Raw genomic sequence first — 55783 nt, 5'->3', positions numbered from 1 at the left:
CTGCGAAGCAGGACAGGGCGTTGTGGCGCCGGGAGGTCACCTGGACAGCGATCCGGTATTTGCCGGCCGAGGTCGGCGTGGACCCGTTGCGCAGGAACACGGTCAGGCCCTTGGCCGGCTCGATTTGGGTGAACCAATGCGACGCGGTCTGGCTCGCCTTCGACTCGGTGAACCCTTGCGACGCGGTCTGGCTCGCCTTGTGCACCAAGGTGCCGGCAGAGGCGCCGTCGCCGCCGGCGCCCATCGTGACAGCGGCGGCCAGCGCGACCGCGCCCGAGCCGAGCAGTAGGTGCAGAGATCGACGTGGCATGACAAATCCCCTCTACTCATTGAGTGTATACTCATAGTGAATAGCATGCCGAGGCTCCGCGTCAAACGCGTTCGGGGTTGAGGAACCGGTGGACAGCCGTAGCGGTGAGATCTTGTCGGCAAAGGAGCGTAACCGGCGAGATCATTCTCACCGCTACTGGCCGTTCCTGGACTCCTCGACGCCAGTCAGGCCGCGCCCTGGTCGTCGAGATCGAGGTCGAGGTCGAGGTGGTTGGTCATGTCCAGCTCCAGCCGCCCGTACAGGTTCAGGTGGGTCCAACTCGCGGATCTGCTTGCGATGGTTGATGGCCTGCCTGGAGGCGCTCTCACTCCCGCCGCATGATGACTGGGCCTTTCTTCCGATCCGCATAGAAGGCCAGAAGAAACACGTTCTGTAACCATGTGGCTACTGATCGGTATCACTGAGGCGCGATCGCTACGCAACGAGCTCGAGACGTTACATACAGCTACTTTTCACTTGGTCGCACCGACCCGAGCGGAGGGCCATCACCAGTGCGCCGCATGCTCCCCGGGTTGACCGCGACGCAGCCGACGCCCCGATCCAGCTGCGCGCGAGCGCCGACGCCTCAGTCACTACAAACGCCGCGGCTACCCACTCACCTAACTGCCGTTGCAGTACTGGCCGCTGACGCTTTAGGCCTCTTTGAGTTAATCGCGCCGTGGTCCGAGGAATCATGCCCCGATGACGGGACAAATGAGACGCTCACCCGGCGGAAAGACGGTCACATTCGTGGCGGCGCTCACCGTGGTCGCCACGTCGGTGGGGGCGCCGTCGACGGTCAACGCCCAGGCGGCCACGACGGCGCGGGCCTCGTCCACCCTCGCGACCCCGCCGCTGCCCTGCCGGCCGCCGGCCCGGTCCAGGCCGACGGTCGTCCTGGTCCATGGAGCCTGGGCCGACACCTCGAGTTGGAACGGCGAGGTGGACGCTCTACGGCGAGCGGGCTATGACGCGCGGGCGATAGCGAATCCGCTGCGAAACCTGACGAGCGACGCCGCGACCGTCGCCGACTTTCTGAAGACCGTCCCCGGCCCGATCGTGCTCGTCGGACACTCCTACGGAGGCTCGGTGATCACGAACGCCGCCGCGGGCGTTCCGAACGTCAAAGCCCTCGTGTACGTCGACGCCGCGGCGCCGGACATCGGGGAGACCACCGGCGGGCTCAGCGGCTCCGACTCCGACCTCAACAAGGACGCGGCCACCCTCTACGACAAGGCGCCCTACCCGGGAGCACCCCAGGGAGCGACCGACCTGTATCTCAAGCAGAACGTCTTCGTCCATTCGTTCGCCCCGGACCTGCCGCAGGACACCGCCGTACGCCTGTGGGCCTCCCAGCGAGCCGCCTCGACCAGCGCGTTCATGACGCCGTCGAAGGCCGCGGCGTGGAAGACGATCCCGTCCTGGTACTTCATCAGCACCGGCGACCGGATCATCACCCCGGCCTCAGAGCGGTCCATGGCCCACCGGGCGCACTCGAAGATCACCGAGTTCCACGGCGGCTCTCACCTGACACTCATATCGCACCCGGATGCCGTGACGTCCGTGATCGGATCCGCGATCTGCTCCATGCGATAGACAGCTCGCGGCGGCTGGGGCCTGAGCGGACGGTTCAGCGAGCCGGGTGAGCGGCGCGATAACCGTTTGCGCCGGCGGATCAGTCGGCTAAGGTGCGGCTCGTGACTCGGCACCAAGAGGGAGAGCTGGGCGAGGGGGAGACAGCCTGCGCGCGGTGAGCCCGCGCGTCCGCTCTTCTCGATGACAGCGCGGCCGGTGTATCACCGGCCGTTTTGTGCTGCCTGGACGCGGTATCTGTCCCGCCTCCTTGCTGGAGTCATCCTTGTCGTTTCTTCCTGTCTCGCGTTACCGCCTGTCCACGCGGCAGCGCCATTACCTTCTGGCCGCCGGCCTCTTTCTGGTCCTGGGGTTCCATGTCGGGGTCTGGGCCGTTCAGCTGGCCGAACTGGCGTCCGCCCTGCGTCTGAAGCCTGGCGCTCTGGGCATGGCGGTGACCGCCGCCGCGACCGCCGGGGTCATCACCCTGTTCGGTGGCGGACGTCTGGTCGACCGGGTCGGGCGCCGCCCGATCATCCTCACCGGGTTCACCGGAACCGCAGCGGCCTTCGTGCTGCTCGGGTGGGTCGTTTCAGCCGACACCCTGGTCGCGGTGTTCGTCATGTACGGCCTGATGGTGAGCTTCATCGATCTCGGCGCCAACACGGTCGGCGCCGACTTCGAGCGGACCTACGACCGCCAAGTCATGACCGGGCTGCATGCCGGGTTCAGCCTCGGGGCGCTGCTGGGCGCCGCCCTCAGCGCATCGCTGCTTTCGATCGGCATCGGGTTTCGCGTCGTCTACCTCCTCCTCGCGGGTGTCCTCGCCGCAGCGGGCCTGACGGTGAGCGGGGCGTCCCTGCCGCCATGGCGGGAAGCCGGGCGCGGCGAGAATCCGGGCCACCGGAAGCAAGGCGTATGGCGTATCCCGGCGGTCGGGCTCGCCATCGCCGTGGTATCGGTGACCTTCTTCGGAGACGGCGCGCTGGAGAGCTTCCTGGCGATCTACCTGCGGCAGGATCGCTCCTCCAGCATCGCGCTCACCGGAGTGGGCATCGGCGGCTACCACCTGGCATCGTTCCTCGGCCGGCTCCTCGCCGCCCGCCTGCTGCGGCGATGGGGAGAACGCCGGGTACTGCTCGGTGCAGGGCTCCTCGCCTCCGCGGGAATCGCCTGCGCCGTCGGCGCGCCGGGGGCCGCTTCGGCGATCGCAGGCCTGCTGCTCACGGGCCTGGCCGTCGCCCCGATCGTCCCGACCGCGCTGTCGCTCGCCGGACGCAGTGCCCCTGGCCGTTCCGGGCAGGCGGTGGCGACGACCACCGCGGCCGGCTACAGCGCCTTCATTCTCAGCCCCGCCCTCATCGGCGGCATCGCCGACGCCACCACCTTGCGGACGGCCCTGGCACTGCTGGTCGGCACCAACCTCGCCGTGACCCTCCTCTCGGCACGATGGCCTTCCACCGCGTCGAAGGGGAGCGGTATCAGTCACGGGCGCGGCGGTTGAGCATGGGCGAGTAGCGCCAGGTCGCCCAGGGACCGCCGGAAGGCAGTGCTCATGACGGTTCCTTCGCCGGCCGCCGCGGAGGAGCCGTCGACATTCCGAGAGCTCATCGGGCGACGGGGTTCCGGGTCACCTTCAGGCGGGAGAAGTCGTAGTCGATCCGGTCGACCGCCCGCTCGGCCTGCTCGTCGACGAGGACGGGATCGGCGGACCGGCTCTCCATCGTTCGGAATGTGAGAAACCATCGCCGTGGAACGGCAGCTTGCGGATCGGACGTCAGAAGGCGCGCGGTCGGCCCGGCATCGACGCGGCGCGTGTCAACGCACGTCCAGGGGGTGGGCGTGTGCGGCGAACGCGTCGGCCGCGGCGAGGTCGAACTCCCCGTGGTCGCTGCCGAGACCTTGGGCCACCAGCGCCGCAGCCGCGCAGCCGAGCACGGCGGCCTCCCGAAGAGGACGGCCGAGGCCGATGCCGCGGAGGAAGCCGGCGGAGAACGCGTCGCCGCAGCCGGTGGTGTCGACGACCTCGACGGCGAACGCCGGCACTTCGAAGGTCTCGCCGGCGGTCATCACCAGAGCGCCGCGTGCTCCCCGGGTGACCGCGACGCAACCGACGCCCCGATCCAGCAGCGCGCGAACGCCGTCCTCGAGCGTGGCGGCACCGGTGAGGCCGAGGACCTGTTCGTCATTGGGCAGCAGGTGGTCCAGGCCCGGAAGCGCGAGTGCGATCGCGTCGAGGAACCCGGGATCGCCGGGGGCCAGCAGGTCGGCGGAGGTGACCACGCCCGCCGACCGCGCGGCGGCGAGGATCTTCGCCGCGTTCTCGCCGCCCATGAGCTCGGGCGCGCCCAGGTGGAGGTGGGTGGCGTCGGCGATGTCGGCGTACGGGGCGTCGTCGCTCCCGTACGTGAGGTTCGCGCCCAGGACGTGGAAGGCGGGCCTGCTGCCGTCCGGGCGGATCGGCAGCACCGACGCCGAGGTCTGCACGGTGTCGCGGCGTACGACCAGCGAGACGTCGATTCCGTGCTCGGCGAGCATGGCCAGCATCAGGTCGCCGATCGGGTCGGCGCCGACCGCCCCGGCGGTGCGGACCACCGCACCGAGCTTGGCCAGGGTGACCGCGGTTCCCGCGGCCGTTCCCGCCGGGCTGAAGCGGATCTGGTCGACGAGTGCCGCGCCCTGCCCTTCCGGTATCGCCTCGACCGGGCGGACCTGCACGTCGAACACGTGCGCACCGAGGGTGATGACCGTCTGCGTCATCGGGCGTTCTCCTTGTCGATCCGTCGAGTCTCGCCGTAGCCCCGGCGCAGCGCCCCCGTGATGACGGCGGCCTGCTGGTCGGCACTCAGTGCCCGGGGCGTGCCGACCGTGGCGGCGCGCAGGTAGACGCCGCACGCCCACTCCAGCAGGAGCGCGTTCTCCACCGCCTTGTCCAGCGTCGGGCCGTGCGCGATCGCACCGTGGTTGGCCATGAGAGCCGCCGACCTGCCCTCCAGCGCCGTCAGCACCAGCTCCGCCAGTTCCGGCGTGCCGAAGACGGCGAACGGCGCCACCCGCACCGATCCGCCGATCTGAAGCTGCTGATAGTGCACGCAGGGAAGCTCGTCCAGGACCAGGGACAGCGCGGTGGCCTGCGGCGAGTGCGTGTGCACCACCGCACCCGCGCCGTACCGCGCGTAGATGCCCAGGTGGAGCGCGAGTTCGGAGGTCGGCTCCAGATCGCCGGCGACGACGCCGCCGCCCGGATCCACCACGGTCACCTGCTCCGGTGTGGCGTGCCCGAGCGTGACGCCGGTCGCGGAGACGGCGATGTGATCACCCGAACGCGCGCTCACGTTGCCCGCCGTGCCGATGAGCAGTCCTTCGCCGGCGAGACGGCGGCATGCCGCGGCCACCGAGCGTCGCTGTTGTTCCAGGACCTGGTCCGCACCCGCCACAAGATCGAAGATTACGGTGAACATGAACCAAAGTCACGTTCGGCTTTCGCGGTGACGGCCGGGGCCGGGCGGAGGTCAGAACGCGCAGGGCAGCTGATTGATCCCGTTCACGAAGCTCGACCGCTGCCGTACGGGCGGGGCCGTGGCGTGGATGGCGGGCAGCCGGGTGAACAGCTCCCGCAGCAGCACCGTGATCTCGCGACGGGCCAGGTGCGCGCCGAGGCAGAAATGGGGGCCCGGCCCGCCGAATCCGACATGAGGGTTGGGCGTCCGGGTGATGTCGAAGACGTCCGGGCGGTCGAAGACGGCCTCGTCGCGGTTGGCCGAGTTGTAGTAGAGGACGACGCGGTCCCCGGCGCGGTAGGTGTGGCCGAGCAGCTCCACGTCGCGGGTGACCGTGCGGCGCATCCAGGTCACCGGCGTGGCGTACCGTACGACCTCCTCGACCGCCCCCGGCAGCCGGGCATCCAGGTCGTCGAGGAGCAGCGCCCGCTGGTCGGGGTGGTCGGTGAACAGCGCGAGGGCGTGGGACAGCGCGGTGCGGGTGGTCTCGTTGCCGGCGACGACGAGGAGTCCGAAGAACTTGCCCAGTTCGCGTTCGGTCAGCGACTCCCCATCGACCTCGGCGCTCACCAGGGCGGTGACCAGGTCGTCCGACGGGTGCGCCCGGCGTTCGCGGGCGAGTTCGCCCATCAGCGCGTGCAGGAAGGAGAACTTCTCCGTGAGCAGCGAGACCCGGTCCCGCCCGTCGGGCCCCGCGTAGTCGGGATCGCCCGTCGCGAGGATGAGGCTGGTCGCGTCGATCACGTCGTCGTACGCCGACTCCGGGATCCCCATCATCGCGCAGATGATCGTGAGCGGCAGCGGCATCGCCACCTCGGTGACGAAGTCGCAGGGGCCGCGCTCGACGAGGCGGTCGACGATCTCGGCCGCGAGCCGCGCGACGTCGTCCTCGAACTTCTTGATCATCCGAGGCGTGAAGGCACGCGAGACGATCCGGCGCAGCCGGGCGTGCCGCGGGTCGTCCAGGCTGATCATGGAGCCGACGAAGTCGCTCAGGGCGGGCGGCGGATCGTCCAGGCTCGTCGCGGTCGGCTCGGAGCTGAACACCTCCGGGTTGCGGCTGACCTCCAGGATCTGCTCGTGACGGGTCAGGGCGAAGAACCCGTTCACCGGCTGCCTCGCGTCGGGGGAGTAGCCGACGAACACGGGCCGCCCGGTGGCCCGCAGCGCCGCGAACACCCGCTCGCGTTCGGCCGGGGGCCGCGCCCAGAATTCCAGTCGCGCGAGATCCGCACCGTACGCCATGGCCACCGCTCCCCGCATCGACGATCAGAGATCCACTGACGCCCACGGTAAGACAGCGTCGCCCTTTCTGTCATCGGCCCGGTAAACGCCGCTTCGGACTGTTTTCCCGGTTGTATACACAAGGGCGGTACCGGTTACCGCGACGTCACATCGGCGATCACGCCTCGCAACGAGAGCTGCGCAGAGTGGTCGCCATGGAACTGAAGATCAGGAACGGCCGCTCGATCGACCGCGCCGGCGCTCCTCACGGTCACGGCAGGCGGACATGGCGGCGCGAGGCCGTCGAGTTCGCGGCACTGTTCGTGGCGGCGGGTGTCGCCCACCTGTTCTCCACGGCGCTGGGCCATCACGAGTCCGGCGCGCTGATGCTGGTCGCGCTCGGTGGCGTCCTGTGCGTGATCGTGTCGGCGCACATCTGGCTGACGCACCGGCACGATCACCACCGGCACGCCTCGTCCGCGCGGACCGCCCCCGCGCCGGAGACCGGTCTGCCGCCGGCGCGGCTCTGGCGGGTACGGGCCCGGGTGCGGGAGACGCCGGGGCAACTGGCGGCACTGGCCGCGGCCACCGCCGCGATCGGTGGCAACATCATGTCGCTGAGCACCCAGCCCGACACCGACGGCACCATCGACGAACTCCACGTCCAGCTGCCGGAGCCCGTCACCGCCGAGACACTCGTCGGCGCGCTCACCGCGGCGGGCGGCCGGGCGGTGCGGGCCTGCCCCGCCACCATGCGCGAACTGGTCGACCCGGTCACCCGCGCCCTGCTGCTGGCATCCTGGGCCGGTGAGGATCCGGACCGGCTGCCCGTCGCCCTGGCGGCGCTGCTGGAGGCACGCCTCATACCGGACGCCGGCGACCCAGACGGCCGGGAGACGCTGTCCCTGACCTCTCCGACCGGCGGCCGGGTCCGGCTGCACCGGCCGGGCCTGCCCTTCACCGCCACCGAGACGGCACGCGCGCTGGCGATGCTCGGCCACACCGGCCGTGCGGTGGGCGCCCGTACGGCGTGACGATGACCGCGCTCACGTCCGTACGGCGCGACGACGACCGCGCTCACGTCCGTACGGCGCGACGACGACCGTGTGGACGCCCGTACGACCTGGCGACGGCCATGCTCACGTCCGTACGGTTCCGGTGAGCCGGCGCACCGCCTCCAGGCAGTCGGCCGGGGCCGCGGAACCGCCCTCGTCGTACGCGGCGGTGAACTCCGTCTCTCGCAGCGCGGCGCGGATCCTCGCCGTGGCGCGGTCCACGTCCTCGCGCTCGGCGGGGCCGGCGGCCAGACCGGAGGACCGGCGCAACGCGGCCGCCGTTCCCAGGAGGCGGGCGGCCCGGGCATGGTGGCCGGCGAGGCTGAGCGCGCCGGCGACGCCTTCCAGGGCGCCCGCCGTGTCGCGGGGGGCGTCCATCCGCAGCGCGGCGGCGAGGGCGTCCCGATGGACGGCCAGGGCCGTGGCTGCGTCGCCGCGGGTGCTCGGCCACGTAGCCGAGGCCCATCTGCAGGAGCGGCAGGTGCAGCGGGCGCGACACCACGAGGGCGCGCGCCCCGGGCTCGGCGTCCTCCAGAACGCGCCGCAGCTGGGACGCCTTGGCCGACAGCGGCCCGGCGGGATTGCCGGGCAGCCGGTCGCCCCACAGGTCGTCGATCAGCCGGTCGGCGGGGACCGGGCGCCCCGCGTGCACGAGCAGATCGGCCGGCAGCGCCCGCACCTTCACCCCGGGAACCGGCACGGACCGGTCGTCGTCGGTCCAGAGGGCCAGCGGGCCGAGCATGCCAAAGCGCATGAGCCGCACGATAACGGCAGCCCCCCGCCGTGCCGTCCGCCGGGCGGACCCCGGCCGTTCGTTGACCTTGGGAGTATCGCCGTTTCCCGGTGGCTCGGAAGGGCGATGGTCCCAAAGTCAACGGCTCGGGGGCGAGGATCAGAGCAGGCGCGCGGTCTCGGTCGCCGCGGCGGACACGCGGGGCGATGCCGGGACTCCTTCTACGCACCGTTCCGGCTTCCACCGTCCGTCGTGCTCCGGCTCAGTTTCTGCCGTGCGTCGGCACAGCTCACGCCGACCGCCGTGCGTCGGCCTAGCTCACGCCGACCGCCGTGCGTCGGCCTAGCTCACGCCGACCGTCGTGCGTCGGCCTAGCTCACGCCGACCGTCGTGCGTCGGCACAGCTCACGCCGACCGCCGTGCGTCGGCCTAGCTCACGCCCTCCGTCTGCTGGCGCAGCTCTCATCGTCTGTCGGCCCGGCTCACGCCGACCGCCGACCGCCGACCGCCGACCGCGGTCCGCCGTCCACGGTCCGCCGGTCCGCTGGCCCGGCTTCCGACGGCTGCGGGCGGGGTCGTCCGCTGACTGTGCGGGAAGTCGCTCGTCGGCGTCGGCCGTTCGTTGACTTTGGGGTTGTCGCCGTTTCTCGGCGGCTCGGAAGGGCGATAGTCCCAAAGTCAACGAATCGGCGGGACGGTCAGAGGAGGCGCACGATCTCGGTGGCCGCGGCGAGGACGCGCGGGGCGACGTCGGACTCCTCCTGCGCGCCGATCGTGACCACGCCCACGCTCGCGTCGGCGGGCCGCCCCTTCGGGACGATCGGCACCGCGAGGCCCCAGGCGCCGGGCTGTAGCTCGCCGGAGGTCACCGAGTAGCCGGCCCGCCGGGCGTCGCGCACCGGCGGCGGCTCGTCGGGCCGGGGCGGGCGGCCGGAGAGGATGGCGATCCCGGGCGCGCCGCGGTCGACGGCGTGCCGGTTGCCCGGACGGTACGCCACATGGATGTGCGAACCTCGCGGCTCGGCCACGGCGAGCGCGACGACCTCCTCATCGGTGTCGAGCACGCTGATGAACGCCGTCGCGCGGCAGTCGTCGGCGAGCACCTGGAGCGCGCCGTCGGCCGCGGAGCGGAGCCGGTGCCGCACGGCGGCGCCGAGTTCGAGGATGCCGAGCCCGAGCGTGAAACGCGTGCCGTTCCGGGCGACGAGGCGATGATTGCGCAGCGCGGTCAGATGCCGGGACACGGCGTTGCGGTGCACGTCGGCGGTGCGCGCGAGTTCGCTGATCGTCAGCCCGTCGGGGTGCTCCCGGAGGATCTCCAGGAGCCGCAGGCCGGTGTCGATGGTCTTCGACCCGGTGGCGGGGGATCCGCCGCCCGGAGACCCGGTGGCCGAGGAGGCGGGCGACCCGGTGGCGGGCGATCCGGTGGCCTGGGAGGCGGGCGACCCTGTGGCCGGTGACCCTGTGGCAGGAGATCCCGTGGCGGGCGGCCCGGCGGTGGGCGATCCCGTGGCGGGGGACCCGCGGTGAGAGCCGGCGCGTGGGTGGCCGAACGGGGCCGGGCGATGGTGTCGGTCGGTCATCGGACGTCGCTCCGGGGGACGGGCGTGTAGCGGACGGGCAGGTGCTTGATCCCGGCGATGAAGTTGGACACCAGCCGGGCGGGCGGGCCGGCGGGCTCCAGGTCCGGCAGCCGCCAGAGGAACTCGCGGTAGAAGATCCGTAGTTGCAGACGGGCGAAGTGCGCGCCGAGGCACACGTGCGGCCCGTCGCCGAAGGCCACGTGGTCGTTCGGCCGCCGCGCGATGTCGAACCGCTCCGGGTCGGGGAACCTGCGCTCGTCGCGGTTGGCGGAGGCGTGGAAGACCACGACCTTGTCGCCGGTGGCGATCGGCCGTCCCGCGAGCACGGTGTCCCGTGCGGCGGTGCGCCGGAAGCTGAGCACGGGCGGATGCCAGCGCAGCATCTCGTCGATCGCGGAGTCGAGCAGCTCGGGATGGTCGAGCAGCCGCCGGTGCTGGTCCGGGTGGTCCAGGAGCGCCATCACCCCGCCCGGCAGGCCGGAGCGCACGGTGTCGTTGCCGGCGATCACCAGGAGGAAGAAGAACATCGACAGTTCGGGATCGGTGAGACGCCGGCCGTCCACCTCGGCCGTCGCCAGCGCGGTCATCAGGTCGTCCGCCGGGTCCCGGCGTCTGGCGGCGGCGAGCGTGTGGGCGTACTCGAACATGTCGGCGAGCATCGCCGGGGACCGGGGGTTGACCGGCGCGCCGTCCGGGCCGCGAGGGACGTCGCCGCCGTGGTCGGGATCCTGGTAGCCGATGACCCGGTTCGTCCATCCCAGGATCCGGCCGCGGTCCTGTTCCGGGATGCCGAGCAGGTCCGCGAGGTTCTGGATCGGGTACTCGTCGGTGACGTCGGCCGGCAGGTCGCACTCGCCGCGTTCGGCGATGCCGTCGACGAGCAGGCGGGCGTGCCGCTCGACGTCGGCCGCGAACCGCTCGACGCGGCGGGGCGTGAACACCTTCGCGGCGATCCGCCGCAGCCGGCCGTGCTCCGGCGGGTCGAGGTTCAGCATCATCCGCCGGATGAACGGCAGGTCGGCGGGGTCCGGGTCGCGGATCTGCGTCGCCCCGATCCAGGAGCTGTACTCGTCGGGACCGCGCAGCACCCGGACGACGTCGGCGTGGCGGGTGACGGCCCAGAATCCCGGCCCGGCCGGCCAGCCGCCGACCTCGTACTCCTCCTGCCAGTGCACCGGGTCCTCGTCGCGCAACCGGCGGTACGCGTCGTGCGGAACGCCCCGCGCGTAGAGGTTCGGGTCGAACACGTCGACGCCCGCGGCGCCGGCACCTCGATCTTCGGACGTCAACGGAGTGTCCCCCATCGGCTCGTCAGGCGGCCAGGAAACGCTCGATCGCGGAGACGAGCGCGAGCGGTGTCTCGTCCATGGCGTAGTGACCGGCGTCGTGGAAGACGGTCAGCTCGGCGTTCGGATACCACCGCAGCCAGGTGTTCCGCATGACCTCCGCGGACAGCGCGGGATCGTGCTCGCCGGCGATGACGAGGACGGGCGTGGGGTCGCCGGCGACCTCCTCGTGGAAGTCGGTACGGACCCAGGCGTCGAGATAGGCGCGGAACGCCGGGACCGTGGAGTTCCGCAGCGAGTACGCCACCATCTCCTCCAGCCAGGAGGCCGGGAGGCGGGAGCCCGTCGTGAAGTCGAGGATCGCCCGCCGCTTTCCCGGGTCGTCGGCGGCGCCGGAGAACAGCGCCCAGCCCTGCTCGTCGAACGGCACGCCGGACGCCGGGACGGGGGAGACGCCGACGAGCCTGCGGACCCGGCCCGGAGCGTCCAGCATCACCCGTTGGATCACCGTCCCGCCCATCGAGTGCCCGACCAGGGAGAACTCCTCCCAGCCGAGCCGGTCCGCCAGCGCGATCACGTCCCCGGCGATCTCCTTCAGGGTGTACTCGCCGGTGAGGTCGCGCGCCGCGCCGTACCCCCGGTAGTCCGGGAACGCGTACGTGAACGCCTCTCCGTCCAGATACGGCCGGATCTTCCGGAAGGCGTCCCGGTCACCGAACCAGCCGTGCAGGGCGATCACGCGGTGCGGCCCCGAGCCGCACAGGTCATGGGGCAGGGCGACGGACACGATTTTGGACCCCCGACTCCTCGATGCCCGAATAGTGGGCGCGATGATCAAAAAACGGGCGTATGTGAGGTGAGCATCCGGCGTGCCCCGCGTCCCTGTCAACGCCGACACACGTCCGGCCCGGCTACACGAGCGCGGCCTCCGCGAGGTACTTGCCGACCACGGCGATCTCGTCGGCGTCCAGCGGGATCTGGGGGAGCGCGGTGGTCGGATGGTCGATGACGCGCCGAAGGTGCAGCGCGGCCTTGAACGCGCCCAGTGCCGAGGACCCGCGGCCCATGTGCGGTCCGCCCGCGTTCACCAGGCCGAACAGCCGGAACAGCCGCTCCTGCTCGGCGCGGGCGGCCGCCCAGTCGCCCGCCGACGCCGCGCGGAACAGCCGTACGTAGCCGTGCGGGTCGACGTTGCCCAGTCCGGGGACGACGCCGTCCGCGCCCATCGCGAGCGCCGAGTCGACGGTCAGCTCCGACCCGGTCAGGACCGAGAACGACGACAGGGCCCGGTCGCGGCGGCCGAGGACGACCTCGCGCAGCCCGGCGTCGTCGCCGCTGGAGTCCTTGAGCCCGGCGAGCACGCCCTCCGCGGCCAGCTCCAGCACCAGGCCGGCCCCGAGCTTGCTGTGCACCGCCACCGGCAGGTCGTAGGCGTAAAGGGGGACGCCCGCCCGGTCGGCGATCGTACGGAAGTGCACCGCGATCTCGGCCGGATGGGTGCGGGTGTAGAAGGGGGCGGTGGCGACGATGCCCGCGGCGCCCGCCTCGACCGCGACGCGGACGTGGTCGAGCACCCGCGGCGTGGTCATGTCGATGGCACCGGCCAGCACGGGGACCTGCCCGCCGACGTGCCCCAGCACGGTGTCCAGCACGACCTTGCGGTGCCCGTCGGGCAGGAACGCCACCTCCGACGACGATCCCAGGACGAACAGGCCGTCGACCCCGCCGTCCAGCAGGTGATCCACCAACCGCGTCAACGAGGCGGTGTCGACCTCGTAGTCGGGGGTCAGCGGGGTGCACACCGGGGGGATGACGCCGGACAGCGCGGTGGCGGTGGCCATCGATTTCCCTTCAGTTATCGAATCAGTGCGTGGGTGAGACAGGCCGGAGTGGCCTAAGACCGGATGAGGCATCAGTCACGCTCCCCGGCCTGGCCGATCAGTTCGCGGTCGGTCGCTCCGGCCGGAACCGGGTGGTGGCAGCGGAACAGGTGCTCCCCGCCGTCGCCCTCCACGGCCGGCATCTCCGCGGCGCACACGTCGTCCGCCCGCCAGCAGCGCGTACGGAACGGGCAGCCGCTCGGCGGCCGGGTCGCCGACGGCACCGGCCCGATGAGGGGGATCGGGTCGATCGGCGAGAGCAGGCCGGGCGTCGCGGAGAACAGCGCGCGGGTGTACGGGTGGCGGGCGCGGGCGGGGACGGCCTCGGCCGGGGTCTGCTCGACGATCCGGCCGAGGTACATCGTCACGACCCGGTCGCTCATCCGGCGTACGGTCTGGATGTCGTGCGAGACGAAGACCATGGCCAGGTCGAACCGCTGCTTCAGGTCGAGCAGCAGGTTGAGGATCTGCGCCCGCACCGAGACGTCCAGCGCGCTGGTCGGCTCGTCGGCGATCAGCAGCCTCGGCCGTAGCGCCAGGGCGCGGGCGATCGCGACCCGCTGCCGCTGCCCGCCGGAGATCTGGCCGGGCAGCAGGTCGGACACGCTGCGCGGCAGGCCGACGAGGTCGAGTAGCTCGCGGACCCGGTCGTCGCGCTCGCGGGCGGTGCCGGCGCTGTGCACGTCGAGCGGGTCGCGCAGGATCTGCCGCACGGACAGCCGGCGGTTCAGCGCGGTCGACGGGTCCTGGAAGACCATGCCGGTCGTCGACCCGATCGTCGTGCGGCGCTCGGAGGCCGACATCGACCAGACGTCCCGGCCGCCGAAGGACACCGTGCCGGAGGTCGGCCGTTGCAGCCCGACGAGGACCTTGGCGAGGGTGGACTTGCCGCAGCCCGACTCGCCCACGATGCCCACCGTCTCACCGGGGGCGACGGTCAGGTCCGCGCCGGTGAGCGCGTGGACGCGGTCGCGGGCGAACAGGCCGCCGGAGCGGGCCCGGTGTACCACATGGACGTCGGAGAGCTCGGCCAGGGTGTCATCGGCGGTCAACGTGCCTCCTCGGGGCCGGCCGGCGTGGCGCCCGTGCCGGCGGCGGACATGGAGCCGGCGAGGTCGATCGCCGGGTGGTGGCAGGCCGCCGAGTGGCGGCGTCCCTGGCCTTCGAGACGGGGGGTCTCCGTCCGGCAGACCTCCGTCGCCATGGGGCACCGGTCGGCGAACCGGCAGCCGCTCGGGAAGTCGGCGGGGGAGGGCACCACACCGCGGATCTGGGTGAGGCGTTCCGCCCCGGACTCCAGCGACAGCACCGAGCCCAGCAGCCCGCGGGCGTAGTGGTGGGCGGGCGCGCCGACCAGCGCGGACGTCACGCCGGTCTCGACGATCTGGCCGCCGTACATGACCACGACGCGGTCGGTGACGTCGGCGACCAGCGCGAGGTCGTGCGACACGAGGATGAGGGCGAAGCCGAGTTCCTCGCGCAGCCGCAGCAGCAGCTGGATGACCTGGGCCTGCACGGTGACGTCCAGCGCCGTCGTCGGCTCGTCCGCGATGATCAGTTTCGGGTCGCGGGACAGGGCCATCGCGATGAGCACCCGCTGCCGCTGCCCGCCGGACAGCTCGTGCGGGTACGACCGCAGGGTCCGCGCGGGGTCGAGGCCAACCAGCTCCAGCAGCTCGGCCGGGCTGCGCCGGCCGCCGCGGCGTACGACCTGCTTGAGCTGCGCCTTGATGGTCATCGCCGGGTTCAGCGACGACAGCGCGTCCTGGTAGATCATGGCCATGTCGTGGCCGAGCAGCCGTCGCCGGGCCGACCGGCCGAGGGCCGGCAGGTCCTTGTGGTCGAAGCGGACCTGTCCGCGCACCCGCGCGCCGCGCGGCTGCAGGCCCATGATGGTCAGCGCGGTCAGCGACTTGCCGCAGCCGGACTCGCCGACGAGGCCGAGCACCTCACCGGGCCGTACGTCGAAGGAGATCCCGTCGACGATGTCCACGCCGCCGTGCTGGTCGTCGAAGCCGATGGCGAGGTTCTCCACCTGGAGCACCGGCTCGCCCTCCGGCAGCGGCCGGGCGCGCTCGGCCAGGCGCGCCGCGGCCTCGGCGAGGCCGGGCAGCGGGGTGACCTCACCGGAGCCGGGCACGGCGTGCTCGAGCGCGTCGACGTCGCCCTTCTTCCCGGCCGCCTCGCGGCCCGGGGGCGGTGGGGCGAAGCCATGGGGGTGGCGAACACGCGCGGTCGGCGTCGCCCACGCGTCGGAGACGCCCTCGGCGAGGACGTTCAGCGCGAGCACCGTGCCGAGGATCACCAGGCCGGGGAAGACGGTGGCCCACCAGCCGCCCAGCAGCACCATGTTCTTGCCGTCGGCGATGACGCTGCCCCAGGACGGGTCCGGCGGCCGTACGCCCGCGCCGATGAACGACAGCGACGCCTCGAAGACGATGACGTCGGCGATCATCACGGTGCAGAACACCAGGATCGGCGCGGCGCAGTTGATCGCCACGTGCCGGAGCAGGATGTGCGGGGTGCGCGCCCCGATGACGCGCTCGGCCGCGACGTAGTCCTCGCCGTACTGCGCCAGGACGTTCCCGCGGACGACCCGGGCGACGGGCGGCGTGTAGAGGAACGCCAGCGCCAGCACGAGCACGGGGATGCTGCCGCCGAACACCGCCACCAGCACGGCGGCGAGCGCCATGCCCGGGAACGCCATGATCACGTCGAGGGTGCGCATGATCGTCTCGTCGATCGCCCGGTGCGACGTCGCGGCGACGGACCCGAGCAGCGCGCCGGTGACCAGCGCGATCGCCGTGGCGCCCAGGCCGATGACCAGGGACCAGCGCGCGCCGTACAGGAGGCGGGAGAAGATGTCGCGGTTGGCGCTGTCCAGGCCCATCCAGTTCGACCCGCTCGGGCCGCCGCCCACCGCCTGCTGGGCGTACGGGGAGTGGGGGGCGAGCACCGGCGCGAAGACGGCGGCGAGGGCGATCACCACGACCACGCCGAGGGCGATCCACGAGGTCACGCCCAGCCGCCGGAAGCCGATGCCTCCCTGGGACAGTCGTTTCGCCAGGCCGTTGCGCATCAGGCGGCGCTCCTGAGTCGGGGGTTGACGAGGAGGTAGAGGACGTCGACCACGAGGTTCACCACCACGAAACCGGTCGCGATCGTGAGGACCACGCCCTGGACCACGGCCGGGTCGCCGTTGCGCACCGCGGTGATCATGAGCTGGCCCATGCCGGGCAGCGAGTAGATCGTCTCGATGACCACCGCGCCGCCGAGCAGGTAGCCGACCCGCAGGCCCAGCACGGTGAGCGGGTTGACCAGCGCGTTGCGCAGCACGTTGCGGCCCACGACGACGATCGGCGGCAGGCCGCTGCCGATGGCGGTCCGCACGTAGTCCTTGTCGAGCTCCTCGACCATCGACGTGCGGATGATCCGGGTGAGGTAGGCGGCCTGCGGTAGCGACAGGGACAGCGCGGGCAGCGTCATCGACCGCAGCCAGCCGGTGAACGAGTCGGCCGGATTGACGTAGCCGCTGGTCGGGAACCAGCCGCGGTTCACGGCCAGCCACTGGATCATCAGCAGCGCGATCCAGAACGCCGGGGCCGCGACGCCGATCAGCGACACGAGCCGGATGAGCTGGTCGGGCCATCGGTCCCGGAAGATCGCCCCGGTGATCCCGAAGATCAGGGACAGCACGACGGCGATCAGTATGCCGAGCACCGTGAGCTGCACCGTCAGCGGCAGCGCCGTCGCCACCGAGTCGCGCACGGGTGCCTTGGTCAGCACGCTCGTGCCCATGTCGCCCCGGACCAGGTCGCCGACGAACCGCACGTACCGTACGGGCAGCGGGTCCAGCAGGCCGTTGTCCACCTTGAACTGGTGGACCTGCTCAGCCGTCGGGTTCGATCCCTCGAAGTAGGCGTACTCCGGCTTGTTGTCGGAGAACCGCATGATGAGGAAGACGAACAGGACGACGCCCAGCAACAGCGGGATCAGGATGAGGACGCGGCGCACCAGCATTCTGGCGATCACTGCCACCGGGTGCCTCCTGGAAAGAGTCGGGTCGAGGGGCGGAGCGGCGGGGGGGGGGGGGGGGGGGGCGCCCCCCCCCCCCCCGCGCCCGCGGGTCAGACGCGCTTGACCTGCAGGAGATTGATGCCGGGGTAGGCCTGCGGCCGCACGCCGGTGAGCTTCTTGGCGTTCCAGGCGGTCATCAGCTCGGTGTGCACGACCGGGTAGAGCACGGCCTGTTCGGCGATGAGGTCGATGTACTCGTGCACGAGAGCCAGCTTCTTCTGCTGGTCCGGCTCCTCGGTGGCCTTGTCCATCTTCGCGAACAGCGCCTTCGCGTCCGCGCTGCCGTCCCACTTGGTGTACTTCATCCAGCTGCCGCCGGGCGTGTAGTTGTAGCGGAGGATGAGGTCGGCGTCGAGGCCGAACTGGTTGGGGTTCGAGGCCGCCGCGACCACCTGGTAGTCCTGCGACTGGTCCATCTTGGTGAACAGCGCGCTGGTGTCCTGCGGCGCGAGCGTCGTCTTGACGCCGATGGCGTTCCAGGAGTTGGCGATCGTCGGCAGGCAGTCGGCGATCCAGCTGACGTTGACCGCCATCAGGTTGATCGTGAGGTTCTTGACGCCGGCCGCCGCGAGCAGCGACTTCGCCTTCTCCGGGTCGTAGGAGTAGACGGTCTTGGCGCGGGCGTACGAGGGGTTCTGCTCGTTGAGGAAGCTGCTGGTCGGGGTGCCGTGGCCCTTGAGCGCGACCTCGATCATCTTCTGGGTGTCGATCGCGTAGAACAGCGCCTGCCGGACCCGCACGTCGTCGAACGGCTTCTGCGCGGTGTTGAACATCAGGAACATGTGGTTCATGCCCTTGCCGCCCTCGACGGTCAGCCCGCCCTTGCGCAGCTGGTCGATGTTGGCGTACGGCACGTTGTCGGCGATCTGCGCCTCGGCGGAGCCACCGGAGATCTTGGCGACGCGGGCGGCGGCGTCCACGATCGACAGCCAGTTCATCTTCTTGATCGCGGCCCTGCGCGTGCCGTTGTAGTCCGCGAACGCCTCGAACATCGTGTTCGACTTCGGGTTGTGCGCCGTCATCTTGTACGGGCCCGAGCCGACGGCCTTGCCGTTTTTGGCCGCGTCCCAGCCACCGGGCTGCCCGAAGACGTGCTTGGGCATGATCTTCGCGATCGTGAGCCGGGGGAGCGCGTCGGGGAAGGGGAACTTGAAGACCAGTTCGACGCTGGTGTCGTCGACCTTGCGCACCTCCTTCAGCCAGGTGGCGAAGAAGTTGTAGGTGAGCACCTTGGTCTTCGGATCGAGGATGCGGTCGAAGGTGAACAGCACGTCGTCGACGGTGACCGGCTGCCCGTCGTGCCACTTGGCCCCCTGGCGCAGCGTGAACTTCCACGTGGTCGCGGAGGTGTCGGCGGGCAGGGCCGTGGCGAGCGCGGGGTAGGGCGCGCGGGTGATGGGGTCGGTGTCGACCAGACCCTCGTAGACGTGCTGGATGCCGGCCATCGCGAACGCCGACGCCGTCATCGTCGGGTCCCAGGTCTGGTCGTTGCCGTAGCCGATGACGGCGGTGACCAGATCCTTGGACGCGCCCGACCCCGTCGAGCTCGTCGACGCCGGCCCGCTGCAGGCGGAGATGGCGGCGGAGATGGCCGCCGCGGCGCTCACCGTCCCGCTGTAGCGCAGAAAGTCACGGCGGCTGAATGGCCGGGAAACCGAGGCCACGGTGCCTCCTCGTCGTGGGTAGCAGATTGGACGTCCTACATCCCATGTCCAGTAGGGTGGAGGCTAGGGTGAAGGCCGCGCCCGGTCAAGCCCGAATGACCAGGAGATGTCCGCCATGTTTCACGATGATCCGCAGGCCGCCGAAGGCCCGCCCGCCCGGCGCCCCGGCGTGCCCGCACGGCGCATCCCCGCCCCGCGCGGCGGCCGGCCGCCGCGAGCGCTCGAGGTGCAGGAGGCGGTCAAGGACATCATCGTCGGGCGCGGTCTCGCGCCGGGAGACCCGTTGCCGACCGAGTCGGAGCTGATCGAGGAGCTGGGCATCAGCCGCAACTCGGTGAGAGAGGCGCTCAAGGCGCTGCAGGCCGTCGGCATCGTCGACATCCGCCACGGCTTCGGCATGTTCGTGGGACGGCTGTCGCTGGGCGGCCTCGTCGACGAGCTCGCCTTCCACACCCGCATCGGACCGCGGGACGAGCGGAACCACCTGGGGAACCTCATCGAGATCCGCGAGGTCCTGGAGAACGGCCTGGCGCAGCGGCTGATCGACGAGAGCGGCGGGACCGACCTGTCCGCCGTCCTGGCCCCGGTCCGGGAGGTCATCGAGCGCATGGAGGCCGAGGCGCTGGTCGGGGCGGTCTCGTCCGAGACCGACCGGCTCTTCCACGACCTGCTCTACCAGCCCCTCGGCAACCCGCTCGTCGGGCAGCTCCTCGGCGCGTTCTGGGAGGTCTACCACCAGCTCCGCGACGACCTGGGCACGCCGGACGAGACGCCGGCCGACGTCGCCCGCACCCACCGCGACATCTACACGGCGGTCATCGCGGGCGACCGCGCCGCCGTCGAGGCGGCGATGCGCGCGCACTTCGCCGGCGTGCGCGCGCGGCTCGCCCGGCTGGATCAGGACTGAGGACCAGGGGGCTGTCTCACAAGCCCGCCGTGCGGCTGTTCGGGGGCCCGCCGTCCGGCTTCGCGGCGCTTACGAAACGGCCCCCAAGCCGCGCAGTGACACGCGGCGGAAGGTGATCGTCTCGTACGGTCCGGCGTTCCCGGTCTCGTACAGCACGCCGACGGTCCCGGAGTCGACCTGGACGAGGTCGGAGTAGCCGGCGGGCAGCGTCGAGAGGGTCAGCGCCGGCCGCCAGGTCACGCCGCCGTCCCGGCTGACGCGCAGGGTCATGATGGCGCGGCTGGTGGGACTCGCCGGACCGGAGTAGAGCAGCGGCGCCCTGCGGCCGCGCGGCTGCAGGACGTCGCCCTCGACGACCGGGCCGGTCAGGGTGTCCTGCGGGCGGAACGGCCGCGTGAGGGTACGGCCGCCGTCCCGGCTGTAGGCGTCCGCGCGGGTGGCGGGGCTGGTGCCGTTCTGGTCGCGGGTGTTGACGTAGACGCGGCCGTCGGGCAGCTGCGCGGCCGTCGACTCGTTGACGTTCACGTACCCGTCCGGATCGTCGTCGACGTAGCCGATGTGCCAGGTCCGGCCGTCGTCGTCGCTGTAGAGGGAGTGCCCGCCGTAGTACTTCGCCTCCGAGCCGAGGTCCGTCGAACCGGCCGGCGGGGCGATCGAGTGGTTCGCCGGGACGAACAACCGCCCGGCGTGCCGGCCGCGCGTCAGCCGGATGGCGTGGCCGGGGCCGGTGGCGTACCAGCGCCAGCCGGCGAGCTTGGCGGCGGCGGTGATCTCGCGCGGCGCGGACCAGGTGGTCCCCTCGTCGTCGCTGTACTGCACGAAGACGCGGCGGCTCTGCTCGGGCGTCACCTGTCCGCGCAGGATCGCCGTCTCGGTGGAGGTCCCGGCGTTGTACGTGGTCAGCAGCACGACGCGACCGCGTGCCGTCACGACGGGGGCGGGATTTCCGGAGGTGTTCGGGCCGCTGTCCTGGACCACCCGGAGCGGCCCCCACGTGCACCCGCCGTCGGCGGACCGCTTGACGACGGTGTCGATGTTCCCGGCGTCCCCGAGCCCGGAGAACCGGCCCTCGGCGAAGGCCAGCAGATCGCCCGACCTGGTCCTGACGACCGCGGGGATCCGGAACGCGCTGTAGCCCTCGGTGCCCGCCTTGTACGGCACGGACGTCTCGCACCCGGTGGCAGCCCCGGACGGGGTGATCCCGGCGGCGAGCCCGGCGAGGAGGACGGTGGTGACGCACGCGGCGCGGAGCGGGCCGCGATCGGCTGCCGGCATTGGCTCAGTCCCTTCGTGGACATGGGATGTCCTATGACCGGGGGACGCTAACGGTGTGCTCCGACCCAGTCAATAGCAGGTCTGGTGGAGATAGAACGTAGGACATAGGATGTCCGCCGCCTCCGTCTCTCTCATGGAAAGGCACGCCATGAGGTACGCCTCTGAGAAACCGCCCAGTCGCCGACCGGCCGCGTGGCGACGCGTCGCCCTGATCGCGGCCGGGCTCCTCCTGGGATCACCCGCCGCCCTGGCCGCGGCACATACCGCCGGCGCGACGACGCCCGTCTCCGCACGGACCGGCGGCGTGACCGCACCGCCCCCCTCCGCCAAGCCGACCTCGGCGGCGCCTTTCGTCGACGAGCAGGTCCTCTTCCAGCAGAAGCAGTTCGGGTACGCCTGTTTCCGGATCCCCGCGGTCGTCCGCGCGGCCGACGGCATGGTGCTGGCCTTCGCCGAGGGACGCGTCAAGGACTGCGGCGACGACGAGGACATCGACCTTGTGCTGCGGCGTTCGGCCGACGGCGGGCGCACCTGGGGACCGTTGCAGGTCGTCTCGGAGGGCAACGGCTCGACGCACGGCAACCCGGTGCCCATCGTCGACCGGCGCACCGGCCGGATCGTCCTGGTCAGCACGCACAACGGACCGGCGCCCTGCCCGAACGGCTGCGACCGCGACCCGTACGTGCAGTCGAGTGATGACGACGGCGCGACCTGGACGGCACCACGGGAGATGACCGAGGGCAAGCGCCCCGAGTGGAACTTCTGGTACGCGACCGGGCCGATGCACGGCATCCAGCTGACCCGGGGGCGGCACGCCGGCCGGCTCGTCCTCGGCGCCAGCTACGAGATCTACGACGGCGGGACGGGCCCCCACGTCTACGGCACGCACCTGCTCTACAGCGACGACAGCGGCGTGACCTGGCACATCGGGGCGACGAGCGCCTTCGACGACGGCTCGATCATCGCCCAGGAGGTGACCGTCGTCGAGCTCACCGACGGGCGGATCTACGCACTGGCCCGCGAGCGGGGCACCGACCCCGGCCACCGGGCGTACGCCATCAGCAAGGACGGTGGTGAGACCTTCGAGCGGCCGTTCCGTACGGTGAAGAACCTCGCGCTGCCGGACGTGCAGGCCTCGACGCTGCGCCTGCACGCCCGCGACCAGGGCGACCGCACGAACCGCATCCTGCTGTCCTCGCCGGCGCACCCCGTGGCCCGCGAGGCGATGGCGGTGTTCTCGTCCTTCGACGAGGCCCGCACCTGGCAGCCGTGGCAGCGGGGCAAGGTCTTCTGGTGGGGGCCCTCGGCGTACTCCGACATGGTGAAGCTGGGCAACGACGAGATCGGCCTGTACTACGAGGCGGGAACCGCGACGCCGTACGAGACGATCCGCTGGGCGCGCTTCAACGAGGCGTACCTCGCCACGCCCAACGGCACGCCGCCGGGCATACCCGGGCCGCCCGCGCCGGGGCCGAAGACGCCCGACGCGTCGCCTCACCACAATGACGCATACGTGCGGGGCGATGCCCAGAGCACGACCGGACGGTTCGGCCAGGGGCTGGCCCTGGACGGGGTGGACGACCGCGTCGAGGTGCCGTACAGCAGGGCGATCGACGTCGGCGGCGGCGACTTCACGATGACGACGTCGTTCCGCTATTCCGACACCGCCGGGGCACACGCGCTGCTGTGGGCGTACCGGTGGGGCAGCGGGACGACGCCGCAACTGTGGCTGCGGGCCGAGCCGGCATCCCACCGGATCCTGGCGATGATCGCGGTCGATCGGTTCAACATCTCCGTCCAGTCGGCGAGCGCCTACAACGACGACCGATGGCACCACGTGGCGCTGCAGCGCGCCGACGGGCGGTTCTCGCTGTGGATCGACGGGACGCAGGTCGCCTCCGCCGCGGTGCCGCCCGGCTCGGTCACCGAGGGCAAGGAGTTCGGGGTGGACGGCATCCATGTCGGAGAGCGCCTGGACGGCGCCAACCGGTTCCACGGCACGCTCGACGACCTGCGCGTGTACAAGCGGGCCCTGTCTCCTGCGGAGATCCAGACGCTCGCGACCTCCGATCAGCGGATCGGCGGTCGGCTCGCGTTGTGGCTGCCGTTCGAGACGGTCTCCTGACCCTCTGACGCGGCGTTCCTCCGACCAACGGCCCCCGACCGACCTCCCGGGGCGTCCGCCGACGGGCGGGCGCCCCGCCGGGCGCGGGGCCCCGACCCATCACGCGGATAAGGTCGTGTTCACGCGGAGCGTCCCGATCGAGGAGGAACGCGTGGCCCTGCCGAACGCCCCGGAGCCGCCCCCTCAGTCGTCCGCCGGCCTCGACCTGTCCGGTCGCCGGGCCCTGGTGACCGGCGCGGCCGGCGGCATCGGGCTGGCCTGCGCCCGGAGGCTGGCGGCCGCCGGAGCCGAGGTCGTCATCGTCGATCTGCGCGAGGAGGAGGCCGCGGCCGCCGCCGAGGAGATCGGCGGCCGGGCGGTCCCCGCCGACCTGTCCGACGGCGCGGCGGTCGAGGCCATCGACTGCGACGTGGACATCCTGATCAACAACGCCGGGCTGCAGCACGTCGCCCCGGTCACCGAGTTCCCCCCGGACGTCTTCGCGCGCATGCAGCGCATCATGGTGGAGGCGCCGTTCCGGCTGGCCCGCCGGGCGCTTCCCGGCATGTACGACCGGGGCTGGGGCCGGATCATCGGCATCTCCTCCGTCCACGGCCGGATCGCCTCGCCGTACAAGGTGGCCTACGTCACCGCCAAGCACGCGCTGGAGGGGATGACCAAGGTCATCGCGCTGGAGGCCGCCCCCCACGGGGTCACCGCCAACTGCGTCAGCCCGTCCTACGTGCGGACTCCACTGGTGGAGCACCAGATCGCCGACCAGGCGGCCGCCCACGGGATGGAGCCCGACCAGGTCGTCGACGAGGTCATGCTGGCGAGGGCCGCGATCCGGCGGCTCGTCGAGCCGGAGGAGGTCGCCGAGCTGGTCGCCTTCCTCTGCTCGCCTGGAGCAGCGATGATCACGGGTGCGTCCCTGACCATGGACGGCGGCTGGACCGCGCACTGACGCCGAACGAGGCGTCGGATCGGGGACGGGGGCGTACGTCCCGAAGGATCGGGCCGACGGCCGGGTCCCCGATGCTCCGGGCGGACGCGGAACTCACATGGGCGGGGCCGGGCCCGCGGTGGGCGAGCCGAGGAAGGCCGGATAGCGCTCGCCGGCCACCAGCTTGCCGCCGTACAGCTCGGAGATCGTGACGAAGGCGTAGCCCTGCTTGGCGAGCGTCGCCAGGATGTCGGGCACGGCCGCCACGCTCGTCGGCCGGATGTCATGCATGATCACGATGTGGCCCGGCTTCGCGCCGGCCAGAACGCGCTTCTTGACGAGCGCGGTGTTGCGGTCCTTCCAGTCGACCGTGTCGACGGTCCACAGGATCTGCGCGAGATTCATGTTCTTGGTGATCTCGTTCAGCTGCTTGTCGGTGCCCCCGTAGGTCGGGCGGAACACCGTCGGCGGCGTGCCCGTCACCTGGAGAATGGCCTCCTGGGTGCGGATCAGCTCGTCCTCGACCTTCCCCCGCGGGGCCCCCACCAGCTTGATGTGGTCGAACGTGTGGTTCCCGATCTCATGGCCCTCGGCGGCCTCCCGTTTCAGGATGTCGACGTTGTTCGCCACCTGCATACCGAGGACGAAGAAGGTGGCGTGCGCCTCGTGCGCCTTCAGGATGTCCAGGAGCTTGGCGGTTCCGGCGACCGGACCGTCGTCGAAGGTCAGCGCGATGCACTTGCGCACATGACAGTCGACCTTGGGAGCGGCCGGCCGCCGCGGCTGCGCGGCCCGTCCGTGCGCGGCGGACCGGTGCTCACGCGGCTCCGAGCCGACCAGGCGGAACACCCCCGCGCCCACCGCACCGCCCACCAGCACGGCCGCCCCGAGAGCGGCGGGCACGACCCAACGCCGTTGCAGAAAGCCCTTTTTGTCATTTTCATGGTTTTTGTCATTTCCGTCGTTCGTCACTTTTGCCCCCGACTAAGCGGCTTTTTGTCATGCGCAGGGTTCGGGGGGCGGCTGAGAACGGTCCGGAAGGTGGAGCCGAACAGCGGGGACCGCGGCGGCCACCCCCGTCGCGGTACCTATACCCGCGAAGGCGAGCCGCACGAACTCGCGATGACCAACGGTGTCAGGAATCGGCGTCCGGAATGGGGTGTCTGATGGCGCGGCGGGGCGTAAATCCACTTTTCGAGGTCCGGGACCCGCTGTCATACTGCCTGCGGAGGTAAGTGATCATAGTGACTGTTGAACCTTACCGGCGGGTGTTGTCCATCCCCGGTGTCCGGACGTTGCTGCTCGTCGGGCTGGTGGCCCGGATCCCGGTGGTCGCGACCGGGCTGACCCTGACCCTGCACGTGGTCGGCGGCCTGCGGCTCGGATTCCTGCAGGCGGGCCTGGTCGGCGCCGCCGCGACCGCCGGAGTGGCCGTCGGGTCCCCCGTCGCCGGGCGCATCGTGGACCGGCGGGGCCTACGGCCGGTGCTGGCGGTCACCACCGTCGCCCAGCTGGCGTTCTGGATCGCCGCCCCCTTCCTGTCCTACTGGCCGCTGGTCGCGGGCGCCTTCGCCGACGGGGTGCTGGCGCTGCCGGTCTTCAGCGTCGTCCGCCAGTGCGTCGCGGCCGCCGTTCCGGCCGAGCACCGCCGCAGCGCCTACGCGCTGGACTCGATGCTCGTCGAGGTGGCCTACATGACCGGACCGGCCCTCGCCGTCGCCGTCACCACCGCGCTCGGGAGCTCCTGGACCATGGCGTTCGTGGGTTTCGGGCTGGTCGGCTCCGGCGTGGCCCTGCTGGCGCTCGACCCGCCCACCCGCGTCGACGACGAAACGGGGACCGCCGAAACCGCGGTGCGCCGCCGGCAGTGGCTGACCCCCGGGCTCCTCGCGCTCCTCGGAGTCACGTTCGCGGCCACCTTCGTGCTGGCCGCGACGGAGCTCGGCCTGGTCGCGACGCTCAAGGCCGACGCCGCGACCCGGTGGACCGGCCTGGTGCTCGCCGTGTGGGGCATCGCGTCCCTGGTCGGCGGGTTCGTGTACGGCGCGCTGCCCCGTGGCTTCTCCCCGCTCGTCATCGTCGGCGCCATGGCCGCCCTCACCGTGCCGATCGGCCTGGCCGGCCACTGGCAGTGGCTCTGCATCGCCCTGCTCCCGGCCGGGGTGCTGTGCGCGCCCGGCATCTCGACCACGATCGACACCCTCAGCCGGCGGGTGCCCGCCACGGCGCGAGGAGAGGCGACGGGACTGCACGGCACCGCCATGACGCTGGGACTGGCCGTCGCCGGGCCCGTCACCGGCACCATCATCGACGGCTGGGGCGCCCGCTGGGCGTTCGCGATCCCCGGCGCCGCCGGACTCCTCGTGGTCCTGCTCGCCGTCCCGGCCTGGCGGGGTGCCGCGCGGTCGGCGGCCGGCGCCGAACCCCTGGCCGACGCCGCATAGCGAAAGGCCGGTCGGCGAGCCGGCATCGCCGGGGTCCGGTGCCCCATTGACCGATGGCCCAGGGTTTCACGAACAACGCTGTTCGTGTACTGCTGGTCCCATGCGAAGACCGAACCACCGGGCGGCGCTCCAGGGGCGCCGCGTGCTGATCACCGGAGCGGCGCGCGGTATCGGGGCGGCCCTGGCCCGCCGCCTGCACGCCCGGGGCGCTCGGGTGGCCCTGGCGGGTCTGGAGCCGGAGGGGCTCGCGGCCGTCGCCCGGGACTGCGGAGACGCGCCGTGGCGGCCGTGCGACGTGACCGACCGCGAACGCGTTGAGCGGGTCGTGGCAGAGCTCGCCGGTGAGCTCGGCGGCCTGGACGTGGTGGTGGCCAACGCCGGGGTCGCCGGCCAGTGGCCGGTCCTCGGCGGCGACCCCCGGGTCCTCGAGACCACCATTCGGGTCAACGTCTTCGGCACTTATCACACGTTGCGGGCGGCCGGGCCGTACATCTGCCACCCGGACGGCTACGCCCTGGCGGTCGCCTCGCTGGCCGCCGCCGTCCACGCCCCGCTCCTGGGGGCCTACAGCGCCTCGAAGGCCGCGGTGGAGGCCCTCGGCAACACCCTGCGCATCGAACTGCGGCACACGGGAGCGCGGGTCGGCGTCGCCTACTTCGCCGAACTGGACACCGACATGACGCACCGCGGGTTCGGCACACGGGCCACCGCGGCGCTGCAGGGCCGCAGGGGAGGGTTCACCGGGGTTACCCCGCTCAGAACCGGGATCGACGCGCTGGAGCGCGGCATCGCCACGCGCGCCCGCCGCGTGTACGCCCCGTCCTGGGTGGGGCCGGTCCTGCACGGGCGTATGGTGGCCCAGCGCGTGTTCGACCTGGCGGTACGGCCGCGCGTGGAGCGGGCGCTGCGGATCGCGGGCGAGGAGGACGCGCCGCTGACGACGCCGCAGCCCGTGGACCGGGACGGGTGATCCCGGCCACCGGTCCGTGATGAGGTTTACCGACGCCCATGAACTGGGGAAAGTCCAGGTCACCGGTCCGCGCCGCCGGCATCTGGCGGCCCGGTCCGACGTACCCGACGCTGCCCGAACGGCCGGCCGTCCTGAGCGCGCGGGACCTTCGGGAGACGCACCGCGATCCGTTCGAGGCGGGACGATGGACACGACGACGCAGGGCGTGAGCGATCTGCTGCACGAGGCGGGGGAGATCCACCACAGTGTCTTCCGCATCTCGGACGGTGCGGACGCCGACTGGGCCTCCTGGTACGCCGACTGGCTCCTCCGGCTCTCGGAGCTGCCGGAGCTCCTCGGAGAAGAGCCGGTCCGCAGCGAGCTGGTCTATCTGCTGGTGAGCCTGGACAGGCGGTACACCGCGGACAACCCGGCCGAGGATTGGGAGGAGTACTACGCGCGGGGGATCGTCGAGCACTTCGGAGCGCGCTGAGGCCGCGTACGGCCGGAGGTTCCGCGAACGACCCCGTCCGTGTATTGCTGGTCCCATGCGACGACCGAAGCAGGTGGAAGGGGACGCGGGACCCGACTCCGGCCCGACGTCCGTCGGTGACGCCCTCGCGTGGAATCCGCGCATCCCGCCCGGCTCGCGTCGCGACCTCGGCGCGCCCGCCTGGATCTTCGCTCTGCTGGCGGGACGGCGCGCGGGGACGGGGGCGCCCGTCCTGTTCCGGGTCCTCGGCCGGCACCGCGGCCTCTTCCGCGGCTGGCTGCATTTCGCCGGCCGGCTGATGCCTGGCGGACTGCTGCCGCGCCGCGAGACCGAGCTGGTCATTCTCCGGGTGGCGCATCTGCGCGGCTGCCGCTACGAGTTCGACCACCACGTGCGGCTGGGTGCCCGGGCCGGCGTCACCCGCGCCGACCTGGACCGGATCATCGAGCACGGGTCCGAGGCCGACGGCTGGTCGCCGCGGGAGCGCGCCATCCTGGCGGCGGTGGACGCCCTGCAGGCCGCGCGGGACCTCGACGACGCGGCCTGGGCACGCCTGCGCGAGCACCTCGACGAGCGGGAGAGCATCGAGCTGATCATGCTCGTCGGCCACTACGACATGCTGGCGACGGCGATCATCGCGCTGCGGATCCCGCCCGACCCTCCCCGACGGCGCCGACCGGCCCCGGGGGGCCCACGGACGTGAGCCGCCGCGGCAGCCCGGGTGCCTCCGCCCCCGCCAACCCTGTCCGAGGCGGAGATCCGTTCCGATCTCGGCGAGGAGATCCGCGTCCGGACCCAGGCGCCGGTGTCGGTGACGGGCGCCCGGGTCAGCCGTCCCGAGCCGAACGTCGTGGTCTTCGACACCCGGCCCGGCGAGACGTACCGTATCCGGCCGTCCTGAGCTGCGGCCCACACGACGCGTGATGGGCGTCGCCGTCGTTCAGCCACTGGCGGTGGTCAAGGACTATCGAGGTGGATCCGGCCTACACCTCCCAAAAATGCCCCGTCGCCTGGTGCGGGCATACCGAGAAGGCCAACCGGCCCGATCGAGACACCTTCCATTGCCGGCGGTGCGGCCTCGCTGGGCCTGCCGATGTCGTCGCCGGGATCAACGTGCGCAACCGCGCACGCTCGGCGTGGGTATTCGTCAACATGCCCCAGCCCACCCCCACATAGGGGGCGGGAAGATGTGACCCCGGACACGACAGCCAGCCGCGCCGGGGAGCATGAACGAAGCCCTCAGGACCTGGGTCGACAAGCTCGGTCTCTAGGGCCAAGTAGTTGACACGGAGACGCCGATCAGATAACCGGCCGTGGCCGCCAGCAGCCCGAGTCCGAGACCGGCCACGACGTTGAGGCCGGCCTCGCGGAACGAGCCGTCCTCCAGGAGGCGGGTGGTCTCGAAGCCGAACGTGCTGAAGGTGGTCAGGGCGCCGCAGAATCCGGTGCCGGCCAGGGTGACGACCGGCTTCGGCAGGCCATGGGCGGCTCCGGCCAGCAGCCCGAGGATGAGACAGCCGATCAGGTTGACGGTGAGGGTTCCCCAGGGGAACACGCTTTCGTGACGTCGCTGGACATAACGGTCGATCAGGTAACGGCTGGGCGCTCCGACGGCGCCGCCGAGCAGGACCAGGAGGACGGTCACGACTCCTCCTGGTAGGTGCCTCGGCCGACGTACCGGTAGACCTCGACCTCGTCGAGGATGACGAGTCCCTCGTCGATGAGGTCGTCGAGTTCCAGGAGGAAATCGACGATCTTCTCTTCGGAGTCGACGATCACGATGGCCAGCGGGAGGTCCTCGCTGAGGGACAGGATCCGGCTGGTGTGGATGTGGGAGGAGGCGCCGTAGCCTTCGATGCCGCGGAACACGCTGGCTCCGGCCAGCCCGCGCGCGTGGGCGCGATGAACGATCTCGCTGTAGAGCGGCTTGTGGTGGTACTGGTCGGTCTCACCGATGAAGATCGTGACGCGGCAGGCCCTGCCGTGCAGTCTCATGCTCGCTCCCCTTCCCGGTTCCGCCGTACGGGCAGGCCGGCGACGAGGCGGGCGACGATCATCCCGCACCAGACCGCGGCCAGGCCACCGGCCAGGCTGACCAGCGCGTACGCGCCGGCGAGGGGCCACGCGCCGTGCCCGGCGAGGTTCCTGGCCTCGACGGCGAAAGTGGAGAAGGTGGTGTAGCCGCCGAGGAATCCGACGCCGAGGAAGGGACGGACATACCGGTTCGGAGGCCAGACGTCGAGCACGAACACCATCAGCAGGCCGAGCGCCAGGCACCCGGACACGTTGATCAGGAAGGTGGCCCAGGGGAAGCGGCCGGGCATGACGGGGACGGCTTCGGAGATCAGGTAGCGCGCGACGCTGCCCAGCGCGCCGCCGACCGAGATCACCGCCAGGACGCTCCACTGGCGTTGGCGGCGCGGCGCCGCCCTGAGCGCGAAGACGTCGCCCCGGGCGTCGGCGCCCTCGTCGCGGAGGCCGGGGCCGGGGTCGGGGTCGATCGGCGGATCGGCGCGGCCGTCGACCGATCCGTCGGAGAATCGTGAGGTCACGGTGTCCTTCCGGGTGAGGGTCTCAACAGTGTGCAGAACCGGACGCGAGAGGCGCCCGGCGAACGGCGGACACGCGTCACGACGATGGCCCTTCACGGCACGGCACCTCCCTGACATCGCGCCAGGGACCGTCAGCGGCGGCGCCGCGGTTGCGGGTGAGCCCCATCACCTCAGTGCGTCCCATTCTGCCCCATCGGCCCGGCCCCGGGCGGAACGGCCCATCCCCGCGGCCTCCCTTCCGCCAGGAACGGGAGAACCGCCGTTCGGCCGGGGCCGGGGAGGGCGACACGCCCGCACTCGACGACGGAGCGGCCCCGTGTCCGTACCGTCGGTGAACCAATGGCAGACCCGCTCCGTCCAACATTTGCTCGGACATTTACGCGGAAAGGCGAACGGGTATGCGCGTCGGTGACCGTTATGAATTGCTCGGCCGGCTCGGTCAGGGCGGGATGGGCACGGTCTGGCGCGCCCACGACGAACTCCTCCGTCGCGACGTGGCGATCAAAGAGGTGCTGCTGCCACCCGAACTGGGCGAGGCCGAGCGGGCCGAGCGGCACGCGCGGACAATCCGGGAGGCCAGGTCGGCGGCGCGGCTGAGCACCCCGGGCGCCGTCACGGTCCACGACGTGATCGAACACGAAGGCCGCCCCTGGATCGTCATGGAGCTGGTGGCCGCCCCCTCGCTGCAGAGCCTGATCGACGCGGAGGGCCCGCTGCCGCCCCAGCGGGTCGCCGCGCTCGGCCGTCAGATGCTCGCCGCGCTGCGCGCGGCCCACGCCGCCGGCATCCTGCACCGGGACATCAAACCGAGCAACGTCCTCGTCGCCGACGGGGACCGCGCCGTGATCACGGACTTCGGCATCGCGGCGCTGGAGGGCGACGCGACGCTGACCGGCACCGGTGTTCTCATGGGCTCGCCCGCCTACATCGCCCCCGAGCGCGCTCGAGACGCGCACGCCGGGCCCGCCGCCGATCTGTGGTCGCTGGGCGCCACCCTTTACGCGGCTGTGGAGGGCCGATCGCCGTTCGCGCGGTCCGGGCCGGTCTCGACGCTCGCGGCGATCCTGGCGGAGGAGGCGCCGCCGCCGCGCAACGCCGGTCCGCTGGCGCCCGTGCTCGCCGGACTGCTGCGCCGTGATCCGGCGGATCGGATGCTCGCCGCCGAGGCGGACCGCCTGCTGTCGGCCGTCGCCGAGGGGACACACCCCGACGTCGCGGCCTTGACGCTCCCTGTCCCCGCACCGCCACCGGCCGCGCCGGCGGCGGCGACGGTGGCGGTGGCGACGGTGGCGACGGCTCCGTCCCGCAGGCCCGCCATGGTAGCGGTCGCCGGCGCGCTCGCCGGGGCTCTGGTCGTCGCCGCGTTCGGGGCCGTGTGGTGGCTGGGCCGTCGTTCCGGCACCAATGTGCCGGCCGCGACGTCCAGCGTCGCGACGAGCCTCCCCGGCTCACCGGGCACGGCGGAGCCCGGCGGGTCGAGCCCCGAGGCATCTCCGGCGGCCGGCCGGTCGACCGCCGTCGCGGACGCCTTCCCCCGGGACTGGACGACGAGGTCGGAGTCCGGATTCTCGGTCTCGGTCCCCGCGTCGTGGTCCAGGCGCGCCGACGGGGAGAACGTCTTCTACGAGGACTCCTCCACGCGGTTCGTGCTGCAGATCGGCACGACCTACTGGGATGGCGACCCGCAGGTCCAGGCGCAGACGGTGAGCGCCGCCCTGCCACGGAGCTTCTCCGGCTACCGGGAGGCCACGGTCACGCCGGTGACGTACCTCGGCGTCCCCGCGGCGGATCTGCGCTTCGCCTACGACCGGTCGACCGGGACCTCGCGCGTCAACGACAGGTTCTTTCGCGTCGGCGGGCGTGCCTTCGCGATCTACTTCCGGATGCCCGCGGACCAGTGGCCGGACGCGCAGCGGTACCTCGACCCGATATTCGGCGGCTTCCACGTGAGCTGACGCCGGAGCCGCGGCTCCGAGCACATTGATCGGATGTCTCTCCGCGGCGCCGTGCAGGTCGTCGCCGACGACCGATGGCGGCCGAGGAGCGGGTCGCGTCGTATCGGGTCCGGGCGTTCGCCTACGGACGCGCGTCGAATCTCGCCGCGCGGAAGACGGGCGGGGAGCCCGCGGACCGGCCGCGGTGAGGCGCCGCCGCGTCGCGTCGCCAGGGGCGGCCCGGGATCTCACACCGGCTTGATCGATCGCGAACGTGGTGCCGGGTCGTCGAGGTACGCTGCCGCCTGGATGCGGAAGAATTCGGCGTACAGCCCATCGGCGGCCATCAGCTCGTCGTGGGTCCCCGCTTCGACGACCCTTCCCTGGCGCAGCACATGGATCCGGTCGGCCGAGCGGACGCTCGAGAACCGGTGTGAGATCAGCAGGACGGCGCGGTCGGCGAACAGCTCCCGGATCCGGGCGAACAGGTCGGCCTCCGCGCGCGCGTCCATGGCCGCCGTCGGCTCGTCCAGCACGACGAGCGGTGCCTGCCGGAAGAAGGCCCGGGCCAGCGCGACCCGCTGCCACTGCCCGAGGGACAGGTCCGTGCCGCCGGTGAACTCCGCTCCCAGCCGCGTGTCGTACCCGCCGGGCAGGTTCGCGACGATCGGGGTCACGCCGGCGCGCCGAGCCGCCTCGAGGACCTTGCCGCGGTCGCCGAGGCACGCGGGATCGCCGAGCGCGATGTTCTCCGCGACGGAGAGCTTGTAGTGCAGGTAGTCCTGGAACAGCACCGTCGACAGCGCCCGTAGCTCGGCGGCGGCGACGGGCCTGCCGTCCACCAGCAGCTCACCGGCGGCCGGGGCGTAGAGCCCGGTCAGCAGCTTGGTCAGCGTCGTCTTGCCGGAGCCGTTCTCCCCGACGAGGGCGACCACCTCGCCGGGGCGCAGGTCGATCGACACCCCGTCCACCGCGGGACGGGCGCCGCCGGGGTAGGTGAAGGAGAGCCGCCGGGCCCGCAGGGAGTCGAACGACCGGCGTGTGATCGCGGGCGGCGGGGGAGGCCCGGCCGCACCTTCGGTGAACGTCCGGAGCGCATCGAGGTAGCGCAGGGAATCGCCGGACGCCCGCAGGACGGATGTGAGCGTGATGGCCTGCTGCACGCCGATCAGCAGGCCGCCGAGCGCAGTCAGCGCGACCGCCGTGCCGATGACCCCGGAGGCCGTCGCGACGATCAGGCCGCCGACCGCCGCGGCCGCCATGGCGTGCCCCGCCAGTCTCGCCCGGATCTCCTTGCCGAGGAACCGGCGCCGGAACGCGACCTCCGCGCTCAGCGCGCGGTCATAACAGGCCGCCAACCGGTCGAAGAACGTACGCCCCAGGCCGAACGCGCGGAGCTCTTTCGCCTCGTCTCTCCCGGTGAGCAACTGGGTGAGGTATCCGGCGGTGCGCTGATTCTCGGTGAGACTTCGCTGGAGGTCGAAATGGGCCCGCTGCTGGAGCAGCGCCACCCGTATCGACGGGATCGCCGCGAGCAGAAGAAGCGGAAGCAGCCACCAGGCCATGGCGACGAGCGCGATCACCACCGTGGCCAGTGTCAACACGGTCCGCGTCACGGTCATGACGGTGAACGGCAGATTGGGGGCGTGAATCTGGGCCGCCGTCAGCGCGAGCCGGACCGTGTCGTGAAAGCCGGGCCGTTCGAATTCCAGCAGATCCGTCCGGGCCGTGGCCGCGGTCACCGCCTCCACCGCGTCGCGTTCGATGGCGACACGAAGGACGCATTGATGAAGGAGGCCGAAGAGATTAAGGGTGCTGTTGACGAATGAGAGGGCCATGACGATAAGAGCGGATATTCCGGCTCGTGTGATGCCGGCGTGTCCGTGTGCTGGGCCCATAAGCCCGTCGGCCACGCCGTGGCCGCCCAGCAGCATGCCGCCCAGGCCGATCGACTGCAGGAGCTGCAGAAGCAGGACGGCCGCCACCCGCCGGCGGTCGGCCCGCCATGCGAGGGCCACCCCGAAAGTCAGCAATCGCCGCATTACGGAGAAACGCCGCCACTGACCCTTGATCGTCATGGTGCCGCCTTTCCTCGCGCCATGCTCATCCGTCACCGTCCGGCAGTCTGCCACGTCTGCCGGAGAAATGACGAGTGCCCACGAATGTCCACAACAGTGGACAATTTACGCAGCATCTCGGCAATGGCGTTCGACCTTGGTAATGTCGGCGTCATGTGCTGCCCAAGTGCGCGATGACTTTCCAGGAAAGCTCGAGTTGACGGGCGGTGCTGAATGGGAAATTCGACGGGATATCCGGATCTGGTTCTTTGGGGTGACCGGTGGGAAAACGCAACGGCTTGCCGGATTCGACCCTTCGGGGTGACACGCTGACCGGTGTCACGCCCGGAGCGCGGGCCGCCGGCTGCACCTCGGGCGGGGCGCCCGTCGGCTTCACCGGCACGGCCACGGCCGGGCGGATGGTCGTCGAGACGGTCTGCTCCTGCGGCGGGCGCCATTCCCCGGCGGCGGACCCCAGGGCGGGGGCGGACCCCGGCCCGGCGGCGGACTCCGCCGCCCGGGGCGGCCTCGTGGTCGTCGGCCCGTTCGCCTCCGCGGGCCGGCTCGCCCAGACGTGGGCCGACCCGACGACCGGCACCCTGGGCAGAGGCGCGCTGTCGCAGGCGCGGCTCTTCTACGCCGTCACCGACGGTCCGGAGGGCCGCGCGGTGCGATTCTCGACCGAGCCCGCCGACGTGACCGGAGCCGGGCCCGCTCCCTGGGCCGCCGCCGTCGCGGCGGCACTGGCCGGGCAGGCGGTGCCGATGCCGCTCACGCCGTACGAAGGGGTCTTCCAACTGGCGTGCGGCACGACGTTGAGCACGTCCGGTGGCCGGGAGCGCCTCACCCTCGACGAGCTCGACCTCGCCGACCTCGCCGACCAGGCCCGCCGGATCCTCGGGCGCCCGATCGACCCGCGCGAGGTGGTCCGCCGGGCCCTGCGGCACGCCCTCGACGAGGCCCTGTCCGCCGCCGGAGGCCGCGGAGTGCTCGGCGACGGCGGCGGGCTCGGCGCGGCGGCCCTGGCCGCGGTCGACCCGGCACGGCTGTGCCGCCTCCACGTCCATCTGGACGTCCCGGTGCTCGACCGCCGTCGCGGACGGCTCCCCGCCGACACTCAGGTGGTCGACGGCATGGACCACTGGAGACGGATTTGCGACGGCCACCGGGTCGGCGCCGCCGAGGAGGGCGATCCCTGGCCGCCGGTCCCGGAGCTTCTCCGGCGCACCGAGTGGGAGGCGGCCCCGCTGCTCAGCGGGGCGGGGCTCGTCAGGCTGCTGACCGGGGACGCCGGCACGCCCGGTCGGTTCCTCACCGGATGGCGGCAGCTGACCATGGCCGCGCCGTTCCCGGCCCTGTTCGGCCGGCCCGGGTGGCAGGCCTGGCGCCCGCCGCGCACCGACGAGCCCGCAACACCGCACGACCACGCGCACTCCCCGGACGGTGGCCTCCCGGGCGGCTGGATCTCTCCGGCCGTCGCCGAGGCCGGTGCCGCCGTGACCTCCGCCCAGACCGCCAGCCACCTGCTTCCCGTCGCCGACGACACGACGGACGCCGTGCCCGGCGCCGGGGCCCTGCAGGCCGTTCTCGACCTTCTCGAACGCCCTCCGCGGGCCCTCGGCGACCGCAGGATCGACCCCGTGCTGGTCTGCGCGCACCCGGTGGTGCTCGGCGCGGCGGTGCTGCTGGCCCGGCACGGTCGCCTCCGGGTCCGTCGGCGCGACGGTTACATCCAGGCCGCGCCCCTGCTGCACGACCTGGTGCCGGCCGGCCGCCGGCCCGGCGACGTGACGCCGGACGAGCGCGACGGCCTGCTGGCCGCCGCCTTCGTCACCCGCCGCCTGGCCGCGCCGGAGCGGCGCGCGGCACTGCTGGCCGAGGTCGACGGCAGCCCGTGGATCGTGCACGACCGCCTCCGCGCCGTTCTCGCCGACTCCACGCGAGTGCTGGCCGACGCGCGGGCGCTGCGCCGGCTCTGCGTCACCGCCGCGTGCCACCCCGACCTGCTGGCCACGGGAGGACGGTCATGAGCTGGACGCTCCGGGACGGCATCAGCCTGCATCCCATGCCGTTCGGAGGCGCCTTCGTGCTGGACGGCGCTCGGTTGGCCGTCCGGCAGATCAGTACCGAGTTGGCCGGGCTGCTCGCCGGCGTCGATCCCGCGCCGGCCGGCCCGCCACCGCCCGCCCTCGCCGCGGAGCTCCACACCGGCGTCGAGGAGGGCTGGTTGATCGATCAGGAGGAGACCGTATGAGAGAGCTCGCCGGCCTGTGCTCGGCCGCCGTCCTCGTCGGCGGCGTCGCCGTTCTCGCCCTCAGCATCGCCGCCAAGCTCACCGACTGGGAGACCACACGCGTCATGTGGCCCGTGACGGGCCGCCCACGGGCGCTCGCGGGCCCCGCCCCGGTCACGGTGGCCGAGGGCCTCGCGGTGGTGGCGGCGCTGGCCCCGGCGCCCGTGCCGGCGCGCCTGGCGCTGCTCGGCGCCGTCTTCGCCGCGTACACGATCGCCGCGCTCCTGATGAGAGGGCGCCGTTGCGCGTGCTTCGGGAGCTGGATCCCCACCCGGTTCACGACGGCGCACGCGGCAGGGTGCGCCGTCGTCGCGGTGGCGGCCTTCGTCGGCATCCTCGGCCCGCCGCGGACCTGGCTCGCCTGCGTCCAGGCCGCCGCGGGTCTCGGGGCGGCCGGGGCCGCCGTCGTCTGGTTCCGGTGCCGCTCCGGCACCGGCCACGTCCCGGCACCGGCCGACGTCGATCACATCGTCATCTTCACCGCCGAGTCCTGCCGCTACTGCGCTGCCCTCGAGGCCCAGCGCGACCGCTATGAGGCCATGGCCGACTGCCCGGTGAGATTCCGGCGTGCCGACGCCGAAGAGGAGGTGGAGGCCGCGGGTGGAGCGTTCCCGGCCGCCGTGGCGTACGACGCGAACGGCACCGCGATCTCCGAGGCCGCCCATGGCCTGGTCGCGATCCGTGATCTGCTGCGCAACGCGACGAGGCCCTCCCACCGACCGGGCTCACAGGTGACCACATGACGACGACGATCATCGCGATGTGGACGGCACTACGTCTGCGTCGCCAGGACCTGCCCGACCTCATCGCCGGCATGGGCCGGCCACCTCGGCGGCGCCGCACCGTTCGCCCGGCCGTCACCCCCATCGTCCTGACGCTACGGCTGTTCGCCGGCTTCTGCGCCCCGATGCGGGAGAACACCCTCGTCGTGGCGGCACTCCACCGCTGCGGGATCCCCGCGCAACTCGTCGTGGGCGCCGACCCGCTCCCCGAATCCCACGGCGGATACCGCGTCTACACCTGGATCGAGATCGCGGGCGTTCCGCTGGACGCCGACGCGCCACCAGGTAATTACCTGGTCGAATTGATCAGATTCCCGAAATCGGACGAAGTGTTGCAATGGGCGCATTCAATTCAATCATAATAGGATCAAGAATTGCTCATTGACATGAGAAAGTCGGCGGGTCATCCTATTAGTGCCGGGGCAACCGGTAGCCGTCAAAAGAAAGGATCTGCCACGCATGCACGGTCTTCAGGAAATGGCCGCGACACGCGCCACGTTCACCGTCACCCCCTACCGCAACGAGCGTGAGGCCGAGGTCTGCTACTGGGACGGGACGGCGCCGTTCTGCGCCGGGTCCTGCCCGGCCGGATACACGGAGCGCAACCGCAACAGCTGCGGCGATGGTGCCTGCTGCTGGACCGGCTACAAGGTCTACTGCTGCAAGTGAAAATGGTCCTCATCGCGCTTCATGTCACCGGTCTCTGTGGCGGGTGACGTGATCGGCGAGAGACTCCGGAAACAGGTCTGCGACATGCTCGACGCATGCGCGGAGACCGCGACGGAATCTCACGGCGGCGGATATGGCAGCTCGCTCATCCGAATGCCATATCCGTCCACCGTTCGTCCCGACCGCATTCCGGCGGCACTTCCGTCCGGGCGGTTGTTCTTTCATTCTCCGGACGGGACACGCTGGGCTCCGGAGCGGCTGCGAGAAGTGCTCGGAAAGCCGATCCAGCACCCGACGGAGCATCGATTGTTCGCGGGCGTCGCGATCGATTCCGGCGGCCCACGATGCTGGCTCGCCGATGTCGTGGCCCGCTCGGTCACGTTCCTGGGCCCGGTGCCGGCTCTGCCCCCGTTCGATGAGGCACCCCTGGCCTGGGCAGGTTCCTCGCTCGCGGTGCCGGTGGACCCGTCACCCGGCCCGCGCGACCCCATGACCGCGCCCGGCGACGCCACGCACCCGGTGTTCGAGCGCGTCTTCGCGGCGACGCCGGGTGAACGGGTCCGGGTCCTGAAGGACGCTCCACACCCGGCGTACCACCCATTCCGCTTCGTCGCCCTGGATCCGGGCAGAGGCACGGCCGGTCCGATCTCCCTCGACACCCGGCCGTACCAGCGGGTGCGGGGCACCTCGACCGGGCACGTCGCGGCCTGCGCTCCGGCGGTGACAGGCCGCGCGGTCGTGGCGGTCGGCATCCCCGGCTCAGCGGATGAGCACCTGATCCAGGTCGACGAGGGCCCGGTGCTCGAGTTCTGCTGGGTCGAGGCCGTCCGCCCTGCGCCGCCTCACGGGCCGAGGCGAGCAGGCGGGCGCACGCCGACGACCGCGCGGGCGGCGCACCTCGTCACGGTCACGGGTCACCCGGACGGTTTCGCGATCACCTCGTACGCGATGGCGGACGGCGCCGTGGAGCCCGGTCGCCCGCTGCACCGGCACCGAGGACGCTACCTCCACGCGCACCGCCAGGACGGCCTCTTCGTCCTGGCCCTGGACGCCGATGGCTCCTATACCGTCCTCGTCGTCGACCCCGGTGCTCCCCGGCCGGTCCGCTGCCTGGCCCTCGGCCTCCGGCCACCCACGCTGATCAAGATCGCGGCGGTCGCGCCGCGTTCGGCGGCGGCCGGTCGGCGGTTCGCCACCGTCGACGCCGCGAACAACCTGGTCGTCTGGGAGGTGCCGGACGAGGGCGCGGTCGCGAGCCGGCTGTTCGACCTCGCGGTGCCGGAGGACGAGGAGCCCATCACCCTCGCGGGCTGGGATCCCGGCGATGTCAGGACCGTCCGCGACAGGAGGCGGGTGCGGTCCCCGCTGCCGGCCCACCCGGGAGGGCGGCCACCGCTGCACGGCAGGATCGCCGAGGCGGACGCGGAGTTCACGCTCCACCTGCCCACCCGACGTGATCCGGCGGCCGTCCTCGTCTGGTTGTCACAGGCCGGCGAGGCGATCCCCGCCGGCTCTTCCACGCTCGACCCTTACGGCCTGACCCTCGCCGGATACGGCGTCCTCGACCTGAGGATCGTCCCCGGCTGGCCACCGGGGGTTACCGACGAGGAGATCCGGCCGCGCCTCGTCCGGCAGATCCGCGAAGCGGTCCTCGGCAGCGGAGTCGCCGAGCACGCCGGCCCGTCCCTTCTCGCCGTCGGTGGTGCCAGTTTCGGCGCGACACTCGCGTTGCTGGCGATCGCGGACTGTGATCTGTTCAGCACGGCGATCGTTCAGAGCGGCGCCTACTCCCGGCAGCTGACCCTCTTGGGCTTCCAGGACGAGACCCGCACACTCTGGGAGGCTCCGCGCGTCTACGCGGACTTCGACGCGATCGTCAACGCGCCGCGCATCCGGAGGCCCGTTCTGATCATCCACGGCGAGGCCGATCCGAATCCCGCGACCCCGGTGCTCCAGGCGACGCTGCTGTTCCAGGCGCTGATCGCCAATGGGACCCGAGCGCGGCTCGTCTTGCTTCCGGGAGAAGGACACTCGCCCCGGAGCCGGGACGGCATCGCGGCGGCCCTGGCGGAGAAGGCCGACTGGCTGGCGATGATGGGCGCGTCACCGATCTGACGGTCCTGCCGGAACACGCGATGACGGCCGAGGAGCCGTGGGTGTGCCACCGGTCTGACGTGAAGCGTCTACAGGGCCGCCGTCAGGTCCGCGTCACCGCCGGTCGGTGCGCCGCCCGGAAGCTGATCGCGGCTGGAGAGGAACCTGTCGAGCCCCGTGATCCGGAGCATCCGCTGAACATGCCCGGCGGGTCGAAGGAGCAGCAGGTCGCCGCCGGCCTTACGGGCGCGCTTCCACGCGCCGACGAAACACCCCAGCCCCACCGAGTCGCAGAAGTCGAGCATGGACAGCTCAAGCGCGATCTGGATCTGGCCCGCGGACAGCATGGTGTCCAGCTGCTCACGGAGAACTCCCACGGTCGTGTAGTCGAGTTCACCCGAGACGTGCACCAGCGACCACGTATCACGTGGTTCGACCGTCACATCCAGCGTCGCTTCGTCCGGTCGATCCGCCGCCATGTCGTCTCCACCTCCGCACCGAATGATGGCGGTGTTCACCTTACGGCCGCCGATCATCCTTCGCCGATGCTACGCCAACCCACGTCGCGTCCTTCGCCCTTCCGTACCCCCGTCACGGCCTGGAATCCCCAGAACAACGGCGAACCGCGATAGGGCGGCGGCGCCGGTCTCGGATGAGGGCGTCGCCCGGACCTATCTGATATTTCCTATTGACAAAGTAGGGAAATCTCCACACTCTGGACTTGTGATCCGCAACGTTCCCTTGACAGTGCGCCGGCACGTCGATCTCCGCCGGCAGGCCAGCGCGCTGTGTGCGCCTCCCATGCCCCGACGCTGAAGATCCGAAGAGCTCTCGAGCGGCCGGAGCGGTGCGTGACGGCCGTCCGTTCACGACGCCCGTCTCCGGTCTGCTCCTACGGCCTGTCAACGCCCATGGGAATCAAGGAAGTCCGTCAATGCCACGACTTCAGCTTGCGACGCACGACGCACACCTCAACGACGACGATCGGCCCGGCTTCGGCGGCAGGCTGCCACCGATCACGGGCGACACGCCACCGGGCGGTCTGCTCGAGGTGATCCCCATCCCCGAGACCGGCCAGGTCATGGTGATCACCGCCCATCTGCTCCCGGCGGCGGACGTCGGAACGCCGGCGACCGTGCCGGGGTTGTTCGCCCATCCGGTCACGGGCCCACAGGGTGCCGAGCGGGAGACCGCCGACCTGGTGGTCGAGCGCGACGCCAGGCGCGTCTGGGTGGACGGAAAGGAGGTGACGCTGACGTTCCAGGAGTTCGAACTACTGGACTACCTGACGGCGCGTCCCGGAAAGGTGTTCTCCCGCATCCACCTGATGAACGCGGTCTGGGAGGGCGCGGCCGTGGTCGTTCCCCGGACGGTGGACGTCCACGTCCATCGGCTGCGCCGCAAGCTCGGGCGCCACGGCCGGCGCCTGGTGACCGTACGCCGGGTGGGCTACTGCTACCGGCTCCCGGAGGCAGAGGGCGCGGCGCCCCGGTGAGCCATCACGGCCCGCCCGGCGCCTACGGGTAGCGGGCGCGCATCGAGCCGTCCGGCTCAGGTCGCCACCGATGCCGGGGGCCGAACCGGTCGCCGACCCGCGGTGATCTACGCTGGACGGCATGACGTCGCGCGTCGAGCAGGTGGCGGTTCCCGGCGGTACCTTCGATCTGAAGGTCTGGCTCCCCGAAGGCGGCACCGGGCCCGGAGTTCTGATCGTTCAAGAGATCTACGGGGTCGGTGACTACATCGAGGCGGTCGCCGAGGACCTCGCCGGCCTCGGGTATGTCGCCGCCGCCCCGGATCTGTTCTGGCGGATACGGCCCGGCTGGCGCGCCGACCACGATGAGGCGGGGCTCAGGGCGTCGGTCGAGCTGGCCCGGCGCTTCGACGCCGAGCAGGGGGTGGCCGACGCGGCCGCGGCTCTCGATCGCCTCGCCGAACTGCCCGAGGTCGACGGCCGGGTCGGCGTCGTCGGTTTCTGCCTCGGCGGTTCGATCGCCTTCGCCCTCGCCGCACGCGACACCGCGGCCGCCGTCGTCTCCTTCTACGGCTCCGGCGTCCCGAAACGGCTCGGCCTCCTCGACGACATCGAACGGCCGTTGCAACTGCACTTCGGCGGCAGCGATCCGTACATCCCGCGCGAGGACGTCGCCCGGGTGGAGGCCGCCGTCGCGGATCGGCCCAACGTCGAGATCCACGTCGAGGAGCAGGCGGGGCACGCCTTCCACAACCGCAAGGCGCCGATGTTCTACGATCCCGAACCCGCCGCCCGCGCCTGGAGCCGCGCCGAGGACTTCCTCGCCCGCCACCTGCGCTAACGAACTCATCCCTCGAAGAAGCTGATGCGCACGCCGGAGACGGCCCGCTCGACCGGCACGAAGCGGCCCAGGCCGGTCTGCTCGCGCAGGGCCGCGCTGAGGTAGACGTGGCCGGGCCGTCCGATGTCCTGGGCCATCTTGGACGCGAGGTTGACCGGTGCTCCGGCGATGTCCCGGCCGCCGCCGGGCGTCTTGGCGGTCAGCACCGGTCCGGTGTCCACGCCGATCCGGCAGACGATCTCGCGTTCGGCCAGGCCCGCGCGGAGCCGTAGCGCGAAGTGGACCGCGGGCGCGGGTTCGTCGAAGAGGTAGATGGCCAGCGGACCGGCGACCTTGATCTCGGCGGCGCCGCTCGGGGGCAGCAGGCGCAGGCCCGTCTCCTTCATCGCGGCCGACAGGGCCAGCCCGCGCAGCAGCGCGAGGTCGGGTGTCTCCGCCGGGGCGGCGCCGCGTTCGACCAGGACGACGGTGCGGTCGTGGAGGTGACGGGCGGTCAGCCGGGGGAGGAGCTCGGGGTCTGCGGGAGAGCGCTCCAGGCGCAGGAGGTCGGCGTGCAGGTCGGGGGAGTACGGAATGGGGTACCGCTCGTCCTCGTCGGGGCGCACGTCCTCCAGGCGGGGACCGTCGAGCACCTGGTGGACGGCGCCGAGCGGATGGGGCGGGCCGTCCTTGCGCCGCAGGGTGAAGGCGTGGCCGGCCGGGAGCCGGTCGACCACCGGCTGGGTCACGGCGATCTCGCCGCCGTCGAGATGGTTCTCCGCGAGGTCCTCGATCCCCTCGGCGTCCGCGCCGTACAGGCCGCCGGACAGCTCGCTGAAGATCCCGTGGTGGACGCCGATCGCGATCCGGATCCGGCAATGGCGCTCGATCTCGTCCTGCACGCTCAGCAGGGCGGACAGCAGCGCCGGAGCGCGGGTGGCGGCCGGATGGAACAGCTGGGCGTTGTCGGCCGCCCACACTCCGATCGCCCGGCCCCCGATGGCGCGGCCGTACGCGTGCAGGATCCGCTTCGGCCGGTCGATGAGCGCCAGCACCTCCAGCAGTGCCAGCCGCTCGCTGAGCTTCGTGAGCCCCGCCGAGTCCGACACGACGCTGTAGCCGTCGATCGCGTATCGGCTCAGGAGGCGCCGCGCGTCCGCGGCGGTCTGACCGCCGCGCCGCCATTGCTCGACCAGTGCCAGGGGAAGCCCGCCGGCGACGTCACGGGCGATGTCGAAATCGCCGGGCGCGTGCCGGCCTGTGGGGGATTCAGGGGTCATCGCACCATCGTAACAACGTAAAGTGATCATTAGTATTCGGAGAGTGATAGAACTCTACTTTGTAAAGGCCGCGACTCGCGGGGCCGATGGCAGCCCGGCGGCGCCAGGGAGATGGCGAGACGTCGGATGTATCGCCTCTCGCCTGTGAGGCCGTACGTGCCGCCAATCCCTGTCGACGCTCGTCCTCTGGGGTGGATGAGTGGTCCAGGCACCTTGCATCGTCGACGAAATTTGGCTGTGGACCCGCTGTCGTGCGGTGCTTCGCCGCTGATGGGCGATCTTTTTTGTAAAGCTTGTTGATGGATTAGTCATCCGATGATTCCATGGCTTCACACCCCTCTCGCGCCGACCGGCCACGAGGGTCGTGTGCCCCGCCCCGTCGCGTGGCGGCGCTCCTCGGCCGCCTCGCGCACCAGGAAGGAGTCGCCGTGATCCACCCCTCCGCTACGCCCGGGTACGCACGCCGCAGAGTGCTCGGCACCCTGGCCGCCGCCGCGATCGCCGCACCGCTCGCGGTCACCGGATGGACCGCCGCCACGGCCGGCAGCGCGTACGCCGCCCAGGTGCTCTGGTCGCCGAGCCCGTCCAGCGACGGCCTGAACGCCTTCGAGGGCATCGAGGCCGACCGCGTCGGCAAGCACCCGGGCCGCAAGTACGTCTACGTCGAGGGCGACCACTACCGGTTCGACATCTACAAGGACGACCTGGACAGCACCGGTGACAACGACCGGCAGCGCACCGAGTCCAAGGGCATGGTGTCGGGCGGCAAGGCCCTGAAGATGAAGAACGGCGAGACCTGGACCATCTCGTACGAGATGTTCATGCCGACCACGCTGCACGGCACCAGCAAGTTCACGCACATCTTCCAGCTCAAGACGCCCGCCACGAACGGCGGGCCCTGGATCACGCTCGACCTCGGCCGAAGCGGTAGCAGCGAGACGTTCCGGGCCCGGGCGTATGGCATGCCCGGGTCGCCGGACATCGCCTCGACCGACCTGTCCCCGCTGCGCAACAAGTGGATCACCGTCGAGTGGACCTTCACGATCGGCCCGGAGGGCAAGGCCCGGTTCGTGGCCCGCAACGGCACGGGGTCCAGTGCCCCCGTCGTGGTCGACAAGAGCATGTCCAACGTGAACATCCCCGACGAGGGCGACTACGTCCGGCCCAAGTGGGGGATCTACCGGTCGATCAAAAGCGCGTCCTCCGACATCATCGACACGCACCTGCTGTTCCGTAACTACCAGGCCTCCCGCGCCTAGAGGGATCTGACGGTGGGGTTCCGCCCGCGGAGGGCCCCACCGTCCACGGCCGCGTCAGGGCCCTCCGCCTGGCTCCGGCTCGTGACGGGCGTGGTCCGGTGTAGGTTCGTCCCCGGCCTGGAGTTCGGGGGAGGGGATGCCCGTGGGGGGACGGTCGCGGCGGCGCCGTGAGAGACCGAGCGATGGCACCTCGACCGGCACCGCCCCGAGGGCCGCGGACAGGCCGAAGCCCGGCCGCCCGGCCCCGGATGCCGGTGCCCCTGCCGCCGACGGCGATGCGCGCCGAGCGCCGTACATCGTCCTCGTCGCGGCGCTCAGCCTGTTCCTCCTGGCCTGGCCCGATGCCGAGCGGGTCTGGGTCGAGTCCGACCCGCCGTGGTGGCTGGCCGACGCGACGACCCTGTTCGGCGTCGTCGCGGTCTGGGTCTTCGCCCGGGCCCTGGTCGTCGCCGAACTGCGCGCGATGAGCCTCGGGGAGCACTTCCGCGACGACGCGACCGCCGGTGAACTGCTGAACGTGGCGCTGGCCAGGACCGGGGTCGCCGCGCTGTGGGCGACGTTGCTGGGGTTCCTGTCGATCGCCCGGGACCCGCTACCAGCCGGGGTGAAGGCCACCGACGCGGTCGGGACCTACGCGACCGTCGGGGCCATCCTCGGACTGGCGCTCTGCTCGATCAAGAGCTACTCCGTCCACCGGTCCTCATTCCGGCTGCTGCGCGGTGCGGGCGACAGGCGGCACTGGATCCGCGCGCACATGTCGGCGATGGTGTGCGACGTCGTGATCCTCACATTGCTGCTGGCGCCGCTCGGTCGCCTCGTGCACCACGGCGCGACCTGACCGACCTCTGAGCGGGGCCGGGCAGGAATCCGCCGGCGTCGAGGTCGTCGCAGCGCCGGAACCAGGCGTCGCCGACCGCTATGCCGTCCAGGCCCCTGGGTCTCGGGTCTTTGGACTCTTGTGCGCGTGGTGAGCCATGTGACATTTTACTGCTCGTGAGCAGCACTGACGTGGTGGTCGTCGGCGGCGGTGTCGTCGGAGCCGCCTGCGCGTACTACGCCGCGCGGGCCGGGCTGACGGTGACCGTGATCGAGCGCGGCGCGGTGGCGGGCGGCACCACCGGCGCGGGGGAGGGCAACCTTCTCGTCTCCGACAAGGAGCCCGGACCGGAGCTCGAGCTCGCGCTGTTCTCCTCGGCACGATGGACGGAGCTGGCCGCCGAGGACGGGCTCGGCGCGGCCTTCGAGTACGAGACCAAGGGCGGCCTCGTGGTCGCCGAGACCGAGGAGGGCGCGGCCGGGCTGGAGGAGCTGGCCGTGCGCCAGCGTGCCGCGGGCGTCGACGCGGTCGCCGTGCCCGCGTCCGGGCTTCCCGGCTACGAGCCGCACCTGGCACCGGACCTCGCGGGCGGGATGTTCTATCCGCAGGACGCGCAGGTCCAGCCGATGCTGGCCGCCGCGCATCTGCTGCGCGCGTCGAAGGCCGAGGTCCGTACGGGCGTCACCGTCACCGGGATGCTGCGGAGCGGCGACCGGGTCACGGGCGTGCGCACCGACCGGGGAGACCTCCCGGCCGGGGCGGTCGTGAACGCGGCGGGCACCTGGGGCGGGGAGGTCGCGGCGCTCGCCGGCGTCACCGTCCCGATCCTGCCGCGCCGGGGGTTCATCCTCGTCACCGAGCCGCTGCCGTCGCTGATCCGGCACAAGGTGTACGCGGCGGAGTACGTCGCCGACGTCGCCAGCGACGACGAGGGGCTGGAGTCCTCCGCGGTCGTCGAGGGCACCCCGTCCGGGACGATCCTGATCGGCGCCAGCAGGGAGCGGGTCGGCTTCGACCGGACGCTGTCGCTGCCGGCGCTGCGGCGGCTGGCCCGCCAGGCGATCCGGCTGTTCCCCGCGCTCGCTGACGTCGCGGCGATCCGCGCCTACTGCGGATTCCGGCCGTACTGCCCCGACCACCTGCCGGTCATCGGTCCCGACCCGCGCGCCGAGGGGCTGCTGCACGCGTGCGGTCACGAGGGCGCCGGGATCGGCCTGGCGGCGGCGACCGGTCACCTGCTCGCCCAGTCCCTCACCGGCGCGCGGCCGGACCTCGACCTCGGACCGTTCCGCCCCGACCGCTTCCCGGAGCAGCCATGAGTCAGATCGTTTTCGAGGGCCGGCCGGTGCCGTTCGAACCGGGCCAGAGCATCGGCGCCGCCCTGACCGCCGCCGGCATCAGGTCCTGGCGGACGACCCGGTTCGGCGGACGGCCGCGTGGGCTGTTCTGCGGGATCGGCGTGTGCTTCGACTGCCTCATCACCGTCAACGGCCGCCCGTCGCTTCGGGCGTGCATGGTCGAGGCGCGACCGGGAGACGTCGTGCAGGGCGGTGGCCCCGATGCGTGACGTGGTGGTGATCGGCGCCGGGCCGGCGGGCCTGGCCGCGGCGGTGACGGCGGCGACGGCCGGGCTGGACGTCGCCCTGGTCGACGCGGGCCGGCGGCCGGGCGGGCAGTACTACCGGCACCACGCGGCCGAGACGGGCGCGCTGCACCACGGGTGGGACGCGTTCGTCCGGTTGCGGGACGCGCTGGACCGGTTGACGTACCTGCCGGGTCACCGGGTCTGGAACGTAGAGGACGGCTTCACCGTGCACGCGCTCGCGGGGGACCGCGACGAACGGCCGGTGCGGATCGACGCGCGAACGGTCATCGTCGCGACCGGCGCTCACGACCGGTCGCTGCCGTTCCCCGGCTGGGACCTGCCCGGCGTCCTGACCGCGGGCGGCGCGCAGGCGCTGCTGAAGGGCGACCGCGTGACGGCGGGCGAGCGGGTCGTCGTGGCGGGGACGGGGCCGTTCCTGCTCCCGGTCGCCACCGGCCTGGCCGGGGCCGGCGCCACGGTCGCGGGCGTCTTCGAGGGCAACCGGCCGTACGGGTTCGCCCGCCGGGTCGCGGGGCACGCGGACAAGCTGCGGGAGGCCGTCGGCTACGCCGCCCTGCTGGTGCGGTACCGGATCCCGTACCGCACGGGCCACGCCGTGGTCGCGGCGCATGGGGACGGCCGGGTCGAGGCGGTCACCGTCGCCCGGCTCGACCGCGACGGGGCTTCGGTGCGCGAGCGTGTGATCGTGTGCGACACGGTCGCCGTCGGCTACGGCTTCACTCCGCAGCTGGAGATCCCCGTGCAACTCGGCTGCGCCACCCGGATGGACGCCGACGGCAGCCTCGTCGTCGTGGCCGACGCCGCGCAGCGCACCAGCGTGCCCGGCGTGTACGCGGCGGGGGAGACGACCGGCGTCGGCGGCGCCCAGCTGTCGCTGGTCGAGGGGGAGCTGGCGGGGCTGGCCGCCGCCGAGGCGCTCGGCGGGATCGCGGCGGATCCGGCCGGCGTACGGCGCCTGGTGGCGCGACGGCGGCGGCTGCGGGCGTTCGCCGAGGCCATGCACCGGGCGTATCCGGTCCATCCCGGCTGGATGGACCGGCTGCGGGACGACACGATCGTCTGCCGCTGCGAGGAGGTCACGCGCGGGCGGATCGCCGAGGCGGCCGGGCTGGGCGCCACCGATCCGCGCTCGGCCAAGCTGCTCAGCCGGGCGGGCATGGGCTGGTGCCAGGGCCGGGTGTGCGGCTACGCGACGTCCTGGCTCGCCGCCTCGGCCTGCGGGCGGTCGCCGGGCCCCGACGACCTGCTCGGTACGGCGCGGCGGCCGATCGCCCAGCCCGTACGCCTCCGCGACCTGGCGGACGACGCGCCCGTACGCCCACATGAGGTCGCGCAGGACCCGCCCGTACGGCCGCGTGACGGCGCGGGCGGCCGACCCGTACGTCCACGCGACGGCACCCTCAGGGCCGGCCCTGAGGGTGCCGTACGGCCCCGGGACGGGAACCATCCGATTAACCCGGCATAACGGACCTGTCACGAGTCTCGCCACATCTTGACGGTCATGCCCGGTCCAACGTGAAATGTCACATCGCATCAGGGAGATCCACATGAGTGCCCCCCGTAAGCCCTGGCACGGCATCTTGGTCGCCACCGCGCTGCCGCTGCGAGAGGACCTGTCGGTCGACTTCGACCGGTACGCCCAGCACGTCCGCGCGCTGGTCGACGCCGGTTGCGACGGCGTGTGCCCCAACGGCTCGCTCGGCGAGTACCAGAACCTCACCGCCGAGGAGCGGGCGCAGGTCGTGCGGACCGCGGTGGAGGCGATCGGCGGCGACCGTGTCGTCCCGGGCGTCGCGGCGTACGGCTCCGCCGAGTCGCGGCGCTGGGCCGAGCAGGCCGCCGATGCGGGCGCGGGCGCGGTGCTGCTCCTCCCGCCGAACGCCTACCGCGCCGACGACCGGATCGTCGAGGCGCACTACGCCGAGGTGGCCAAGGCGGGGCTGCCGATCGTCGCGTACAACAACCCGTACGACACCAAGGTGGATCTCACCCCGGAGCTGCTGGCCCGCCTGCACGAGGCCGGCCACATCGTCGCGGTCAAGGAGTTCAGCGGCGACGTGCGCCGCGCCTACCGGATCGCCGAGCTCGCCCCCGAGCTCGACCTGCTGATCGGCGCGGACGACGTGCTCCTCGAGCTGGCCATCGCCGGCGCCAAGGGCTGGATCGCCGGGTACCCGAACGCCCTGCCGAAGGCGAGCGTCGCGCTGTACCGGGCGGCCGTCGCCGGCGACCTCGACCGGGCGCTGCCCCTCTACCGGGCGCTGCACCCCCTGCTGCGCTGGGACTCCCGGACGGAGTTCGTCCAGGCCATCAAGCTGTCCATGGACGTCATGGGCGGGTACGGCGGGCCGTGCCGCCCGCCCCGCCTGCCGCTGACCGGCGACCAGGCCGCGACCGTGCGGGCCGCCACGGAGGCCGCCGCGCACCTGGAGAGCAATGCGTAGCAGGCACGTCTTCCACGCCGTGGACTCGCACACCGAGGGGATGCCGACCCGCGTCATCACCGGCGGAGTCGGCGTCATCCCGGGCGCGACCATGTTCGAGCGGCGCGCGCACTTCATGGAGCACCTCGACCACATCCGCACCCTGCTGATGTACGAGCCGCGCGGGCACGCGTCGATGAGCGGCGCGATCCTTCAGCCGCCGACCCGGCCGGACGCCGACTACGGCGTGCTGTTCATCGAGGTGTCCGGCTGCCTGCCGATGTGCGGGCACGGCACGATCGGGGTCGCCACCGTGCTGGTCGAGACCGGGATGGTGGAGGTGACCGAGCCGGTGACAAGGATCCGGCTGGACACCCCGGCCGGGCTCGTCGTCGCCGAGGTCGCGGTGCGCGACGGTGCGGCCGAGAGCGTGACCATCCAGAACGTCCCGTCGTTCGTCGACGCCCTCGACCAGAGCGTCGAGGTGGCGGGGATCGGCCCCGTCACGTACGACATGGCCTACGGCGGCAACTTCTACGCGATCCTGCCGATCGAGCGGGTCGGGCTGCCGTTCGACCGGGCCCGCAAGAACGACATCCTCGCCGCCGGGCTGGCGATGATGGAGGCGATCAACGAGCAGCGCCGCCCGGTGCACCCGGAGAACCCCGCGATCGCGGGCTGCCACCACGTGCAGTTCGTCGCGCCGGGCTCGGACGCGAAGCACTCGCGGCACGCGATGGCGATCCACCCCGGCTGGTTCGACCGCTCGCCGTGCGGCACCGGCACCTCGGCCCGGCTCGCCCAGCTGCACGCGCGCGGCGAGCTGGCGCCCGGCCAGGATTTCGTCAACGAGTCGTTCATCGGCAGCCGGTTCATCGGCCGGATCACCGAGGAGACGACCGTCGGCGGCTCGCGGCCCGCGATCGTCCCGGCGATCACCGGCCGGGCCTGGGTGACCGGCACCGCGCAGTATCTGCTCGACCCGGACGACCCCTTCCCGGAGGGGTTCCTGTTGTGATCCCCCACTCCTGAGACCGACCGTCCCCGACGCGGCGCGGCCACCCGGCCGCGCCGCCATCTCCTCCTATCCCGTCGTTCACCATCGGAGATCTCCATGAGAAAAGCAGCGCTCGGCGTCGCGCTGGCGGCGACCGCTCTGTCCGCCTCGGCCTGTGGCCAGGGTGTGCTCGGCGGCGACAGCAAGAAGGACAAGGGCCCGATTCTGCTCGGGATGGACATCCCGCTGTCCGGCAGCAGTGCCGACATCGGCCCGTACATGAAGAACGGCGCCCAGTTGGCGATCGACGAGCTCAACGCGAAGGGCGGCGTGCTCGGCCGCAAGCTGCAGCTGCGCGCCGAGGACGACGCGTGCGACCCGAAGACGGCGGTCGCCGCCGCGAACAAGCTGGTCGCCGCGAACGTCGCGGTGTCGGTCGGCGGGTACTGCTCGGGCGCGACCCTGCCCACGCTGCCGGTCTTCGACCGCCGCAAGATCCCCATGATCATTCCGGCGGCCAACTCGACCGAGCTGGTCGACCAGAAGCTCAAGCACGTGTTCTTCGTCAACGGCACCGGCGACCAGCAGGCCGCCGCCGCGATGGCCTGGGTGACCAAGAGCGGGGCCAAGAAGGTCGCGGTCGTCCACGACAACACGTCGTACTCCAAGGACATCGCGGTGCGCACCGCCGCCGAACTCGACAAGCCCGGCGGCCCGGACAAGGCGACGCTGGAGGCGGTCACCCCCGGCGAGTCCGACTACTCCGCGAACATCACCAACGTGCTGCGCTCGAACCCGGACTTCATCTACTGGACCGGCTACTACCAGGAGGGCGGCCTGATCCTGCGGCAGCTGCGGCAGGCCGGGTACAAGGGCAAGTTCATGGTCGGCGACGGCTCGGTGGACGCCAAGCTCGTAAAGATCGCCGGCGGGTCGACCGCCGAGGGCGCGTACGCCACGATGACCCAGACCCCGGACACCATCCAGGGCGCGGAGAACTGGATCGCCTCCTACAAGCAGAAGTTCGGCGCCGAGCCCGGGCCGTACTCCACACAGTCCTACGACGCGGTGCGCGTCGCGGCCGAGGCCATCAAGAAGGCCGGGAGCACCGACGGCGACAAGCTCGTCTCGGCGCTGGAGGGCATCAGCGGACTGCAGCTGTTCTCCGGCCCGCTGAAGTTCACCCCGCAGCACACGCTGACGAGCGGCGGCTTCGTGATCCTGGTCGTCAAGAACGGCAAGTTCGTCCTGCAGGACGCGCTGAAGTAGGCCCCTGACATGTCACAGCTGATCTGGAACGGGCTGTTCGTCGGCTCGTTCTACGCACTGGTCGCGCTGGGCTACAGCATGGTGTACGGCGTCATCAAGCTGCTCAACTTCGCCCACGGCGACCTCTACATGCTCGGCGCGTTCAGCGGGTTCGCGATGCTCGGCACGATGGGCGGGCTGGTGAAGTCCTCCTCGCTCGTCGCGCTGTTCGTCGTGCTGATCCTCACGATGGTGGCGACCGGCCTGTCCGGCGTCGTCATCGAGCGGATCGCCTACCGCCCGCTGCGCGGCGCGCCCCGGCTGTCCCTGCTGCTCACGGCGGTCGGTGCGTCGTTCGCGCTGGAGTACGGCACCCGCATCGTCGCCGGGCCCAACCCGAAGGTCTACCCGGTACGGCTGGACGGCACGGCGCTGAACGTCCTGGGCGCGCGTGTCACGTGGCAGCAGATCGCCCTGATGTCGGTCTCCGTCGTCCTCATGGTCGCGCTCAACGTACTGATCACCCGGACCCGCCAGGGCCGCGCCATGCGGGCCATCGCGCTCGATCCCAAAGCGTGCCTGCTCATGGGCATCGACGTGGACAAGGTGATCTCCCGGACGTTCTTCATCGGCTCGGCGCTCGCCGGGGCGGCGGGCGTCATGGCCGGCGGCTACTACGGCAAGATCGACTTCCTGATGGGCTTCATCATCGGGCTGAAGGCGTTCACCGCGGCAGTCATCGGCGGCATCGGCAACATCCCGGGCACCATGCTCGGCGGTCTGCTGCTCGGCCTGCTGGAGTCGTTCGGCACCCACTTCGTCGGCGGGCAGTGGCGCGACGTCTTCGCGTTCGGCTTCCTGATCCTGTTCCTGACCGTGCGGCCCACCGGCCTGCTCGGCGAACGCGTGACGGAGAGAGTGTGAGCGCGGGCAACGGCGCCGCCGTCCAGGACCCGCCGGTCAAGCCGGTCAAGGGCCGGGGCCCGACGTTCGTCACGCGCTTCCTGGAGAGCCGGCACCTTGGCTGGGCGGGCCTGGCGGTCGGCCTGCTCGCGCCGTTCATCATCGCCACGCCGTACGCGATGGACGTGATGACCAGCGCGGTCGTCTTCGTCATGCTCGCCGTCGGGCTGAACATCGTGGTCGGCTACTGCGGTCTGCTCGACCTCGGGTACGCCGCGTTCTTCGCGGTCGGCGCCTACACCAGCGGCGTTCTGTCCACGGAGCTGAAGCTGCCACTGCTGGCGACCATCCCGGCGGTGATCGTCGTGACGGTGCTGGCAGGCGTGATCATCGGCGGGCCGACGCTCCGGCTGCGCAGCGACTACCTGGCGATCGTGACGCTCGGGTTCGGAGAGATCATCCGGATCACGGCCAACAACCTGAGCATCACCGGCGGCCCGTCCGGCATCTACGGCATCCCCGGCCTGTTCGGGGACGCCTCGTCCGATCCGGTGGTCTTCTACTACGCGGTGCTGCTGATCGTCGCCGTGGCGGTGCTGATGGCCGCCCGGCTCGGCCGGTCCCGCATCGGCCGGGCCTGGCGATTCGTCCGCGAGGACGAGGACGCCGCCGAGGCGATGGGCATCAACACCTACAAGGTGAAGCTCGCCGCCTACATCGCGGGCGCGGTCTGGGGCGGCCTGGCCGGCGTGCTGTTCGCGGCCCAGCTGTCGGCGATCTCACCGGCCAGCTTCACGTTCCTGCAGTCGGCGCTCGTGCTGATGGCGGTCGTGCTCGGCGGCATGGGCTCGACGCCCGGCGTGGTGCTCGGCGCCATCGTGATCAGTCTGCTGCCGGAGATGCTGCGGGGCCTGGCCGACTACCGGTTCTTCGCCTTCGGCGTCCTGCTGATCATCGTGATGATCGCCCGGCCGCAGGGCCTGTGGCCCCATCGATCGAGGGAGCGGTGATGCTGGAAGTCGAGGACCTGCGACTGGCCTTCGGCGGCGTGCTGGCCGTGGACGGCCTGACGTTCGGCGTCGGCGCGGGTGAGATCGTCTCGGTGATCGGCCCGAACGGCGCGGGCAAGACGTCGGCGTTCAACTGCGTCACCGGGTTCTACAAGCCGACCGCCGGCCGGATCCGGATCGACGGTGCGGACGTGACCGGGCGGCGGCCCTCGCTGATCGCGGCGAAGGGCGTCTCCCGGACGTTCCAGAACCTGCGGGTGTTCGGCGAGATGTCCGTGCTCGACAACGTACGGGCCGGCACGCACCTGTGGCTGCGGCAGCGGGTCGTCGACGCACTGCTGCACACGCCGCGGTACCGCCGCAGCGAGCGGGAGGGCACCGACGAGGCCGACAAGTGGCTCGACTTCGTCGGCCTGCGGGCCGACCGCGCCGGGCTCGTGCGGTACCTGCCGTACGGCGAGCAGCGCCGGGTCGAGATCGCCCGCGCGCTGGCCCGCCGCCCGAAGCTGCTGCTGCTCGACGAGCCCGCGGCCGGCCTCAACCACGGCGAGAAGACCGAGCTACTCGACCTGATCCGGCGGATCCGCGACCTCGGCATCGCGATCGCGCTCATCGAGCACGACATGGGCCTGGTCATGGAGGTCTCCGACCGGGTGGTCGTGCTCAACTTCGGCAGGGAGATCGCCGACGGGCCGCCCGAGGAGGTCCGGGGCGATCCGGCGGTGATCGAGGCGTACCTCGGGCGGGACGCCGACGAGGCAGAGGTCGAGGCGGCCAGAGAGGAGGTCGGCGGTGCTCGAGGTCAGTGACCTGGAGGTGAGCTACGGCGGGGTCCAGGCCCTGCGCGGGATGTCGCTCACCGTGGGAGAGGGCGAGATCGTCGCGCTGCTCGGCAACAACGGTGCCGGCAAGACGACGACGCTGTCGGCCGTCTCCGGGCTGGTCCGGCCCGGCGCGGGCCGGATCGCGTACGAGGGCGACGACATCACCCGCGAAGCCCCGCCCAAGATCGTGGGGCGCGGCCTCGTGCACGTGCCCGAGGGACGCCGGATCTTCAGCACCCTGACGGTCCACGAGAACCTGCTGCTCGGCGGCTACCTCGTACGCGATGCCAAGGAGCTCGCCGGCCGCGTCGACCGGGCGTACACGCTCCTGCCCAAGCTGGCCGAGCGGCGCACCCAGCACGGCGGCACCCTGTCCGGCGGCGAGCAGCAGATGCTGGCCATCGGCCGGGCCCTGGTCGCCGGGCCCCGGCTGCTCATGCTCGACGAGCCGTCGATGGGGCTGGCACCGCTGATCGTCGCGGCGGTCATGGACGTCATCCGTGACATCAACCAGGCCGGCACGGCGGTCCTGCTCGTCGAGCAGAACGCCAAGGCCGCGCTGAAGATCGCCCACCGGGGCTACGTGATCGAGAACGGGCGCTGCGTCCTGGACGGGCCCGCGCTGCCCTTGTAGTTGTCGCTGTGGAACGCCGTGAGCTTGGTTCCGGACGGGATCATCGCTACCGGTTGGAAGTCCGTGATCGCCCACCCACTGAGCGAGCCCGCCACACACACCGTCCCG

General features: G+C 71.7%; 55 protein-coding genes and 1 pseudogene (1 of these 56 cut by a window edge). 34 read left to right on the top strand and 22 right to left on the bottom strand.

Annotated elements, in window-relative coordinates; all coding sequences use genetic code 11:
• Both NE236_RS36075 and NE236_RS36070 read right to left on the bottom strand, forming a co-directional pair.
• Positions 1-310: the 5' portion of a hypothetical protein gene (locus NE236_RS36075; protein ID WP_252846736.1), read on the bottom strand. 173 nt of this gene lie to the left of the window's left edge; the window shows 310 of its 483 coding nt (coding positions 1-310); it begins with the start codon at positions 308-310; its stop codon lies beyond the left edge, outside the window.
• Positions 311-495: 185 nt separating this feature from the next.
• A complete protein-coding gene (locus tag NE236_RS36070; RefSeq protein WP_252846735.1) occupies positions 496-639 on the bottom strand; it encodes a hypothetical protein in 144 nt (47 codons plus the stop codon).
• A 385-nt stretch (positions 640-1024) separates the two neighbouring features.
• Between NE236_RS36070 and NE236_RS36065 the strand changes: the two genes are divergently transcribed.
• Positions 1025-1906 (top strand): alpha/beta hydrolase, encoded by an 882-nt coding sequence (locus NE236_RS36065; RefSeq protein ID WP_252846734.1) that lies wholly within the window; start codon positions 1025-1027, stop codon positions 1904-1906.
• A 262-nt stretch (positions 1907-2168) separates the two neighbouring features.
• Positions 2169-3386 (top strand): MFS transporter, encoded by a 1218-nt coding sequence (locus NE236_RS36060; protein WP_252846733.1) that lies wholly within the window; start codon positions 2169-2171, stop codon positions 3384-3386.
• Between the two features lie 314 nt (positions 3387-3700).
• Here the strand turns inward: NE236_RS36060 and NE236_RS36055 are convergent, their stop codons facing one another.
• The 3 genes from NE236_RS36055 to NE236_RS36045 are packed head-to-tail and all read right to left on the bottom strand — an operon-like array spanning position 3701 to position 6627.
• On the bottom strand, positions 3701-4642 hold the full coding sequence (locus tag NE236_RS36055; RefSeq protein ID WP_252846732.1) for a carbohydrate kinase family protein: 942 nt from the start codon (positions 4640-4642) through the stop codon (positions 3701-3703).
• A complete protein-coding gene (locus tag NE236_RS36050; protein ID WP_252846731.1) occupies positions 4639-5343 on the bottom strand; it encodes a class II aldolase/adducin family protein in 705 nt (234 codons plus the stop codon). The genes NE236_RS36055 and NE236_RS36050 overlap by 4 nt, the downstream gene beginning before the upstream one ends.
• 51 nt (positions 5344-5394) lie before the next feature.
• On the bottom strand, positions 5395-6627 hold the full coding sequence (locus tag NE236_RS36045) for a cytochrome P450 (RefSeq protein WP_252846730.1): 1233 nt from the start codon (positions 6625-6627) through the stop codon (positions 5395-5397).
• 194 nt (positions 6628-6821) lie between these two features.
• On the opposite strand from NE236_RS36045, the gene NE236_RS36040 reads away from it, so the two are divergent.
• Positions 6822-7640 (top strand): hypothetical protein, encoded by an 819-nt coding sequence (locus tag NE236_RS36040; protein ID WP_252846729.1) that lies wholly within the window; start codon positions 6822-6824, stop codon positions 7638-7640.
• A 105-nt stretch (positions 7641-7745) separates the two neighbouring features.
• Here the strand turns inward: NE236_RS36040 and NE236_RS36035 are convergent, their stop codons facing one another.
• The 9 genes from NE236_RS36035 to NE236_RS35990 all read right to left on the bottom strand — a co-directional run bounded on the left by NE236_RS36035 (position 7746) and on the right by NE236_RS35990 (position 18884).
• Positions 7746-8039 (bottom strand): hypothetical protein, encoded by a 294-nt coding sequence (locus NE236_RS36035; protein ID WP_252846828.1) that lies wholly within the window; start codon positions 8037-8039, stop codon positions 7746-7748.
• A gap of 1053 nt (positions 8040-9092) precedes the next feature.
• Entirely contained in the window at positions 9093-9977 is an 885-nt protein-coding gene (locus NE236_RS36025) for an IclR family transcriptional regulator (protein WP_252846728.1), read from the bottom strand.
• Positions 9974-11266 (bottom strand): cytochrome P450, encoded by a 1293-nt coding sequence (locus NE236_RS36020; RefSeq protein WP_252846727.1) that lies wholly within the window; start codon positions 11264-11266, stop codon positions 9974-9976. The genes NE236_RS36025 and NE236_RS36020 overlap by 4 nt, the downstream gene beginning before the upstream one ends.
• A 22-nt stretch (positions 11267-11288) precedes the next feature.
• Entirely contained in the window at positions 11289-12050 is a 762-nt protein-coding gene (locus NE236_RS36015) for an alpha/beta fold hydrolase (RefSeq protein ID WP_252846726.1), read from the bottom strand.
• A gap of 124 nt (positions 12051-12174) precedes the next feature.
• The gene (locus NE236_RS36010; RefSeq protein WP_252846725.1) at positions 12175-13104 is read right to left on the bottom strand and encodes a dihydrodipicolinate synthase family protein; all 930 of its coding nucleotides are present in this window, start codon (positions 13102-13104) and stop codon (positions 12175-12177) included.
• A gap of 71 nt (positions 13105-13175) precedes the next feature.
• On the bottom strand, positions 13176-14195 hold the full coding sequence (locus tag NE236_RS36005) for an oligopeptide/dipeptide ABC transporter ATP-binding protein (RefSeq protein ID WP_252846724.1): 1020 nt from the start codon (positions 14193-14195) through the stop codon (positions 13176-13178).
• A complete protein-coding gene (locus NE236_RS36000) occupies positions 14192-16222 on the bottom strand; it encodes a dipeptide/oligopeptide/nickel ABC transporter permease/ATP-binding protein (RefSeq protein ID WP_252846723.1) in 2031 nt (676 codons plus the stop codon). The genes NE236_RS36005 and NE236_RS36000 overlap by 4 nt, the downstream gene beginning before the upstream one ends.
• Entirely contained in the window at positions 16222-17181 is a 960-nt protein-coding gene (locus tag NE236_RS35995; protein WP_252846722.1) for an ABC transporter permease, read from the bottom strand. Before NE236_RS35995 ends, NE236_RS36000 begins: the two co-directional genes overlap by 1 nt.
• Before the next feature lie 89 nt (positions 17182-17270).
• Positions 17271-18884 (bottom strand): ABC transporter substrate-binding protein, encoded by a 1614-nt coding sequence (locus NE236_RS35990; protein WP_252846721.1) that lies wholly within the window; start codon positions 18882-18884, stop codon positions 17271-17273.
• Positions 18885-18990: 106 nt separating this feature from the next.
• Here NE236_RS35990 and NE236_RS35985 point away from each other — a divergent pair, with 106 nt between their 5' ends.
• On the top strand, positions 18991-19791 hold the full coding sequence (locus tag NE236_RS35985) for a FadR/GntR family transcriptional regulator (protein ID WP_252846720.1): 801 nt from the start codon (positions 18991-18993) through the stop codon (positions 19789-19791).
• A gap of 69 nt (positions 19792-19860) precedes the next feature.
• Here NE236_RS35985 and NE236_RS35980 read toward each other — a convergent pair whose 3' ends face one another.
• Positions 19861-21066, bottom strand: a complete 1206-nt coding sequence (locus NE236_RS35980) for a sialidase family protein (protein WP_252846719.1) — start codon at positions 21064-21066, stop codon at positions 19861-19863.
• 148 nt (positions 21067-21214) lie between these two features.
• Here NE236_RS35980 and NE236_RS35975 point away from each other — a divergent pair, with 148 nt between their 5' ends.
• A complete protein-coding gene (locus tag NE236_RS35975; protein ID WP_252846718.1) occupies positions 21215-23191 on the top strand; it encodes a sialidase family protein in 1977 nt (658 codons plus the stop codon).
• A gap of 115 nt (positions 23192-23306) precedes the next feature.
• Positions 23307-24134, top strand: a complete 828-nt coding sequence (locus NE236_RS35970; protein ID WP_443612863.1) for a 3-hydroxybutyrate dehydrogenase — start codon at positions 23307-23309, stop codon at positions 24132-24134.
• A gap of 93 nt (positions 24135-24227) precedes the next feature.
• Here the strand turns inward: NE236_RS35970 and NE236_RS35965 are convergent, their stop codons facing one another.
• Positions 24228-25016, bottom strand: a complete 789-nt coding sequence (locus NE236_RS35965; RefSeq protein ID WP_252846717.1) for a polysaccharide deacetylase family protein — start codon at positions 25014-25016, stop codon at positions 24228-24230.
• Positions 25017-25357: 341 nt separating this feature from the next.
• On the opposite strand from NE236_RS35965, the gene NE236_RS35960 reads away from it, so the two are divergent.
• The 6 genes and pseudogenes from NE236_RS35960 to NE236_RS35935 all read left to right on the top strand — a co-directional run.
• Positions 25358-26557: an MFS transporter gene (locus NE236_RS35960; RefSeq protein ID WP_252846716.1), complete on the top strand. Its 1200-nt coding sequence runs from the start codon at positions 25358-25360 to the stop codon at positions 26555-26557.
• 100 nt (positions 26558-26657) lie between these two features.
• Positions 26658-27527: an SDR family NAD(P)-dependent oxidoreductase gene (locus NE236_RS35955; RefSeq protein WP_252846715.1), complete on the top strand. Its 870-nt coding sequence runs from the start codon at positions 26658-26660 to the stop codon at positions 27525-27527.
• A gap of 184 nt (positions 27528-27711) precedes the next feature.
• A complete protein-coding gene (locus tag NE236_RS35950) occupies positions 27712-27999 on the top strand; it encodes a hypothetical protein (protein ID WP_252846714.1) in 288 nt (95 codons plus the stop codon).
• A 55-nt stretch (positions 28000-28054) separates the two neighbouring features.
• Entirely contained in the window at positions 28055-28702 is a 648-nt protein-coding gene (locus tag NE236_RS35945; RefSeq protein WP_252846713.1) for a carboxymuconolactone decarboxylase family protein, read from the top strand.
• A gap of 18 nt (positions 28703-28720) precedes the next feature.
• The gene (locus NE236_RS35940) at positions 28721-28900 is read left to right on the top strand and encodes a hypothetical protein (RefSeq protein ID WP_252846712.1); all 180 of its coding nucleotides are present in this window, start codon (positions 28721-28723) and stop codon (positions 28898-28900) included.
• Between the two features lie 59 nt (positions 28901-28959).
• A pseudogene (locus tag NE236_RS35935) lies at positions 28960-29175 on the top strand (zinc ribbon domain-containing protein); the annotation flags it as partial.
• Between the two features lie 91 nt (positions 29176-29266).
• Here the strand turns inward: NE236_RS35935 and crcB (NE236_RS35930) are convergent.
• The 3 genes from crcB (NE236_RS35930) to crcB (NE236_RS35920) are packed head-to-tail and all read right to left on the bottom strand — an operon-like array spanning position 29267 to position 30551.
• A complete protein-coding gene (crcB, locus tag NE236_RS35930; protein WP_252846710.1) occupies positions 29267-29644 on the bottom strand; it encodes a fluoride efflux transporter CrcB in 378 nt (125 codons plus the stop codon).
• Positions 29641-29994 carry a DUF190 domain-containing protein gene (locus NE236_RS35925; RefSeq protein ID WP_252846709.1) on the bottom strand — a complete coding sequence of 118 codons (354 nt, stop codon included), beginning with the start codon at positions 29992-29994 and terminating at the stop codon, positions 29641-29643. The genes crcB (NE236_RS35930) and NE236_RS35925 overlap by 4 nt, the downstream gene beginning before the upstream one ends.
• The gene (gene crcB / locus NE236_RS35920; RefSeq protein WP_252846708.1) at positions 29991-30551 is read right to left on the bottom strand and encodes a fluoride efflux transporter CrcB; all 561 of its coding nucleotides are present in this window, start codon (positions 30549-30551) and stop codon (positions 29991-29993) included. The genes NE236_RS35925 and crcB (NE236_RS35920) overlap by 4 nt, the downstream gene beginning before the upstream one ends.
• 398 nt (positions 30552-30949) lie before the next feature.
• On the opposite strand from crcB (NE236_RS35920), the gene NE236_RS35915 reads away from it, so the two are divergent.
• The gene (locus NE236_RS35915; RefSeq protein WP_252846707.1) at positions 30950-32506 is read left to right on the top strand and encodes a serine/threonine-protein kinase; all 1557 of its coding nucleotides are present in this window, start codon (positions 30950-30952) and stop codon (positions 32504-32506) included.
• A gap of 227 nt (positions 32507-32733) precedes the next feature.
• On the opposite strand, the gene NE236_RS35910 is transcribed toward NE236_RS35915, so the two are convergent.
• Positions 32734-34563: an ATP-binding cassette domain-containing protein gene (locus NE236_RS35910; RefSeq protein ID WP_252846706.1), complete on the bottom strand. Its 1830-nt coding sequence runs from the start codon at positions 34561-34563 to the stop codon at positions 32734-32736.
• Between the two features lie 260 nt (positions 34564-34823).
• On the opposite strand from NE236_RS35910, the gene NE236_RS35905 reads away from it, so the two are divergent.
• The 6 genes from NE236_RS35905 to NE236_RS35880 all read left to right on the top strand — a co-directional run bounded on the left by NE236_RS35905 (position 34824) and on the right by NE236_RS35880 (position 40401).
• The gene (locus tag NE236_RS35905; protein WP_252846705.1) at positions 34824-36572 is read left to right on the top strand and encodes a hypothetical protein; all 1749 of its coding nucleotides are present in this window, start codon (positions 34824-34826) and stop codon (positions 36570-36572) included.
• On the top strand, positions 36569-36796 hold the full coding sequence (locus NE236_RS35900; protein ID WP_252846704.1) for a hypothetical protein: 228 nt from the start codon (positions 36569-36571) through the stop codon (positions 36794-36796). Before NE236_RS35905 ends, NE236_RS35900 begins: the two co-directional genes overlap by 4 nt.
• Positions 36793-37578, top strand: a complete 786-nt coding sequence (locus NE236_RS35895; protein WP_252846703.1) for a hypothetical protein — start codon at positions 36793-36795, stop codon at positions 37576-37578. The genes NE236_RS35900 and NE236_RS35895 overlap by 4 nt, the downstream gene beginning before the upstream one ends.
• On the top strand, positions 37575-37979 hold the full coding sequence (locus tag NE236_RS35890; protein ID WP_252846702.1) for a hypothetical protein: 405 nt from the start codon (positions 37575-37577) through the stop codon (positions 37977-37979). Before NE236_RS35895 ends, NE236_RS35890 begins: the two co-directional genes overlap by 4 nt.
• Positions 37980-38076: 97 nt before the next feature.
• Entirely contained in the window at positions 38077-38286 is a 210-nt protein-coding gene (locus tag NE236_RS35885; RefSeq protein ID WP_252846701.1) for a hypothetical protein, read from the top strand.
• A 306-nt stretch (positions 38287-38592) separates the two neighbouring features.
• Entirely contained in the window at positions 38593-40401 is a 1809-nt protein-coding gene (locus NE236_RS35880) for a S9 family peptidase (RefSeq protein WP_252846700.1), read from the top strand.
• A 68-nt stretch (positions 40402-40469) separates the two neighbouring features.
• Here NE236_RS35880 and NE236_RS35875 read toward each other — a convergent pair whose 3' ends face one another.
• Positions 40470-40859 (bottom strand): STAS domain-containing protein, encoded by a 390-nt coding sequence (locus NE236_RS35875; protein WP_252846699.1) that lies wholly within the window; start codon positions 40857-40859, stop codon positions 40470-40472.
• Here NE236_RS35875 and NE236_RS45350 point away from each other — a divergent pair.
• The 3 genes from NE236_RS45350 (at position 40858) to NE236_RS35865 (ending at position 42695) form a co-directional block, all read left to right on the top strand.
• On the top strand, positions 40858-41196 hold the full coding sequence (locus NE236_RS45350; protein ID WP_372494492.1) for a putative leader peptide: 339 nt from the start codon (positions 40858-40860) through the stop codon (positions 41194-41196). The genes NE236_RS35875 and NE236_RS45350 overlap by 2 nt on opposite strands.
• A 118-nt stretch (positions 41197-41314) precedes the next feature.
• On the top strand, positions 41315-41875 hold the full coding sequence (locus tag NE236_RS35870) for a winged helix-turn-helix domain-containing protein (protein ID WP_252846698.1): 561 nt from the start codon (positions 41315-41317) through the stop codon (positions 41873-41875).
• 121 nt (positions 41876-41996) lie between these two features.
• A complete protein-coding gene (locus NE236_RS35865) occupies positions 41997-42695 on the top strand; it encodes a dienelactone hydrolase family protein (protein WP_252846697.1) in 699 nt (232 codons plus the stop codon).
• A 5-nt stretch (positions 42696-42700) separates the two neighbouring features.
• Here NE236_RS35865 and NE236_RS35860 read toward each other — a convergent pair whose 3' ends face one another.
• Positions 42701-43954 (bottom strand): nucleotidyl cyclase domain-containing protein, encoded by a 1254-nt coding sequence (locus tag NE236_RS35860; RefSeq protein ID WP_252846696.1) that lies wholly within the window; start codon positions 43952-43954, stop codon positions 42701-42703.
• Positions 43955-44382: 428 nt separating this feature from the next.
• Here NE236_RS35860 and NE236_RS35855 point away from each other — a divergent pair, with 428 nt between their 5' ends.
• The 12 genes from NE236_RS35855 (at position 44383) to NE236_RS35795 (ending at position 55675) form a co-directional block, all read left to right on the top strand.
• Positions 44383-45213 carry a hypothetical protein gene (locus tag NE236_RS35855; protein WP_252846695.1) on the top strand — a complete coding sequence of 277 codons (831 nt, stop codon included), beginning with the start codon at positions 44383-44385 and terminating at the stop codon, positions 45211-45213.
• Between the two features lie 142 nt (positions 45214-45355).
• Entirely contained in the window at positions 45356-46051 is a 696-nt protein-coding gene (locus NE236_RS35850) for a hypothetical protein (protein ID WP_252846694.1), read from the top strand.
• Positions 46052-46206: 155 nt separating this feature from the next.
• Complete coding sequence (locus NE236_RS35845) at positions 46207-47349, top strand: NAD(P)/FAD-dependent oxidoreductase (RefSeq protein WP_252846693.1); 1143 nt, start codon at positions 46207-46209, stop codon at positions 47347-47349.
• Complete coding sequence (locus NE236_RS35840; RefSeq protein WP_252846692.1) at positions 47346-47597, top strand: (2Fe-2S)-binding protein; 252 nt, start codon at positions 47346-47348, stop codon at positions 47595-47597. The genes NE236_RS35845 and NE236_RS35840 overlap by 4 nt, the downstream gene beginning before the upstream one ends.
• Positions 47590-49101, top strand: coding sequence for an FAD/NAD(P)-dependent oxidoreductase (locus NE236_RS35835; protein WP_252846691.1), 1512 nt, complete (start codon positions 47590-47592; stop codon positions 49099-49101). Before NE236_RS35840 ends, NE236_RS35835 begins: the two co-directional genes overlap by 8 nt.
• A gap of 82 nt (positions 49102-49183) precedes the next feature.
• Positions 49184-50080, top strand: a complete 897-nt coding sequence (locus NE236_RS35830) for a dihydrodipicolinate synthase family protein (protein ID WP_252846690.1) — start codon at positions 49184-49186, stop codon at positions 50078-50080.
• Positions 50073-51077 carry a 4-hydroxyproline epimerase gene (locus tag NE236_RS35825; protein WP_252846689.1) on the top strand — a complete coding sequence of 335 codons (1005 nt, stop codon included), beginning with the start codon at positions 50073-50075 and terminating at the stop codon, positions 51075-51077. The genes NE236_RS35830 and NE236_RS35825 overlap by 8 nt, the downstream gene beginning before the upstream one ends.
• Before the next feature lie 96 nt (positions 51078-51173).
• On the top strand, positions 51174-52325 hold the full coding sequence (locus tag NE236_RS35820) for a branched-chain amino acid ABC transporter substrate-binding protein (RefSeq protein WP_252846688.1): 1152 nt from the start codon (positions 51174-51176) through the stop codon (positions 52323-52325).
• 9 nt (positions 52326-52334) lie between these two features.
• A complete protein-coding gene (locus NE236_RS35815) occupies positions 52335-53228 on the top strand; it encodes a branched-chain amino acid ABC transporter permease (protein WP_252846687.1) in 894 nt (297 codons plus the stop codon).
• The gene (locus tag NE236_RS35810) at positions 53225-54217 is read left to right on the top strand and encodes a branched-chain amino acid ABC transporter permease (RefSeq protein ID WP_252846686.1); all 993 of its coding nucleotides are present in this window, start codon (positions 53225-53227) and stop codon (positions 54215-54217) included. The genes NE236_RS35815 and NE236_RS35810 overlap by 4 nt, the downstream gene beginning before the upstream one ends.
• The gene (locus NE236_RS35805; protein ID WP_289851317.1) at positions 54217-55026 is read left to right on the top strand and encodes an ABC transporter ATP-binding protein; all 810 of its coding nucleotides are present in this window, start codon (positions 54217-54219) and stop codon (positions 55024-55026) included. The genes NE236_RS35810 and NE236_RS35805 overlap by 1 nt, the downstream gene beginning before the upstream one ends.
• Positions 55010-55675 (top strand): ABC transporter ATP-binding protein, encoded by a 666-nt coding sequence (locus NE236_RS35795; RefSeq protein ID WP_252846685.1) that lies wholly within the window; start codon positions 55010-55012, stop codon positions 55673-55675. Before NE236_RS35805 ends, NE236_RS35795 begins: the two co-directional genes overlap by 17 nt.
• Positions 55676-55783 lie beyond the last annotated feature (108 nt).

The sequence above is a fragment of the Actinoallomurus purpureus genome (assembly GCF_024055795.1).
In the GTDB taxonomy this organism is placed as follows: Bacteria; Actinomycetota; Actinomycetes; order Streptosporangiales; family Streptosporangiaceae; genus Actinoallomurus; species Actinoallomurus purpureus.
Note: the sequence above shows the minus strand (reverse complement) of the source record. Positions and strands in the feature narration are given on the sequence as shown.

Bases quoted from the DNA above. Each gene is read 5' to 3' on its own strand.
- NE236_RS36065 (WP_252846734.1), top strand. From the start codon at position 1,025: ATGAGACGCTCACCCGGCGGAAAGACGGTCACATTCGTGGCGGCGCTC.
- NE236_RS36055 (WP_252846732.1), bottom strand. From the start codon at position 4,642: ATGACGCAGACGGTCATCACCCTCGGTGCGCACGTGTTCGACGTGCAG.
- NE236_RS36050 (WP_252846731.1), bottom strand. From the start codon at position 5,343: ATGTTCACCGTAATCTTCGATCTTGTGGCGGGTGCGGACCAGGTCCTG.
- NE236_RS36045 (WP_252846730.1), bottom strand. From the start codon at position 6,627: ATGGCGTACGGTGCGGATCTCGCGCGACTGGAATTCTGGGCGCGGCCC.
- NE236_RS36040 (WP_252846729.1), top strand. From the start codon at position 6,822: ATGGAACTGAAGATCAGGAACGGCCGCTCGATCGACCGCGCCGGCGCT.
- NE236_RS36035 (WP_252846828.1), bottom strand. From the start codon at position 8,039: ATGGACGCCCCCCGCGACACGGCGGGCGCCCTGGAAGGCGTCGCCGGC.
- NE236_RS36025 (WP_252846728.1), bottom strand. From the start codon at position 9,977: ATGACCGACCGACACCATCGCCCGGCCCCGTTCGGCCACCCACGCGCC.
- NE236_RS36010 (WP_252846725.1), bottom strand. From the start codon at position 13,104: ATGGCCACCGCCACCGCGCTGTCCGGCGTCATCCCCCCGGTGTGCACC.
- NE236_RS36000 (WP_252846723.1), bottom strand. From the start codon at position 16,222: ATGCGCAACGGCCTGGCGAAACGACTGTCCCAGGGAGGCATCGGCTTC.
- NE236_RS35985 (WP_252846720.1), top strand. From the start codon at position 18,991: ATGTCCGCCATGTTTCACGATGATCCGCAGGCCGCCGAAGGCCCGCCC.
- NE236_RS35980 (WP_252846719.1), bottom strand. From the start codon at position 21,066: ATGCCGGCAGCCGATCGCGGCCCGCTCCGCGCCGCGTGCGTCACCACC.
- NE236_RS35975 (WP_252846718.1), top strand. From the start codon at position 21,215: ATGAGGTACGCCTCTGAGAAACCGCCCAGTCGCCGACCGGCCGCGTGG.
- NE236_RS35955 (WP_252846715.1), top strand. From the start codon at position 26,658: ATGCGAAGACCGAACCACCGGGCGGCGCTCCAGGGGCGCCGCGTGCTG.
- NE236_RS35950 (WP_252846714.1), top strand. From the start codon at position 27,712: ATGGACACGACGACGCAGGGCGTGAGCGATCTGCTGCACGAGGCGGGG.
- NE236_RS35945 (WP_252846713.1), top strand. From the start codon at position 28,055: ATGCGACGACCGAAGCAGGTGGAAGGGGACGCGGGACCCGACTCCGGC.
- NE236_RS35925 (WP_252846709.1), bottom strand. From the start codon at position 29,994: ATGAGACTGCACGGCAGGGCCTGCCGCGTCACGATCTTCATCGGTGAG.
- NE236_RS35915 (WP_252846707.1), top strand. From the start codon at position 30,950: ATGCGCGTCGGTGACCGTTATGAATTGCTCGGCCGGCTCGGTCAGGGC.
- NE236_RS35910 (WP_252846706.1), bottom strand. From the start codon at position 34,563: ATGACGATCAAGGGTCAGTGGCGGCGTTTCTCCGTAATGCGGCGATTG.
- NE236_RS35900 (WP_252846704.1), top strand. From the start codon at position 36,569: ATGAGCTGGACGCTCCGGGACGGCATCAGCCTGCATCCCATGCCGTTC.
- NE236_RS35895 (WP_252846703.1), top strand. From the start codon at position 36,793: ATGAGAGAGCTCGCCGGCCTGTGCTCGGCCGCCGTCCTCGTCGGCGGC.
- NE236_RS35890 (WP_252846702.1), top strand. From the start codon at position 37,575: ATGACGACGACGATCATCGCGATGTGGACGGCACTACGTCTGCGTCGC.
- NE236_RS35885 (WP_252846701.1), top strand. From the start codon at position 38,077: ATGCACGGTCTTCAGGAAATGGCCGCGACACGCGCCACGTTCACCGTC.
- NE236_RS45350 (WP_372494492.1), top strand. From the start codon at position 40,858: ATGTCGTCTCCACCTCCGCACCGAATGATGGCGGTGTTCACCTTACGG.
- NE236_RS35875 (WP_252846699.1), bottom strand. From the start codon at position 40,859: ATGGCGGCGGATCGACCGGACGAAGCGACGCTGGATGTGACGGTCGAA.
- NE236_RS35870 (WP_252846698.1), top strand. From the start codon at position 41,315: ATGCCACGACTTCAGCTTGCGACGCACGACGCACACCTCAACGACGAC.
- NE236_RS35865 (WP_252846697.1), top strand. From the start codon at position 41,997: ATGACGTCGCGCGTCGAGCAGGTGGCGGTTCCCGGCGGTACCTTCGAT.
- NE236_RS35860 (WP_252846696.1), bottom strand. From the start codon at position 43,954: ATGACCCCTGAATCCCCCACAGGCCGGCACGCGCCCGGCGATTTCGAC.
- NE236_RS35840 (WP_252846692.1), top strand. From the start codon at position 47,346: ATGAGTCAGATCGTTTTCGAGGGCCGGCCGGTGCCGTTCGAACCGGGC.
- NE236_RS35835 (WP_252846691.1), top strand. From the start codon at position 47,590: ATGCGTGACGTGGTGGTGATCGGCGCCGGGCCGGCGGGCCTGGCCGCG.
- NE236_RS35830 (WP_252846690.1), top strand. From the start codon at position 49,184: ATGAGTGCCCCCCGTAAGCCCTGGCACGGCATCTTGGTCGCCACCGCG.
- NE236_RS35825 (WP_252846689.1), top strand. From the start codon at position 50,073: ATGCGTAGCAGGCACGTCTTCCACGCCGTGGACTCGCACACCGAGGGG.
- NE236_RS35820 (WP_252846688.1), top strand. From the start codon at position 51,174: ATGAGAAAAGCAGCGCTCGGCGTCGCGCTGGCGGCGACCGCTCTGTCC.
- NE236_RS35815 (WP_252846687.1), top strand. From the start codon at position 52,335: ATGTCACAGCTGATCTGGAACGGGCTGTTCGTCGGCTCGTTCTACGCA.
- NE236_RS35805 (WP_289851317.1), top strand. From the start codon at position 54,217: ATGCTGGAAGTCGAGGACCTGCGACTGGCCTTCGGCGGCGTGCTGGCC.